The sequence below is a fragment of the Coprococcus sp. AF19-8AC genome (assembly GCF_003603115.1).
Taxonomy (GTDB): Bacteria; Bacillota; Clostridia; order Lachnospirales; family Lachnospiraceae; genus Coprococcus; species Coprococcus aceti.
Window position 1 is genome coordinate 115344 of record NZ_QTMI01000004.1, and the last position, 57671, is coordinate 173014.

55 protein-coding genes, 1 pseudogene and 1 riboswitch (1 of these 57 only partly in view) are annotated in these 57671 nt (G+C 45.8%); of the genes and pseudogenes, 12 read left to right on the forward strand and 44 right to left on the reverse strand.

All coding sequences use genetic code 11. The features are described from left to right. The 8 genes in view from DWX57_RS10945 to DWX57_RS10980 are tightly spaced (at most 59 nt apart) and all read right to left on the reverse strand, a layout consistent with a single transcriptional unit that may run on beyond the window. On the reverse strand, positions 1–910 hold the 5' end (the start) of the coding sequence (locus DWX57_RS10945) for an RNA degradosome polyphosphate kinase (protein ID WP_120124210.1). The gene continues 1211 nt to the left of window position 1, outside the view; only the first 910 of its 2121 coding nucleotides appear in the window; it begins with the start codon at positions 908–910; its stop codon lies beyond the left edge, outside the window. 3 nt (positions 911–913) lie between these two features. After that, a complete protein-coding gene (locus tag DWX57_RS10950; RefSeq protein WP_015533884.1) occupies positions 914–2446 on the reverse strand; it encodes a Ppx/GppA phosphatase family protein in 1533 nt (510 codons plus the stop codon). Positions 2447–2472: 26 nt separating this feature from the next. Then, positions 2473–3531, reverse strand: a complete 1059-nt coding sequence (locus DWX57_RS10955) for a prephenate dehydratase (RefSeq protein WP_243106223.1) — start codon at positions 3529–3531, stop codon at positions 2473–2475. Continuing rightward, entirely contained in the window at positions 3485–4303 is an 819-nt protein-coding gene (gene folK / locus DWX57_RS10960; RefSeq protein WP_120124212.1) for a 2-amino-4-hydroxy-6-hydroxymethyldihydropteridine diphosphokinase, read from the reverse strand. Before folK ends, DWX57_RS10955 begins: the two co-directional genes overlap by 47 nt. 19 nt (positions 4304–4322) lie before the next feature. After that, positions 4323–5132, reverse strand: coding sequence for a dihydropteroate synthase (folP, locus tag DWX57_RS10965; RefSeq protein ID WP_015533887.1), 810 nt, complete (start codon positions 5130–5132; stop codon positions 4323–4325). Between the two features lie 59 nt (positions 5133–5191). After that, a complete protein-coding gene (locus tag DWX57_RS10970; RefSeq protein WP_120124215.1) occupies positions 5192–5683 on the reverse strand; it encodes an HD domain-containing protein in 492 nt (163 codons plus the stop codon). Further along, a complete protein-coding gene (locus DWX57_RS10975) occupies positions 5683–6987 on the reverse strand; it encodes a bifunctional folylpolyglutamate synthase/dihydrofolate synthase (RefSeq protein WP_243106224.1) in 1305 nt (434 codons plus the stop codon). Before DWX57_RS10975 ends, DWX57_RS10970 begins: the two co-directional genes overlap by 1 nt. 19 nt (positions 6988–7006) lie before the next feature. Then, positions 7007–7888 carry a polysaccharide deacetylase family protein gene (locus tag DWX57_RS10980; protein ID WP_243106225.1) on the reverse strand — a complete coding sequence of 294 codons (882 nt, stop codon included), beginning with the start codon at positions 7886–7888 and terminating at the stop codon, positions 7007–7009. 140 nt (positions 7889–8028) lie between these two features. Between DWX57_RS10980 and DWX57_RS10985 the strand changes: the two genes are divergently transcribed. Continuing rightward, entirely contained in the window at positions 8029–8577 is a 549-nt protein-coding gene (locus DWX57_RS10985) for a hypothetical protein (protein ID WP_117549238.1), read from the forward strand. A gap of 74 nt (positions 8578–8651) precedes the next feature. Here DWX57_RS10985 and DWX57_RS10990 read toward each other — a convergent pair whose 3' ends face one another. The 9 genes from DWX57_RS10990 to clpX form a co-directional block, all read right to left on the reverse strand. Next, a complete protein-coding gene (locus DWX57_RS10990; RefSeq protein ID WP_120124219.1) occupies positions 8652–8981 on the reverse strand; it encodes a DUF308 domain-containing protein in 330 nt (109 codons plus the stop codon). 24 nt (positions 8982–9005) lie between these two features. After that, positions 9006–9359, reverse strand: coding sequence for a hypothetical protein (locus DWX57_RS10995; protein WP_055273339.1), 354 nt, complete (start codon positions 9357–9359; stop codon positions 9006–9008). Positions 9360–9400: 41 nt separating this feature from the next. Continuing rightward, complete coding sequence (locus DWX57_RS11000; protein WP_118758296.1) at positions 9401–9895, reverse strand: hypothetical protein; 495 nt, start codon at positions 9893–9895, stop codon at positions 9401–9403. Between the two features lie 14 nt (positions 9896–9909). Continuing rightward, positions 9910–10512 carry a bifunctional phosphoserine phosphatase/homoserine phosphotransferase ThrH gene (thrH, locus tag DWX57_RS11005; protein WP_015533894.1) on the reverse strand — a complete coding sequence of 201 codons (603 nt, stop codon included), beginning with the start codon at positions 10510–10512 and terminating at the stop codon, positions 9910–9912. Positions 10513–10613: 101 nt separating this feature from the next. Further along, positions 10614–11024, reverse strand: coding sequence for a hypothetical protein (locus DWX57_RS11010; protein ID WP_120124222.1), 411 nt, complete (start codon positions 11022–11024; stop codon positions 10614–10616). Between the two features lie 9 nt (positions 11025–11033). Further along, the gene (locus tag DWX57_RS11015) at positions 11034–12695 is read right to left on the reverse strand and encodes a S8 family peptidase (protein ID WP_120124224.1); all 1662 of its coding nucleotides are present in this window, start codon (positions 12693–12695) and stop codon (positions 11034–11036) included. 138 nt (positions 12696–12833) lie between these two features. Further along, positions 12834–14672, reverse strand: a complete 1839-nt coding sequence (locus tag DWX57_RS11020) for a DUF885 domain-containing protein (RefSeq protein WP_120124227.1) — start codon at positions 14670–14672, stop codon at positions 12834–12836. 97 nt (positions 14673–14769) lie between these two features. After that, positions 14770–15336, reverse strand: coding sequence for a manganese efflux pump MntP (locus DWX57_RS11025; protein ID WP_117549249.1), 567 nt, complete (start codon positions 15334–15336; stop codon positions 14770–14772). A gap of 276 nt (positions 15337–15612) precedes the next feature. Then, positions 15613–17100, reverse strand: coding sequence for an ATP-dependent Clp protease ATP-binding subunit ClpX (gene clpX, locus DWX57_RS11030; RefSeq protein ID WP_117549250.1), 1488 nt, complete (start codon positions 17098–17100; stop codon positions 15613–15615). Between the two features lie 304 nt (positions 17101–17404). Between clpX and DWX57_RS11035 the strand changes: the two genes are divergently transcribed. Continuing rightward, a complete protein-coding gene (locus tag DWX57_RS11035; protein WP_015533899.1) occupies positions 17405–17743 on the forward strand; it encodes a P-II family nitrogen regulator in 339 nt (112 codons plus the stop codon). Positions 17744–17814: 71 nt separating this feature from the next. Here DWX57_RS11035 and DWX57_RS11040 read toward each other — a convergent pair whose 3' ends face one another. Further along, a complete protein-coding gene (locus DWX57_RS11040) occupies positions 17815–18573 on the reverse strand; it encodes a helix-turn-helix transcriptional regulator (RefSeq protein ID WP_165852797.1) in 759 nt (252 codons plus the stop codon). 311 nt (positions 18574–18884) lie between these two features. On the opposite strand from DWX57_RS11040, the pseudogene DWX57_RS11045 reads away from it, so the two are divergent. Then, positions 18885–20141, forward strand: a pseudogene (locus DWX57_RS11045) (ammonium transporter); the annotation flags it as partial. A 308-nt stretch (positions 20142–20449) separates the two neighbouring features. Here the strand turns inward: DWX57_RS11045 and DWX57_RS11050 are convergent. The 14 genes from DWX57_RS11050 to DWX57_RS11115 all read right to left on the reverse strand — a co-directional run bounded on the left by DWX57_RS11050 (position 20450) and on the right by DWX57_RS11115 (position 35503). After that, positions 20450–20902, reverse strand: a complete 453-nt coding sequence (locus DWX57_RS11050; RefSeq protein WP_120124232.1) for a DUF6465 family protein — start codon at positions 20900–20902, stop codon at positions 20450–20452. Positions 20903–21132: 230 nt separating this feature from the next. Then, positions 21133–22500 (reverse strand): UDP-N-acetylmuramoyl-tripeptide--D-alanyl-D-alanine ligase, encoded by a 1368-nt coding sequence (locus DWX57_RS11055; protein WP_022215917.1) that lies wholly within the window; start codon positions 22498–22500, stop codon positions 21133–21135. Positions 22501–22605: 105 nt separating this feature from the next. Beyond that, entirely contained in the window at positions 22606–25074 is a 2469-nt protein-coding gene (locus DWX57_RS11060; protein WP_118758290.1) for an ATP-dependent DNA helicase, read from the reverse strand. Continuing rightward, positions 25074–25619, reverse strand: a complete 546-nt coding sequence (locus DWX57_RS11065) for a DJ-1 family glyoxalase III (RefSeq protein WP_120124234.1) — start codon at positions 25617–25619, stop codon at positions 25074–25076. Before DWX57_RS11065 ends, DWX57_RS11060 begins: the two co-directional genes overlap by 1 nt. Beyond that, on the reverse strand, positions 25616–26149 hold the full coding sequence (locus tag DWX57_RS11070) for a CYTH domain-containing protein (RefSeq protein WP_055223316.1): 534 nt from the start codon (positions 26147–26149) through the stop codon (positions 25616–25618). Before DWX57_RS11070 ends, DWX57_RS11065 begins: the two co-directional genes overlap by 4 nt. A gap of 37 nt (positions 26150–26186) precedes the next feature. Beyond that, positions 26187–27008: a DUF1189 domain-containing protein gene (locus tag DWX57_RS11075; protein ID WP_120000004.1), complete on the reverse strand. Its 822-nt coding sequence runs from the start codon at positions 27006–27008 to the stop codon at positions 26187–26189. Between the two features lie 45 nt (positions 27009–27053). Continuing rightward, on the reverse strand, positions 27054–27872 hold the full coding sequence (locus tag DWX57_RS11080) for a Cof-type HAD-IIB family hydrolase (RefSeq protein WP_120124236.1): 819 nt from the start codon (positions 27870–27872) through the stop codon (positions 27054–27056). A gap of 134 nt (positions 27873–28006) precedes the next feature. Continuing rightward, the gene (ribH, locus tag DWX57_RS11085) at positions 28007–28468 is read right to left on the reverse strand and encodes a 6,7-dimethyl-8-ribityllumazine synthase (protein ID WP_015533909.1); all 462 of its coding nucleotides are present in this window, start codon (positions 28466–28468) and stop codon (positions 28007–28009) included. A gap of 56 nt (positions 28469–28524) precedes the next feature. After that, a complete protein-coding gene (locus tag DWX57_RS11090) occupies positions 28525–29730 on the reverse strand; it encodes a bifunctional 3,4-dihydroxy-2-butanone-4-phosphate synthase/GTP cyclohydrolase II (RefSeq protein WP_120124239.1) in 1206 nt (401 codons plus the stop codon). A 25-nt stretch (positions 29731–29755) separates the two neighbouring features. Beyond that, entirely contained in the window at positions 29756–30439 is a 684-nt protein-coding gene (locus DWX57_RS11095) for a riboflavin synthase (protein ID WP_015533911.1), read from the reverse strand. 24 nt (positions 30440–30463) lie between these two features. Then, positions 30464–31612: a bifunctional diaminohydroxyphosphoribosylaminopyrimidine deaminase/5-amino-6-(5-phosphoribosylamino)uracil reductase RibD gene (gene ribD / locus DWX57_RS11100; protein ID WP_117549271.1), complete on the reverse strand. Its 1149-nt coding sequence runs from the start codon at positions 31610–31612 to the stop codon at positions 30464–30466. Positions 31613–31798: 186 nt separating this feature from the next. Next, a riboswitch (FMN riboswitch) is annotated at positions 31799–31926 on the reverse strand. Between the two features lie 94 nt (positions 31927–32020). Continuing rightward, positions 32021–33670, reverse strand: coding sequence for a vWA domain-containing protein (locus DWX57_RS11105; protein ID WP_120124242.1), 1650 nt, complete (start codon positions 33668–33670; stop codon positions 32021–32023). A 12-nt stretch (positions 33671–33682) separates the two neighbouring features. After that, positions 33683–34261, reverse strand: a complete 579-nt coding sequence (locus tag DWX57_RS11110; protein WP_120124244.1) for a hypothetical protein — start codon at positions 34259–34261, stop codon at positions 33683–33685. Between the two features lie 27 nt (positions 34262–34288). Further along, entirely contained in the window at positions 34289–35503 is a 1215-nt protein-coding gene (locus DWX57_RS11115) for a hypothetical protein (RefSeq protein ID WP_243106226.1), read from the reverse strand. A 240-nt stretch (positions 35504–35743) separates the two neighbouring features. On the opposite strand from DWX57_RS11115, the gene DWX57_RS11120 reads away from it, so the two are divergent. Next, positions 35744–36250 (forward strand): YqeG family HAD IIIA-type phosphatase, encoded by a 507-nt coding sequence (locus tag DWX57_RS11120; RefSeq protein ID WP_015533916.1) that lies wholly within the window; start codon positions 35744–35746, stop codon positions 36248–36250. A gap of 140 nt (positions 36251–36390) precedes the next feature. Here DWX57_RS11120 and hisS read toward each other — a convergent pair whose 3' ends face one another. The 4 genes from hisS to DWX57_RS11140 form a co-directional block, all read right to left on the reverse strand. Then, positions 36391–37656 (reverse strand): histidine--tRNA ligase, encoded by a 1266-nt coding sequence (gene hisS, locus DWX57_RS11125; protein WP_117549277.1) that lies wholly within the window; start codon positions 37654–37656, stop codon positions 36391–36393. A gap of 161 nt (positions 37657–37817) precedes the next feature. Then, entirely contained in the window at positions 37818–39875 is a 2058-nt protein-coding gene (locus tag DWX57_RS11130; protein WP_117549279.1) for a hypothetical protein, read from the reverse strand. 229 nt (positions 39876–40104) lie between these two features. Beyond that, entirely contained in the window at positions 40105–41883 is a 1779-nt protein-coding gene (locus DWX57_RS11135) for a MutS-related protein (protein ID WP_117549281.1), read from the reverse strand. A 30-nt stretch (positions 41884–41913) separates the two neighbouring features. Further along, entirely contained in the window at positions 41914–42183 is a 270-nt protein-coding gene (locus DWX57_RS11140; RefSeq protein ID WP_117549283.1) for a hypothetical protein, read from the reverse strand. A gap of 172 nt (positions 42184–42355) precedes the next feature. On the opposite strand from DWX57_RS11140, the gene DWX57_RS11145 reads away from it, so the two are divergent. Then, positions 42356–43036, forward strand: coding sequence for a hypothetical protein (locus tag DWX57_RS11145; protein ID WP_117549285.1), 681 nt, complete (start codon positions 42356–42358; stop codon positions 43034–43036). Between the two features lie 71 nt (positions 43037–43107). On the opposite strand, the gene DWX57_RS11150 is transcribed toward DWX57_RS11145, so the two are convergent. Genes DWX57_RS11150 through DWX57_RS11160 form a run of 3 tightly spaced genes read right to left on the reverse strand, consistent with a single transcriptional unit; the run spans position 43108 to position 45876 of the window. Beyond that, positions 43108–44022 carry a hypothetical protein gene (locus DWX57_RS11150; RefSeq protein ID WP_133300886.1) on the reverse strand — a complete coding sequence of 305 codons (915 nt, stop codon included), beginning with the start codon at positions 44020–44022 and terminating at the stop codon, positions 43108–43110. A 30-nt stretch (positions 44023–44052) separates the two neighbouring features. After that, positions 44053–44928: a TPM domain-containing protein gene (locus DWX57_RS11155; RefSeq protein WP_117875037.1), complete on the reverse strand. Its 876-nt coding sequence runs from the start codon at positions 44926–44928 to the stop codon at positions 44053–44055. Next, a complete protein-coding gene (locus DWX57_RS11160) occupies positions 44929–45876 on the reverse strand; it encodes a hypothetical protein (RefSeq protein WP_207666522.1) in 948 nt (315 codons plus the stop codon). It abuts the gene before it with no gap. Between the two features lie 280 nt (positions 45877–46156). Between DWX57_RS11160 and DWX57_RS11165 the strand changes: the two genes are divergently transcribed. The 4 genes from DWX57_RS11165 (at position 46157) to DWX57_RS11180 (ending at position 47857) form a co-directional block, all read left to right on the forward strand. Continuing rightward, the gene (locus DWX57_RS11165; protein WP_117549292.1) at positions 46157–46444 is read left to right on the forward strand and encodes a chorion class high-cysteine HCB protein 13; all 288 of its coding nucleotides are present in this window, start codon (positions 46157–46159) and stop codon (positions 46442–46444) included. Between the two features lie 167 nt (positions 46445–46611). Further along, a complete protein-coding gene (locus DWX57_RS11170; RefSeq protein WP_055146954.1) occupies positions 46612–47094 on the forward strand; it encodes a hypothetical protein in 483 nt (160 codons plus the stop codon). Between the two features lie 2 nt (positions 47095–47096). Next, positions 47097–47351: a hypothetical protein gene (locus DWX57_RS11175; RefSeq protein ID WP_015533925.1), complete on the forward strand. Its 255-nt coding sequence runs from the start codon at positions 47097–47099 to the stop codon at positions 47349–47351. A 164-nt stretch (positions 47352–47515) separates the two neighbouring features. Further along, entirely contained in the window at positions 47516–47857 is a 342-nt protein-coding gene (locus DWX57_RS11180; protein ID WP_165852798.1) for a helix-turn-helix domain-containing protein, read from the forward strand. 79 nt (positions 47858–47936) lie between these two features. Here the strand turns inward: DWX57_RS11180 and leuS are convergent, their stop codons facing one another. Beyond that, positions 47937–50354, reverse strand: coding sequence for a leucine--tRNA ligase (gene leuS / locus DWX57_RS11185; RefSeq protein WP_055146959.1), 2418 nt, complete (start codon positions 50352–50354; stop codon positions 47937–47939). 133 nt (positions 50355–50487) lie between these two features. Next, the gene (locus DWX57_RS11190; RefSeq protein ID WP_055273312.1) at positions 50488–50988 is read right to left on the reverse strand and encodes an NUDIX hydrolase; all 501 of its coding nucleotides are present in this window, start codon (positions 50986–50988) and stop codon (positions 50488–50490) included. Between the two features lie 191 nt (positions 50989–51179). Between DWX57_RS11190 and DWX57_RS11195 the strand changes: the two genes are divergently transcribed. From DWX57_RS11195 to typA, 3 genes are all read left to right on the forward strand, one after another. Beyond that, a complete protein-coding gene (locus DWX57_RS11195) occupies positions 51180–51983 on the forward strand; it encodes a class I SAM-dependent DNA methyltransferase (protein WP_118018172.1) in 804 nt (267 codons plus the stop codon). A 142-nt stretch (positions 51984–52125) separates the two neighbouring features. Continuing rightward, positions 52126–53010: an Hsp33 family molecular chaperone HslO gene (hslO, locus tag DWX57_RS11200; protein WP_015533929.1), complete on the forward strand. Its 885-nt coding sequence runs from the start codon at positions 52126–52128 to the stop codon at positions 53008–53010. A 130-nt stretch (positions 53011–53140) separates the two neighbouring features. Further along, complete coding sequence (gene typA / locus DWX57_RS11205) at positions 53141–54967, forward strand: translational GTPase TypA (RefSeq protein ID WP_022215896.1); 1827 nt, start codon at positions 53141–53143, stop codon at positions 54965–54967. Positions 54968–55165: 198 nt separating this feature from the next. Here the strand turns inward: typA and DWX57_RS11210 are convergent, their stop codons facing one another. From DWX57_RS11210 to DWX57_RS11220, 3 genes are all read right to left on the reverse strand, one after another. Continuing rightward, the gene (locus tag DWX57_RS11210; RefSeq protein WP_120124252.1) at positions 55166–56542 is read right to left on the reverse strand and encodes an ABC transporter permease; all 1377 of its coding nucleotides are present in this window, start codon (positions 56540–56542) and stop codon (positions 55166–55168) included. Positions 56543–56583: 41 nt separating this feature from the next. Continuing rightward, complete coding sequence (locus DWX57_RS11215; protein ID WP_117549303.1) at positions 56584–56928, reverse strand: hypothetical protein; 345 nt, start codon at positions 56926–56928, stop codon at positions 56584–56586. A gap of 208 nt (positions 56929–57136) precedes the next feature. Then, complete coding sequence (locus DWX57_RS11220; RefSeq protein ID WP_022215893.1) at positions 57137–57496, reverse strand: helix-turn-helix transcriptional regulator; 360 nt, start codon at positions 57494–57496, stop codon at positions 57137–57139. Positions 57497–57671: the final 175 nt, after the last annotated feature.

Below are 57671 nucleotides of genomic sequence, written 5' to 3' on the forward strand. Positions count from 1 at the left end.
TCACCTTCATGAGGAATGTAAGATCAAGAGGTCCGTTGATCTTGTATACGACCTCGTCATCGACTCCGAGATGCTTCTTTAGCTCCTTAAGGAGCTTCTTGTCCATGGCCTCGTCCACCTCAAGTCTTATGACCTCGCCCCACTGTCTCTGCTTGAGCTGCTTCTCGATCTCCTTCAGCAGATCTGCGGTCTCCTCCTCATCTATGGAGAAGTCTGCATTTCTCATGATACGGTATGGATATGCACACACTATGTCGTAGTTCAGGAACAGCTTGTCAAGGTTCTTCTCGATAACCTCCTCCAGAAGAATTATCTCGGTAACGCCCTTCTCCTCAGAAGGAAGTCTCACGATCCTTGGAAGTACAGATGGAACCTGGACGGTCGCTATATCCGTCACGTCCTTTTTCTTATCGTATATGAGTGCACCTATATTCAGTGATTTATTGCGCACCAGCGGGAATGGTCTGGACGAGTCCACCGCCATAGGTGTGAGTACCGGGTATACATCCTTCTCAAAGTATTTGTCCACGTACTTTGCCTGCTTTGGAGTGAGATCCTCATGGTGTCTCACAAGCTTCAATCCGTTCTGGGCAAGCTGAGGGATGAGGGATCTGTTCAGTGTCTGATACTGGTTCTTCATGAACTCTTTGGTGCTGGCATGGAGTGCGTCAAGCTGCTCCCGCGCCGTCATTCCGGCTATATCCTTCTTGGTGTATCCGGCATGCACCATATCCGTGAGTGATGCTATTCTTACCATGAAGAACTCATCCAGATTGGATGCCGTTATACTCAGGAACTTTATTCTCTCAAACAGAGGAATGGTCCTGTCCTTCGCCTCGGACAGACATCTCTTGTCAAATTCAAGCCAACTGAGCTCTCTGTTATAAAATATCGGATTCTTATCTGCCATCCTTTACAACCCCCTTTTCTGTTTTAACACAGGCTTCACTCCAAAGACCTTTCTGAACAGTTCAGTCTTGGTCTTGAACACCCCTGCCTCAAGCGTAATGTCATTCAGTGTATCTACCGTCATCGTGAGCACGTAGTCCTTGAAGCTGAACTTCATATCACTTATCTTCTGCCTGTGGCTCTTGTCAAGGACATCCGCAAGTCTCAGTATGGATGCCAGCTTGGCGACCTTCATGTAATCCGCAGTCATCAGCGATACCTGTGCCTTTGTCTGTGAAGGGAGATAATACTCGTTGAACTTCACAATATTTGCAATCTCCTCCCTCTCCTTGTGGGACAGTCCAAGTATCTCCGTGGACATGATTATGTGATAGGACATCATGGTGCCCTCGTTCATATTTACAAATTTGCCACAACTGTGGAGCATGGCTGCGATCTGGAGCTGCAGTCTCTCTCTCCTTCCGAGTCCGTGGACGCTCTTGAAGGAATCAAATATATCCAGTGCGTTCTGCGTCACATTCTGTGTGTGCTTCCTGTTGACCTTATACTTCTTGGCTATGCTGTTTGCCGATGCAATGATATCCTCGTCGAAATTCTTATTCAGCAGAAGCGTTCCGTTCTTATCCATATAATCGGCAACTATTCCGTCACAGAACGTAACATCCGGCGTGATGATATCCTCCGCCCTTGAGTTGTCGAGGAATGACTGGTAAATGATCGCCATCGGAAGCATCAGTGTCGCCCTCTCGTATGGCACACCGTATTTTTCTGAAAGGACCTCCGGGGTGGTCTCAACTACCTTGTGATAAAGCACGCGGAACTGATCTCTTGTGATCTTGTCTGTGATATTCAGCTCCGGTCCGACCTTCTTCAGATTTGCGATTCCGTCTCCTATAGCTATTATGCTCTTGATGTCCTTATCGTTTATAAAGAGGTTCCTGAACTCCTCTATGAAGTTCGATACGAACTCCTCCATGATATTCTCCAGAGCCACCGTGTCTGCGCCGTATTTTGCCAGATAATCCCTTATTCTCACGGCTCCTATAGGAAGGTTCTGTGTCTGGATCAGATTCTGCTTGTCAAATATAGATATCTGAAGACTTCCCGCTCCTATGTCCAGAAGCGCCCTGTTCTTCGTGTCGGCATCCTCAAACTTCGACTTTGCCGCATACGCCTTGTAGTTCATGAATCTCTGCTCCGAGTTGCTGAGCACTGAGACGTCGATGCCTGTGTGCTGCTTTATCCTCTCAAGGACCATGACTGAATTCTCCGCCTCACGCACAGCGGACGATGCATACGCCTTGTATTCACGCACATCGTATTCCCTCATCTTCCTGCGGAATTTGTTGAGGATCTCACATACCTTCATTATGGAATCCTCGGTTATCCTGCCACTGTTGTAGGTATCACTTCCGAGCTCAACTGTGCTGTTGACGTAATCGATCTCCCTCGCCCCTTTTTTGGGAGTTATCTCATACACCTTCATTGACAGCTCGTTAGAACCTACATCGATGGCTGCAAATACCTTACTTGCCATATCTACCCCACCTTTCATGTTACTTATCAGTATGTTCCAATTATCTTGAAATCCATAGAATCCTTATTTATATGGTCCAGCGCATCTATCGTCGCCGGATCCATGAGACTTCCCTCAAGAGTTATGAAGAATGAATATTCCCATTTTCTTCCCCTGAGAGGCCTCGACTCAATGCTTGTCATATTGAGCCCGTTATGTTTTATATGTCCAAGTATACTGTAAAGGGTTCCACTCTCATGTGGCAGTGCAAAGCATACGGATATATTTCCCGCACTCTTCACATACTCCTTTTTCTTTGACAGTATGATAAATCTCGTTGTGTTGTTCTCATTGTTGACTATATCGTCCTTGAGTATCTCAAGTCCGTATATATCTGCGGCAAGAGCGCTCGCTATGGCAGCCTGGGTAATATCACCTTCATCCCTGACCTTCACCGCACCCACTGCAGTGTTCGCAACCGGGCACTGTGCGTATCCGGCTCTGTTTAGGAATTCACTGCACTGCAGAAGCCCTTGCGGATGGGAATATACAGTCTGTATATCAGAAAGCTTTGAGCCCGGAACTCCCATGAGCATATGTGCTACCTTGACCTCGTCTCCGCCCACGATGGTCAGGCCGCTGCTACCAACCATATCATATATACCACTCACAAATCCGGCAGAGGAATTCTCTATGGGCAGGACTCCGTAATCAGCCTTGCCTCTCTTCACCGTCTCTATGACATCCTCAAATTTTGCAACATTTACATTCTTTATATCCTTGCCAAAATAGTCATGCATAGCCTGATGACTGTAAGCCCCCGGAACACCCTGGTATACAACCACCGTGTCTTTATCGACCTTCAGATGATCCACGGGCACAAACCCGCTCACCACATCAGAGCTTATATGTGCCAGCGCAATATCTCTGCCCTCAACACACGCTCTGTCGATAAGCTCATTCTTTCTGGTGATAAGCTGCTGTATCTGCTCCTCCAGACTGTTTATCTCTTCCAATGTATTCATTCTATCTATCCTTCCACTTGAAGTGTCAAATTTGTCACTGTTTGTCCAGCCCGGCACGAAGCTCGGATATTGTCTTGCCAAGCAGCGGGTGCCTCTTGTATCCCGCTATCGCGGACAACGGTTCAAGTACAAACTCTCTCTTGTGCATCTCCACGTGTGGTATATGAAGATCCTCACTGTCATACACGACATCATCATAAAGCAGGATATCGATATCCAGAGTTCTCGGTCCCCAGTGGATCAGCCTCTCTCTTCCCGCCTCTTTCTCTATTCCATTCACCAGTCTCAGCAGTTCCTCAGGAGTCCTGAGCGTCTCTATCTCCAGACAGCCGTTCAGGAAATCATCCTGCTCAACGCCGCCATACGGCTCGGTCTCTATAAAATCTGATACTCTTGTCACCTTGGTGTATTTATCCTTGTTCAGCTCATCTATGGCCATGTCCAGATATGATTCCCTGTCGCCGATATTTGACCCAAGTCCAAGATATGCTGTGTGCTTTTTTCTGCTTATGGACACGGACACTGTATCTACATGTACCATGACCGGAGCCCACGGCTTCTTCACCGTCACATTTACCCCTCTCACATCATCGTAAGTGAGAAGTATCATGTCTGCTATCTCCTCAGCCACAGTCTCTATCAATTTATAATTTCTGTTCTTCATGACCTTCTGTATGTCATCGCACACGCTGCCATAGTTCACAGATTTTCTTATATCATCACTTCTGCCGGCCTCCCGGGTCGACACCTGCATGGATACGTCCACCACGAACTTCTGTCCAAGGACATTCTCCTCCCTGTACACTCCGTGATGTGCAAATACCTCAAGTCCTTTTATATTGATACTGTCCATACCGCACCTCCGCTATATGTTATCTGGCACTCAGCATCGCATGCGTCATCTTGAGTGCTCTGTAGTTGCTCTTCACATCGTGTACTCTGAAGAAATCGCAGCCCTTCACAAGCCCAAGCACTGATGTGGCAACTGTTCCCTCCTCGCGCTCGGTCACTGGAAGATCAAGTGTAAGTCCTATCATCGACTTTCTCGACGTTCCGAGGAGTATCGGAAGATCCCATTTGTGGAGCAGCTCCAGATTGTTCATGAGGAGCAGATTCTGATGCAGATCCTTTGCAAATCCTATTCCCGGATCCACCATGATCTTGTCCCTGTCTATGCCTGCTGCCAGAGCCATGTTAACCGACTCATCCAGATCTGATACAACATCAGCCAGATAGTCTGTGTAATCTGTGTTCTCCCTGTTGTGCATAAGACAGCACGCCTTGTCGTACTTCGCTATGACAGCCGCCATCTTCTCATCGTACTTCAGTCCCCATATATCGTTTATGAGATCTGCACCTGCATGTATACCCGCCTCAGCCACCGCAGACTTGTATGTGTCGAGTGATACTGCCACGTCGAAATCTCTCTTTATCGCCTCGATGATCGGTGCGGTCCTCTCTATCTCCTCCTCATCCGATATCTTTGTATATCCAGGTCTTGTGGACTCACCGCCAACATCTATTATCACAGCACCCTCAGCTATCATCTTCTCTGTGGTAAACAGAGCTGTGTCCATGGTGTTATGCTGTCCTCCATCCGAAAATGAATCCGGGGTCACATTCAGTATCCCCATCACATAAGGTTCTTTTCCACTCTCAAATGTCTTGTTTCCTATTATCATCCTTTTATCCTCCAGATATTAAATATCCGCACATGACGTGCTACCCCTTGGTACTTCCCTTAATATTTTATCCCTGTATTGCGTGCACTCTCCAGCCAGTAACACTGATCTGATGCCTTGCAGTCAAAACAGTTTCGAGACAGCTTATCCGCATTATACAACACATATGCCAGTCCTTCCCGCTCAGCACCGTCTGTATTGTGTGAGCCTATGGCATCACATATCTGCTCATTCTCCTGCGTGGAAAATCCGCACTGCTCCAGTATCCTGCCCGCATACTCAACACTCAGCTCATGATGCTTCCTGCCGGTGTCATCAGGATATGCCCGTCCCACATCGTGAAGAAGTGCCGCGGCATATATGATCTCCTTGTCTATCGCATATCCCTGTTCGATATTCATTATATACGCTATCCTGGCAACATCCAGGCAGTGCTCAAGTCCATGCCTGCAGAATATCCTGTCGGTCTCCTTGTTCCGCACAGTCTCCATGAGACGTCTGTATTCATCGTTGTATATGATCCTGTCCACTCTGTCCATCTCTGTCTGCATCAGCTTTCTATATATCCTCCATGTTCCGCACGGTCTATGATCGGCCCAATAAATGACAGCGAGCCAAATACAATCACCACCGGATCCTGCCTGTCATCAGCCAGCGTCATCGTCAGCCTCACGGCATCGTCCACATCTTCCTGCTCATAGACTTCATCTATATATGTCCCTGCCAGCCTTTTCAGCTCATGCCTTGAAAGTGCTCTCGGGTTATCCGGCTCAACTGCTATGAACGCAGAAGCCCCCGGCATCATGATCCTGAGCATCTGCTCATAGTCTTTGTCCTTGAACACCCCACATATATATATGAGGTCTCTTCCGGCAAAATACTCATCTATGTTCTGTCTAAGTGCTCTCCAGCCTCCCGGATTGTGTGCGCCATCCACATACACGAGAGGTTTGTCCATAAGCTTCTGGAATCTTCCCTTCCAGAACGTCGCTTTAAGTCCTCTCCTTATGTCATCCTCAGTCAGCTCATATCCAAGCCTCATGAGAACATGTGCGGTCGCAGCCGCTGTGGCACTGTTATATATCTGATATATGCCCGGAACCTGAAGTTCGTATCTCTGTCCGTCATATATATATTCACTTCCACCTACTGACTCTCTGCATATCTCTATATCCTTCTCCCTGATAAGTACCGCCAAGTCCGATATATTATTCTGCTCACATGCCATATCCCACATATCCTCAAGCTCTGAGGCAAGCGGGTACGCCACACATGGGCAGTTCTTTTTCAATATTCCAAGCTTCTGTCTGTATATCTCCCTCAGGGTATTCCCGAGGAAATGCATGTGATCCATGCTTATACTTGCTATTATCGTACAGACCGGGTGGCTACACACATTTGTGGCATCCTCCAGGCCTCCCATTCCGGTCTCAAGCAACAGGAAATCGACCTTTTTGTCGCAGAAATAACAGAACGCCACCGCTGTCTCCGTCTCAAACGATGTGGGTCTTCCCCAGCCGTCCGACACCATGTCATCCACTGCATCTTTCACCGTCTCAAGATATACGGCAAAATCCTCCTCAGACATATATTCCTTATCTATCTGAAATCTCTCAAGATATGTAAATATCGTCGGAGATATATATCTTCCCACACTGTATCCTGCACTCTCAAGTATCTCGTCCAGAAATGCGCATATCGAACCTTTGCCATTTGTTCCTGCTATATGTATAACCGGGACTGCGTCCTGCGGATCGCCCAGCCTTCTCAGCAGCTCCTTTATACTGTCAAGCCCCAGAACGCTTCCCATGGTGTCCGTATATTCTATATAACTTCTTGCCTCTTCATAAGTCATGGCATATATCCGTCCCTTCTCATCTGTGCCTGATAAGTGGTGCATTCTCATCTATAGGCAGCAGCTCATACCCATCATCCCGGAGTCTTTCAATGAGCATCGGCAGTGATTCCACCGTGGTGTGCCTCGACTCAAGATCATGCATCAATATGACCACATCGTCGTGCTGCAGTGCATCATTCATGATATTGTCGACAAGCTGCTCCGGCGTGTAGCTGCCACACACGGCATCATTGTTCAGCGCATTCCAATCATAATATATAAGCCCCTCGGCATTCACATAGTCTATCAGGGTGTTCATATCCACTCTGGATACCGTATTTGAACTGCCGCCCGGGAATCTGTAATATACACAATTTACACCTGTTACATCATACAATAAATTTCGCAATTCCTCAATATCTTCGGAGAAATCAGCAAGGCTTCCATATATTTTATCGTAATCATGGGTGTACGAATGAAGCCCCAGTGTATGTCCCCTATCCACTATATCCCGGTAGGCATCATAATAGCTCTTGTCGCGCCCCACGACAAAAAATGTTGCCTTCACATCGTATTTATCAAGGATATCCAGTATCTCCACTGTGTTCCCGGATGGCCCATCGTCAAATGTGAGATACGCCCTCTTCGTTATCTCCGGCTCCGCATCAGACTCCGTTTCGTCCTTCTCCGGCTGCATCTCCCCGGTATCATTTGCCCCATCCACCTCCGATGGTGTGCTCTCATCCGCCCCCAGGACATTTGCCTGCTGCCTGACCGGCCCTCCGGCAGTATAAAAGCCCCACCTCGACTGGCTGATTATGTAATAACAACAGAAAATTATGGCAAGAAATATGGCAACCGCCAGCATAATATACTGCCATCTGTCAGTCACCTCCTGCACATTGTCAATTTTTTTCAAATGATCCTCGCCGCCTATAGCATTTTTTCTATTATATTATTTTTTATTTTTAATTATGTGTCTATTTTTTATGCCATGAATATTTCTCAGATATACGGAGAATATAAATAGCAAATATTAAAAAAAGGAGAACATGTACAATGAAAAAATACTTTTTACTTGTGACGTGTATGACACTCACCATGATCCTCTTCTGTGGTTGTGGCAATTCAAACGGTGCTTCAAGCACTGGCTCATCTTCAGCAGCCAGCACCCAGACAACATCTGAGGCTCAGAATGGTAACAGCTCTGAGGAAAACAGCACCGACTCATCTGACAAAGGCGTTGTAGGCGGAGCAGCCGACGCTGTAAAGGATGTCGCTGACGGCGTGGCCGACGGTGTAAAGGATGTCGCTGACGGCGTGGGAAACACCGTGTCAGGCATCTTCGGTTCATTCGATGATGCCCAGGACTGGTTCATGGATCAGCTTCCCGCAGGTGACGGAAGATTCGAGGTTGCCAACAGTGACAAGGATCTCACAGAATTTTCCGGTGGAAAAACAGGCTACCACATCGAGCTCCACGACAACAATAAAGAGGGCGACACCAAGGTCGGTGATTTCTATATCGACTCCAGCGATGGCAAGGTGTACAGATCCGATGAGCACGGGAAGACATTTGCAGAGTATGATTTCTCTGATTATAAATAGATGAAATATCCCGCATGAAAAAACAAGCGGCACGGAGGTATCTGAAAACCTCCATGCCGCTTTATTCTATGTTCTTATTCTGCCACATCCGCTGCATCATCAGCTTCAGTAACAGTCACTGGTTCGTCTTCACCCGTCTTGTCTGAGCTCAGCATCTCTCCTGTGAGCGGATTGATCTTGACTCCCATCTCCGACGCAATGAGATTGTACATGTCAAACTCTCTGTCTCTGGCAGCCTTCTTTCTGGCCTTTACGCCCCTGGATCTGACCAGCTCCACTATTCCGAATCCGATCATCAGTATGCCGAAGAATATGAAGCCCGCCATATTTTTTGAAAAAAATGCATGAGCCACACTTATTGCGCCTATTCCGATCATCACGATACCCATAACGAAATTGAACATATATGCTTTACCGCCTTTCACCAATCATCTGTTTACAAACGCATCTATGCCCGCCTTCTCGAGCATTCTGTCGTATTGCTCATACATATACTGGACACTGTTCTCAAGAAGATGATAGTGCATTATGTATGGAACAAGCAGCACCATGAATGCAAGTGCAAGTATCAACAGCGATATATTGGCCGTCACGACAAATGTTATACATGTTGCAACCGTCAATACGGCAAACAATACCAGCACTATGAGGTGGATAAGTCTCTCATGCATGAAAAATCCTACCTGCGTGAGATGTCTCTCTGCCTCCCGTGCAAAGTCCACATCATTCCTCTTTAAAAGCTCATCAATATATGCTATATACCGGCGTATCCTCTTTGCCATCTGCCGCATCTTCCTTTCCTGATCCCTGCCGAACCGTCAGGCTAGTTCATCACCTTGTTCATAAAGTGCTCCCACTGTGCGATCACCTTATCATAGTAAAAACTCAGAACATAGGATTCCTCATCCACATCTATTATCATCTGATAGCATTTTCTGTCAGCATTCTCCGAAGACTTGAGCATCTCCTTTGGCTGACCCGAATAAAATACAACCTTGCCCTCAAAGCTCTTCAGCACATCCTCATAGTCCGCCCTGTCCACAGGCTTATCTGGTACTGACTCCTGGAGGACATCGTTCGCATCGTAATACTTATGACCCTCGAGCAGAAATGCCTCGATCTCAGGCTCAGTGAATCTGACCTGCATATCACTGGCATATCTGTCAGTATAGAGTTCATTTGCAGAGTTGTCCTCTCTGACTACCGCGCCGTCAAATTCAAATTCCAGGATTCCCTGCTTCTCCGAATATATACATCTGATCAGAGTCGCATCCCTGAAAGAGAGCGTCTCGATCTCATCTACACTCTTGTACTTCATATCTGTATCTCCAACTAGTCCATTGCCTTCTTGATGGCCGCAAGAAGCTCATCGTATGTCTCAAATGCCTCAAGATCAGGATTGTCCGCCTTGATCTGATCTGTGCTCTTGAACAGGAAGCCTGCCTTGCTCGCATAGATCATTCCCAGATCGTTGTGGCTATCACCGCTTGCTATAGTGTCGTAGCCGATTGACTGCAGAGCCTTGACTGTTGTGAGCTTCGACTGTGGGCATCTCATCTTGAAGCCTGTGATCTCACCGTCATCTGCAACGATCAGCTCATTACAGAATATTGTAGGGTAACCGAGCTTCTTCATGAGAGGGCCTGCAAACTGTGAAAATGTATCGCTTATGATTATCACCTGTCCTATGGATCTCAGCTCATCCAGAAACTCCTTTGCTCCAGGGATAGGATCTATCTTTGCTATAGTCTCCTGTATCTCCTTGAGTCCAAGTCCGTGCTCCTTAAGTATACCAAGTCTCCAGTTCATGAGCTTATCGTAGTCAGGCTCATCCCTTGTTGTTCTCTTAAGCTCAGGTATTCCGCTTGCCTCCGCAAATGCGATCCAAATCTCAGGTACCAGTACTCCCTCTAAATCAAGACATGTTATATACATATTATATTATCCTCCGTTCTTATAAATAGTGTGAATTAATGCATGTCATACTCCTCCCGTTTCTGACCACACAGATGCATTATAGCACAGTATCACGCAGACTAACAATCACTACTTTCAGGCATTTGCCCAGACTTCTTCCATCTGTCCAGAGCGTATCCATAATCCCGGATTATCATGTCGAGCTGCACCCTTTTCGTCACTCTCATGTGGCTTCCCTTCAGGTATACTCCGTCCATGAAACCGGTCCGTATCGTCATTCCGCACTCACCTCTCATCGCAGCCGGTCTCTTCACCACACTTGCACCCGCCGCCTTCTGAAGCTCTTCGTACCTTTCATAATTCTTCTGCCATGCCCTCATATAGGTCTCAACTTTCCTTCCCGGAATATTGACCCTCACTCCACCATAGCGTCCATCCGGCCCCGGGAAGAAATACTCTATCCTGAAGTCATTCTCACTTATTATTAGCGTACCGCCGCTCGCCAGCTCTTCTCTGCATGCTCTTTCCATAACTTATCCTCACACATTCCTGAGACTTTCAAATGTATTGTAAATGTTCAGCAGGCCATATCCCCACTCGGGATTCGGATACTGCCTGATCTCCAAAAGCCCGCCCGAACTTCCCGGTCTCACCGCTCCCCTTATCAGGTAGCCCCTTATCTGGTTGCCGTTTATATTCCTTATCATCTTTCTCCCATACGACCACTCAAGCATGATGGCACTGCAGCCCGCAGTGTACGAAGCCGCCACTGAGGTGCCGCTTCTTATAACCGTCTCCCCGCTGGCTCCTTCTCCCCTTATATTCACTCCGGGAGCGAGAAGATCCGGTTTCACCCTGCCGTCCGCCGTATAGCCTCTGCTGTTGTCGATATACAGATTACCATTTGAGTGATCATATGCGCAAGTGCATATCGCAGTCTCCGCCACCGCCGGGCTGGTTATGGTCACTCCCGGATCACTTGACACAAATCTCGTCCCCGGGGATACAAAGCTGCTTATGGGCAGCCACGCGTTAAAGCTGAGCTCCGTGGTTCCAACACCGTACACCCTTATCCGCCATATACCATTTGCCGGGGTTATAAATCTGAGCATGATGAGCTCCTGCCCAGCAGAATCCTCTACGAGAAAATAGTCGACATATATCATCCCACCTCCAAATATCGGACGGATGATCGAGCTCCTGTCATACCTCGGCGATATCCTCTCTATAAATTCCCCGCCGGGAATCTCTATGGCCACCGAGTAGGTATTGGTGGACTTACCCCATATCTCAAGTGTAAAGCTGTTGTGATCTGCCACATCGATCTCAACGACATCATATGCCCCTGTGACGATCCCGGAATAATGATGTCCTGCTCTCCCCTCGTTGCCACCGGCAGCAGATACCGCAAACCCCTGAAGATCTCCTATGTTGTTTATATATTTGTCCAGCGCTCCCGCCCCCGTATGGCTTCCACTGTTGGTCCCAAGCGTCACGAGTATGCTCATAGGCATGCGCAGCTTTTTCTGCTGCTCAAGCAGATATGCTATCGCTGTCATTATGTCAACCTCACTGTACGCATTTGCATCCGATGGAATACCATAAAAGCTGCGGAGATTCTCCTTTGCCTGCTTTAACTTCACCACCACCAGGTCTGCCGACGGAGCCACACTCACAGCCGTTCCCGCGCAGAAGCTTCCATGCCCGGTGGTATCCGTCAATATCCTTTGTCTCTCATCCACAGCAGCCTGTATCTCCTCCGTGCTATACTCCCTGCCGTAGCCGTATGATGCGTTGTCAGCCTCCTCCACAGTCTGATCCCACGCCGCAAGTATCTTTGTCTTACCCCCATCCCGCACAAATGAACTGCCAAATATATCGATCCCCGTATCGACGATGCCAAGCAGCATCCCCTTTCCGGTGAGTCCGAGTATATTTTCCTGCTGGATATTGATAACCCCTATAGCCTCAAGAGCCCCCACATCGTCCATCAGGCCGTACACTTTTGGGAAAAGATTGTACTCAAGCCTTGAAAAACTCTCCATATACCCGGCCGGAAACGGCTGATATGCCACCGCATATCTGTCGTCTATTATGTTGAGCCCGTATGGCTGATACAGATCCATCAGAGCTTCCCTGTCTCCGTTGTATTCTATTATATATTCCACATAATCCTCTGAGTAAGCAGCATCTGATATCACCGCACATTCCTCCAGGGGCAATCTATATAGTATATGCAGCAAATTCCGAATCTTTACACAAAAATACCGCAGCACGGAAATTTCTCCGGCTGCGGTATGTCTCCATCTGTACATTATATGTACCGGCTATATTCTATTTTATTGTTTTGTATCAATATACTTCTGAACCTGCTGCTTCAGGATATTGAACTGGCATGGACCTGTCTCGAGAACGACTGTATTGAACTCCTTCAGGTCAAACTTTGATCCAAGCTGTTCCTCAGCATAATCCCTGATCTCCTGTATCTCATAGAAGCCTGTTGAATAACTCTGGTATACGGCAGGATCACCTATCATGGTAGTATACAGATCGTCGGCGGCATCGCCGTTGAATCCCTTTTCATTCAGGTAATCTTTTGCTTCCTGCAGTGACCAGCCCTCATAGTTGATTCCTATATCGATCCTTCCACTTATAAGATAATTGATCTCATCGTTTAACCTGTACAGTTTTGCAACGGTGTCCGAATCAGATGCCCCATCAAATGTGTAATAGTTTATGGCATCATAGCACGCATACATTGCCCAGCCCTCCTTGTATCCAAGGAAGCTTAATATGGTACGTACCGGTTCAGGATCTGTTGACATGTAGTATGCATTCTGCAGCATGTGTCCCGGATATCCCTCATGGGCAAGTGTGGTCCACATACCATCCGTATGTTTGCCATTTACCCTGATAAGGTTGTTGTCCTGATCATCGATCGCAGGTGACATATAGTATGCCAGCGTATTCTCCTGAATATCCTCAAGGCTCTTATCAAGCTTCTTCGCCTGATACTTTATCTCTCCAAAGTCTGGGTAGTTCTCGGTGGCTGTATTCATGAGTATATCTATTATTTCTGAAGGCTCCTTTGAGTCACTGTCTCCAAAGAGGTCATCGTAGTGCTCCACAAAATATTCATATGAATCGTACTGTGTCATGGCTATGGAATACAGATCTGTCATGAGATCTGACAGGTTGTCATCCAGCATCTGTGCCACTTCCTCAGGTGTCTTATCAGTTCCCGCAGCGTCCTTCAAAAGGTAAGCGTAATACTCTTTACCACCTTCATAGCCACACACACCGCCCTGGTTCTTACCGGTTCCCTTGAGCGATGACAGCACATCTATAACATCCTCATATGCAGGTATAAGACTTTCCGCAACGGCCTTCTTATTCTGTTCCTCAAAATCGGCTATCTCGTCCGCAGTCAGGAAGTCCAGCGCCTCGATGTTATCGTTGAACACCTGTATCATGAAGTGATTGTCCTTGTCCTTGATGAAGTCTTCGCACTGCTCGATGACCTTATCGCACACGGCATCACTCATAAAATATCCCTTCTCGGACTTTGTCTTCTCAAACTCTAGATTGTCATCAAAATAATCCCTTACCATTCCAAGCACCTGGAGATATCTCTCCACATCACCCTTGTCGTCAAAACGGTAGTCTGTGAAATATGTGGATATATTAGACTGCAGTCCCTTCATAGGTGAGAACGGCTCGCTGAGGTATATGTTCAGATAACCCTCTGACTCCGTCTCCAGATACTGATTAAGTATATCATATGTGAGCTGCTGGCTCTCCGTGAGATCGTCCCTGTCAAATGACTTGAGCTTGTCAAAGGACTCATCAAACTCAGCCTTACGTTTTTTGATTCCCTCATCGCTCATATCCGAATCGCCCAGAGATACCTCCGGCTCAGGAATACCCAGGGCATCCCCATCCTTTATCTCATAGTTGTACGAGAGTGTGTCCGATGTCACACTGTCCACATACTCATCGTGCAGATATTCCTCGAACTCCTTCTGCACCTTTGTGTAGTTGTCCGCATTATCCTTTATTGTTCCTGTGATAGTCTTCTCATCAAACATATGAGAAGTACATGCAGTCATCGACATGGCCATGGCTCCGACAACAGCAGCCACGACAAATCTTCTCATATTCTTTTTGAATCTGGTCATACATCTACTCCTTACTTAATATATTGTCCCTTCACATAACCTATCTACACATTGTATGCCATAAACCATACTATTGTCCATTTATTTTATGTTAAGGTTACAATATACCGAGTCCGTCCAGAACAACCTTTACTCCTATGAGTATAAGTATGATACCTCCGGCAAGCTCAGCCTTTGACTTGTACTTTGTTCCGAATATACTTCCGATCTTCACTCCGACCGCTGAACATATGAATGTGATACATCCTATGAATAATACCGCAAGTATGATATACAGAGTGGACAGCTTGAGGAATGCAAATGACACTCCAACCGCCAGTGCGTCTATGCTGGTTGCAACCGCCAGAAGGAACATGACCTTAAAGCTCATATCTGCATCTACTTCCTCTTCCCCGCCAAACGACTCCTTGATCATGCTTCCGCCGATGAACAGGAGGAGCACAAATGCGATCCAGTGTGACCATTTGCTTACCAGATCTGCAAAAAAGCTTCCGAGGACATATCCTACCGTCGGCATAAGTGCCTGAAATCCTCCAAACCACGCACCTGCGATAAGCATATGCTTCACCTTGATGTTGCGCAGGGACAACCCCTTACAGATAGACACGGCAAATGCATCCATTGAAAGACCAACTGCCAACAGGAATAACTCTGCAATACTCATAATTTTTCTCCTTGATATAGATTTGACGGATGCAGTCACAGACACATATAAAAAGAGACCTCCCGGGCAGCTAAAAGCTGTCCAGAAAGTCTCATCATCTACAGTAATACCAGATTCACGCCATCATCGACCGATGGCTGTCAATCATTATGTTGATATCACAACGCAAGCTCTGCGCTGACTACTCCCTTAATGAACGGTGATATTCTAGCATATTGATAAAATATTATCAAGTAGCATTTTCCTGTTATCGCATTATTGTCATTACAGATCTGTTCAGTCCTGCTTATCGATCTGAGTTGCGCTTGCCTCCTCAAGTGCCGGTGTTCCGCGCAGTTCTATGATAGGGCTTCCCTTGCCCTTTATATAATCACCTGTGATGGTCACCCTTCCTATGGTGTCATCCCTTGGGATCTGGTACATGATATCCAGCATGAATTTCTCTATAATTGCACGCAATGCTCTGGCTCCCGTCTTCCTCTTGATCGCCTCCTCGGCTATCGCCTCGTATGCCGAATCGTCAAATCTAAGATCCACCTCATCCAGTGCAAGGAGCTTCTTATACTGCTTTAATATCGCATTCTTAGGCTCCTTGAGTATGCTCACGTACATATCCTTGTCCAACGCATCAAGTGTGAAGAGTACCGGAAGTCTTCCAAGGAACTCAGGTATCATGCCAAACTCACGGAGATCCTCGGTTGTAACCTGTCTCAGCAGATTCGGATCATCATCATATTTGTCCTTGAGTTCAGCCTTGAAGCCCATGGACGCCTGCTTGCTGATCCTCTGCTTGATGATCTCCTCTATATCAGGAAATGCTCCTCCACATATAAACAGTATGTTTCTTGTATTGATGGTCGTCATGGGAACCATAGCATTCTTGCTGCCCGATCCCACAGGTACCTCAACATCCGCACCCTCAAGCAGCTTCAACAGTCCCTGCTGTACGGATTCACCGCTCACATCCCTGCTGTTGCTGTTCTGCTTCTTGGCGATCTTGTCTATCTCATCTATGAACACGATTCCTCTCTCTGCCTTCTCCACATCATTGTCGGCGGCGGCGAGAAGCTTTGACAGAACACTCTCAACATCATCGCCTATATAACCGGCCTCAGTGAGAGTTGTGGCATCAGTTATTGCGAGAGGCACCTTGAGAAGTCTTGCTATGGTCTTGACTATATATGTCTTACCACAGCCTGTAGGTCCCACCATCAGCATGTTGGACTTCTCTATCTCTATATCATCCATGGTATCTGTGAGAACCCTCTTATAATGATTGTATACAGCCACGGATATAACCTTCTTGGCATATTCCTGTCCCACAACATACTCGTCCAGCATAGCCTTGATCTTATGAGGAGCCGGAATGGTCTTAAGCGTGAGCTCTTCCTCCTGCTTCTTTTCCTTTGGCGCCTTCTTCTTGACCTTCTGTGACTTTGGCACGTCATTCTGTGCCTTGAACTTGGACATGTCTATATTGCCAAATGGCATGTTCGTAAGATCTATGAATTGCATATTGCCAAGCCCCGGCATGTTGCCAAAACCGGAATTGTTAAAGCTGTCAAATGATCTCTGCATGCAGTCCGCACATATATTTATATCTCCAGGCATATGTATCAGCTTGCCGGCCACGCTCTCCGGTCTCCTGCACAGGTAGCAGTATTTCTCGTAGTCGTCATCGTTGTCCTTATCATCCGATGCATGTCCATCGGTATCCACCGTATCCGGTGTCTTCTTATCTATATCATCATAATTCTCTGCCATATCTCATTTTCCTTTCCTGATTATACATATAGTCTCAGTCAGAAATATAATAACACACATATACCACATTTACCAACACCTGCAAATATGAAATTACTGTAAAATAGCCGTGACCAAACTCCTCATACCATCATTTTCCCCTTAATAATATTAAGTCATTTGTCTGTTTTTTGTATTATTTTACCGCTGGCATCTTTCGAATCGTTTTAAAATTTCGGCATTTGCGAAGTGCTATGGAATTGGATTTTTCGCTATGCTATAATCATAAAAAATAAATCCAACGGGTAAAAGGAGGACTGTAATTATGAAGAAACTTGAAATCGTAGTTCGTTCAGAAAAGCTTGATGATGTAAAGTCAATACTTGATGAGTGTGAATCAACAGGTGCCATGGTATCAAACATCATGGGTTACGGTAATCAGAAGGGATATAAGACAACTTACAGAGGAAGCGAATATGTTGTGAACCTTATTCCAAAGGTAAAGATCGAGACCATCGCAGCAGACGATGTTGCGGACAAGATCATTTTCAAGGTTTGCGAGAGAATATCCACAGGTAAGATCGGTGATGGTAAGATCTTCGTATATGATGTGGCAGATGTCGTTCGTATCCGTACAGGCGAGCGTGGAGAGACAGCGCTCTAATAAGCACAGGTATCCAATATCATTCCTTTTTCTAAATTGGCAGGCAGTGGCATTTGTCCACTGCCTGTTTTTTATCGTTCAGCTCTGTCTCCCAGTATCTTCAACAGACTCCCCGGAGTCATCCCTGTATACCACTTAAACTCTCTCTGGAAATGCGCCTGGTCAGAATATCCCATGTCATCCATATAATCCGTGACATGTCCGCCCGGATGCTCCAGCATTTTTCTCACAGTCTCCCTGATCCTCACGATGCGGGCAAACCTCTTGGGGCTGACCCCCAGCTCCTCCACAAATCTCCTATGCACATGTCTAACGGTGCATCCCATCTGCTCAGCAAGCTCTGATATGCTTATCTTCCCTTTTGCCGCATATATGACATCCGCCTGTTTCACGATGTCCGAATCAGCCATGCCATTCCTCTGCCACAACGATCCGCATTTCTCTATATGCTCCGTGATCTCCTCTGTCGCACTCTCTATCGGATCTTCTGCACCATTTCCTGTAAATGCATGATCAGCCGTCAGCAGTTTTTCAAGCAGACGCATATCTTGGGTATCCAGAGTCTCCCTGCCAAATCCAAGATCCTGCTCCACAGATATGAAGCTGCAGCTCTCCTCAATGCAAACAGCCGCCTCCAGTTCACCCGGATACACACTTTTGATGTGTCCATCCGTACATATCACACATATCCCAGCATTCTCCTGTGGCACTATTCTCAGCCCACCCAAGCTGTAACCAGCTCTCACATACACAGACTTCTCATTCTTTTCTATCAAATTAGTATGTACTTCACTGCAAAAATTAACATTCAATAAAATCTGACTATCCATACGCCATCTCCGCATAACTTTATTTATCTTTACCGTATCTTTGCTTTATTATATTAAGCCCGTGCAAAATATAATAAGGTTTATCGTTCCATGTCCGATTTTTTCAATATTTTACCATATCTCAATACTATACTCAACCCAAGTTAGTAATTGAGGTGTGGCACTGAGATACTTATTATCAGTCATATCTCAGTGACGTACGATCAGATATAATGTGCACAAAGATGTGTTTTGTCAGGAGCATACCTGGCGGGACGCATCTTTTTTTATTATCTGATCACTTCCACAACTACAATGTATTAAAAGGAGGAATGATTATGGAAGACGTAAGCACAATTGTATTTGGAGTATGGTTCCTTGTCGGAGCCGCACTGGTATTCTGGATGCAGGCCGGATTTGCAATGGTTGAGGCCGGTTTCACAAGAGCCAAGAATGCCGGAAACATTATAATGAAGAATCTCATGGATTTCTGTCTCGGTACAGTCTCATTCATGATCCTCGGTTCATCACTTCTGCTCGGCAGCAGTGACTGGGCACTCGGAGGTTTCATCGGAAAACCATCATGGGATTTGTTCCTTCACTTTGAAAACTATGACTGGTCAAGCTTCGTATTCAACCTTGTGTTCTGTGCAACAGCAGCAACCATCGTGTCAGGAGCTATGGCAGAGAGAACAAAGTTCTCTGCATATTGTGTATACTCAGCTATCATCTCACTGCTGATATATCCTATTGAGGCTCACTGGATCTGGAATCCAGGTGGCTGGCTTGTAAAACTTGGCTTCCATGATTTTGCCGGTTCATGTGCCATCCATATGGTAGGTGGAATCTCAGCACTGATTGGTGCCGCATTACTTGGACCTCGTATCGGAAAGTTCAATAAGGATGAGAATGGCAAAGTAGTAAAGGTTCACACCTTCCCTGGTCATAACCTTCCACTCGGCGCACTCGGTGTATTCATCCTGTGGTTCGGCTGGTACGGATTCAATGGTGCAGCCGCAACATCTGTTGATCAGTTAGGTTCTATCTTCCTCACTACTACTATCGCACCTGCACTTGCAACAGTTTCATGTATGATATTTACATGGCTCAAATATGGCAAGCCTGATGTGTCAATGTGTCTCAACGCTTCACTCGCTGGTCTTGTTGCCATCACAGCTCCTTGTGATACAGTCGATGCTTTCGGCGCAGCTATCATCGGTATCGTTGCCGGACTTCTCGTAGTATTCGGAGTATGGCTCTGTGACCACGCATTACATGTTGACGATCCTGTCGGTGCCGTAGCCGTACATGGTGTAAATGGTATCTGGGGAACAATCGCTGTAGGTCTCTTCTCCACAACAACTGTTCCTGGAAATGATACATTAAACGGTCTGTTCTACGGCGGTGGCATTCATCCACTTCTCATCCAGTTACTTGGATTTGCAGCAGTTGCAGCATGGACAGCAGTTACGATCACCATCGTATTCCTGATCATCAAGAAGACTATGGGACTTAGAGTATCTGAGGAGGAAGAGATCAAGGGACTTGATCCTACAGAGCATGGTCTTCCTACAGCATACGCAGATTTCCTGACAACAAAGTAATTCATAATATATAGTATTATCTGCAAGCAAAAAGCCTGTGGTATGAATCAAAGTTCATATCACAGGCTTTTTAATATATTCACATCCACATTCCATGTATAAGCAATATATGCGGATTCTTCCTGTCTCCATACTCGTGTATTGTCATCTCTTACCCCTTGTAAAAGCATTAGTTAGTTATCGCTAACCTATGACATATTATCACAGAAAGCCCATTATATACAACACAATATTGCATAAAAAAGATCCCAGTCGTTACGACTGGGATCCGTCTCAAAACAAACATCTATAGATTAAAGACTGTAAGAACCTGATTCTCCATCAGCTGTATAATATACCATGCCTGTTTCTGGCTGGTAGTATACGTTCAATTCCTTAACTGTCTTATTGCCAATAACTTCCTTCACCTTAGCAACGATTGTTGCCATCTCGATCTGACCGCCAGCGAACTCAACAAATACATTCTCTGTTGTCTTAGCTGGAGCTGCCTTCTTTGCTGGAGCCTTCTTTGCAGGTGCTGCTGCCTTTGTCTCTTCCTTCTTAGCTGGTGCTGTTTTCTTTGCAGGTGCTGCCTTTGGCTCTTCCTTAACTGGAGCTACCTTCTTTGCAGGTGCTGCCTTTGTCTCTGTAGCTGCTGTCTTCTTTGCAGCTTCCTCTTTCTTAACTGCCTCAACCTTAGCAAGTGCTGCTGCAGGTGTTGCCTTTGTTACCTTCTTTGTCTCATCTGCCTTCTTTGCTGTAGCCATGATTCTTTCCTCCCAAATAAAAAGTATCTATGTAATCTTATGTATTTATTTTCAAGCTAGGTTGATATTACTCCATTTTTTATATTTTTTCAATATAACCAAATTCTTTTCTCCCTTTTGTATCGTTTTGGGAATTGATTTACAATAAATGGCAACACTTTACACAAAAAGGCGGTCACAGATCGTTGTAAATCCGTGACCGCTTTTGTCATTTTGTACAAATACACACACTAATTCGTGAGAATATTAACCACTTCACTCAATTTCATTCCGTTTGATCCCTTCAAAAGCACTATATCCTCAGGCTTCATGAGCGCCATAAGGTATATCGCGATCTCCTCCGTGTCAGTGAATGACACAGTCTTGGCATACTTCGTATCACAGGCATCCAGAGCTTCCTTGATCTTCTGGGCATGCTCTCCGATGACTATGACCTCATCTATCTTCTTATCTCTGAGATACTCTCCGACTTCATAGTGGTACTCATCGCTCTTCTCTCCGAGCTCAAGCATATCGCCGAGCACGATATACTTCTTGCCCTCGCACTTCATGTCACAGAGGACATCGGTGCTGGCCTTCATGGAATCAGGGCTTGCATTGTATGTATCGTCTATGATCGTGTATTTGCCAGGAAGCTTGATGACCTTCTGTCTGAGACCTCTGAAATTCTCAAATGCCTTCGACGACTTCTCATATGGAACTCCAAGCTGATGCGACACAGCCATGGCCACCAATGAATTGCGCACGTTGTGCAGTCCCATCACTCCTACCTTGACAGTTACAACGTCATCCCCATGTACCATATCGTATACAGAATATCCATCCTCCATGCGGATGTTAGTCGCTCTGAAGTCCATGCCCTCGCCGCAACCATATGTGTATACCTTACATGGTATCTCATCCTTGACCGCATACAGCATAGGATCATCACCGTTGATATACAGTGTTCCATTCTCGCCCATGCCCTTGATAATGCTGAGCTTCTCCTTGCGGGTGTTCTCCAGTGAACCCATATATTCTATATGTGCAACGCCTATGGTCGTTATAACGCATATATCCGGCTGAGCTATATCAGTGAGGATGTCCATCTCACCCGGCTCGCCGATTCCAAGCTCAAGAACAGCTGCATCGTACTCGTCTGTCATCCTTGACACCGTGATAGGCTCGCCGTACACCGAATTATAATTGCCCTCTGTGTGGAAGCACTTCATTCCAGCACTGACAGCCGCTGTGATCATCTCTCTTGTCGTGGTCTTGCCCACGCTTCCTGTAACCGCCACAACAGGCATATCGTATCTGTTCCTTATATACTTTCCAATGGCCTGCAATGCCTTAACAGTATCATCCACCCTGATATACGCCTTGTCCGACACCACAACATTGTCATGCTCCGATGTGAGTGTGGCTGCTGCAGTCTGAAGTGCTGATTCTATAAATCTGTGTCCGTCGGTTCTTGTTCCTATGATCGGCACGAACAGATCGCCCTCCTTGGCCTCCTTAGAGTTTATACAGATGTCAGTGAGAACAGTGTTCTCATCTCCGCAGAGGAGTACGCCTCCTGTAGCTTCCAGAATATTTTTTACTGTTATATCTACCATCACTATCCCCTTTTTTCATATTGATAAAATATATACAACCGGGCTTTACCGCCGCTCCGGCTTCATCAGGTGTCCATTATAGCACTGTATTATGCTTTTGTATATTTAAATCTCTTTACTTTTATAATCCCAGAACTGTTCAAGGATCCCGTCCACATTTTGCATGTTGCATATCACGCTGTCATTCCATTCCACAGGAAACAGCTCCGTGTAACGCCTGGTGGCAAATCTCTCGTCTATCAGAAGTATTATCCCCTGATCCGTCTCCGTCCTTATGACTCTTCCGGCAGCCTGAAATACCTTGTTTATTCCCGGGTACTGGTACGCATATCTGAATCCATTCCTGTCGGATGCAGCCTCTTTTTCGTCCGCCGCGGTTCTGCTGTCGAAGTAATCCATCATCAGCTTTCTCTCCGTGCACACCTGGGGAAGACCGGGTCCGACTATTATCGCTCCTATCAGCCTGTCACCAGTCAGATCGATTCCCTCGGAGAATATTCCGCCCATGATACACAGTGCCAGCACATTGTCCTTCTCCTCAAATGCCCTCAGAAAGCTCTCTCTATCGCTCTCCGTCATGTATTGTTCCTGGGCTATAACTTCCACCCCAAGAGACTCTGGAAGCTCTTCAGTGAGCACATGCACCTTCTCCAGCATGGCATACGATGGAAAGAACACCATATAGTTGCCCGGTCTCGCACTTATCACGCGCTCTATATAGCTGTAAATGTTCCTGTACATCGCCTCATTACGGTTCGTGTATCTGGTCGTGACATCATTTGCTATCATTATCTTCCTGTTCTCCGCAGAAAATGGAGACGGGATGTATATTGCCCTGTCCTCCGGGCAGTCCGACAGCATCTCCATATAATATCTGACAGGAAGTATCGTAGCCGAGAAAAACACCGTGGCAAGCCCTTTGTCCAAGCAGTTTCTTATGTTAACTGCAGGCTTGACGCAGTACAGTCTCACCACAAATCTTCCGTCATCCCTTATCTCGTCATACACGACATAATTCTCATCCATCATCTCCGCAATGTTCAGAAATGAGGTGAGATTAAAATAAAAGTTCAGGACTTCCTTTCTCTCCGGGATCTGCCTGTGCTCCTCCAGAAAGAGCTGTATTGCTTCATGGAGGCTGAGCAATTTCAGGTGAAGAGGTGCTATGCTCGAGAGCACCCTGTATCCCTCCTCAGGAACCTCCTTCTTCATCGTAAGCAGCTCTCTGTTGCAGCTTCCTATATGTCTTGCCATACGGCCGCCATACTGGGCTGTGAGCTTCTTGAGCTCCAGAAAGTCCTCCTTCACGATCTCCGCACTGTACATGGACGAAGCCCTGTCCACAAGATTGTGCGCCTCATCCACAAGGAATACATAATCTCCCGGCTTACCGCCCTCTGCCGCAAAGAACCTCTTGAGGCTCGCTCTCGGATCAAAGACATAGTTATAGTCACATATCACCATGTCAGCAAACAGACTCACGTCAAGGCTCAACTCAAACGGACACACCCTGTGAGCCTGTGCGTACCGTATTACCACATCTCTGTCAACCACCGTCTCATGTAATACCACGTCGTACAGCGCATCATTTACCCTGTCAAAATGCCCCTCGGCATACGGACATACCGCAGGATTGCAATCCACCTGTTCCTGACAACATATCTTCTCTTTTGCCGTGAGTATAACAGTCTTGAGCTTTAGCCCTCTGTCCTCCAGCAGCTCCACCGCATTTCTCGACACAGTGTGGGCTATGGTCTTGGCTGTCAGATAGAATATTTTCGACACATGTCCCTGAACCATGGATTTTATGGACGGGTACACCGCCGCCATGGTCTTTCCGATTCCAGTTGGTGCCTGGACATACAGATGTTTTTCCTGCTCAATAGCCCTGTACACATACAGAGCCATCTCCTTCTGGCCCTTCCTGTACTCAAATGGGAACTCCATGTCCGAGATGGACTGATTCCTCATAAGCTGATGCTTCTCCACCAGATCAATCCATTTGCAAAGCTCCGCCATCATTGAGCTGAACCATTTCTCCAGATAGCCAAATGAATATCTCCGCCTGAAGAACTTCTCCTTCTCGCTGTCAAGGTTTACATAACTTATCCTTACATCTATCCAGCTATAATTATTCTCTTTTGAATATATATACGCATAGCACATCGCCTGGGCCACGTGGACGCGCTGCGGGCTCTCCATGTCATCGAGGTTCCTGTATATGCCCTTTATCTCATCTATAAGCACATCGCTGTCATGGAAGTCCACAGCATACCCCTCTGCCATGTCAAAGCCGTCGTCAATATCCCCCGGCTCTTCCTGTTCGCCACCGCATCTGTCTATGATTCCATCAGCCCGGCCCTCCACAGTTATCAGATGTCCGCCAAGCTCCTCTGTATACCGGAGCGGCACCTCTGAATTATAATGAGACCCTGCCCTTTTCTGAAGCTTCCTGTGAATCCTGCTACCCGCATTCATCGCTTCTCTGGACAGAGTCCCACTACTGCTATCACTTATATCGCCACTGCGGAAGATGAATTCCACCAGGCTCCTAACTGATATTTTTATATTCATTATCTCTTATATACTATCTTCTCTGCGAGATCGTCCGCAGTCTGTCTGTCTATGAGTATCTCAACCAGCTTAAGTGCAAATTCTATGGCTGTTCCCACTCCTCTGCTAGTGATCACATTTCCGTCCACCACTACCGGCTCCGTGCTGTGGCGCTTCGCCATGAGCTGATCCTCACATCCCGGATAACATGTTGCATTCTTGTCCGCAAGCACGCCAAATGCGCCAAGTGCTGTAGGTCCCGCACAGATAGCAGCCACATAGCCGCCTCTGTCATTCTGTGCCTTGACCATGGCCTGAACCTTTGAATTTGCCTTGAGGTTCGGAACCCCCGGAATACCTCCAGGAAGAACTACAAGATCGCACTGGTCATCGATCTCTGATAACTTCTCATCCATCGTGACCTCCATGCCGCGCGCTCCTGTCACTGTATCCTGATCGTCAGCCGACACCATCAGGCACTCAACTCCGGCTCTCTTCAAGAGATCCACCACCGTGAGAGCCTCTACCTCTTCATAACCTGTTGCAAATAAAACTCTTGCCTTCATCGCTTTTCCTCCTTATTCGCACTCTTTACAAAACTGTCTATATCACGTCTGTCCATACCGCTCAGGGCGCTGTTCTGATAGATACCGTCCTCAGTCACATCCCTGCCAAACCAAGTCGGCGGCACAAATGTATTTGCAAATTTCTCCTCCGGGAATTCAACCTCAGCATAGGTGAGTCCGCCAAATATCCCGTCGAACACGTCCAGCTCGATCTTCAGTTCCCTGTCCACTTCACTGTCACCACAGGTTCCGTCCGTATCGGAAAGCGGTATTATATACCGGTCCTTCTCTATTATATTGCCGTCTGCCTTACATCTGAGATTCCTGTATTCATCCTCGTCCAGATCCATCTCGAATTCCTGCCTGCTGAGCAGTCCCTTGGATTTGACCGTGAGCACACGTCTGTCGTCCGTTCTCCTGATCCTTATGACCGGCTTCACGGACACATACATCTGTTCCATGTGCTTCACCTGATATTTCGTCAGATCGACAGGTATCTCATGTACAAGGTATTTTCTCTCTATCTCCATATATGCCTCCACCTATTCAAACCAAATGACCGCCTTATCAGAACACATCTCCCGGCGGTATATCTCCACTCACATAGCTTCCTATAGCTTTGTTCATAAATATCATGGACACGACAAGTGCAATGATCCATACAACAAACGATGATAACAGATATCCAAGAGCAGTGTTGACCGATATTATGAACACCGACAGAGTCTGTGCATAGACACATATCGTAAATACCTTGCCGTAGGACAGTCCCGTGTTGAGATTTCTTGCAAGTCCATTGCCCGCTATACTGAATATCAGCGCAAGGAGAAGCTGTCTGCCCGCCGATGCCGCCATCACCGAAATGAACATAATCACCATGTACATATAAAATACCGGTGTCAGTGCCGCCAGCTTGCTATTGTTGAAGCCATCCGGCAGGAACATGTATTTGAGCGGTGTCACCATGTACTCATAGCCCTTGCCATCTGAGACCATTCCCATGACTATATTCTCACTTCCTATGGCGATGTACACTCCATCCGTTTCCATGGAGTCAAGGTCCACTGACGCATTCTCCGTGTTGATGTACAGAGTAGCATTTCCTATCTCAAGCTGCATATCGTGTTCCATGTCGAGCTTATTGTCATGATATGTGAATGCCGGGATCTTATTTGTTATGAGATTTCTCAGACCTCCGACCTTGCCGACCCAGAATATGGCGTCTATTCCAAACTCTATAAATGCCAGCAAAAAGGATATGATCACCACAAACCACACAAGGCGTCCCGTCTTCAGCTTGACCAGTTGTTTGTAATTCTTCGGACTGCTGACCGCTATCGACAACTGATCGAGCAGCGTCACCTTCTTGTTCTCTTCCTGTTCTTCCATATAAATCTCCAACTCTAATAATTATTGACCGGCAAAATGAACCAGCTATTCCATCGGCTCTATAATCCCAAGCTTCACCATAGCCTTATATATTCCATCATTCTCCGCATCGTCTGTGACCATCATAACCTGTCTTTTGAGCTCCTCCGGCCCCTTCTCCATGATTATGCTGTTCGGACAATATAATAACATAGGTGCGTCATTGTTGCCATCACCAAATGCATATGCATTTTCAAGCGGAATATCAAAATAATCCAGAAGATACTGTATACCCGTCGCCTTGCTGAACCCCTTGGGAACTATCTCGCAGAAATTTGAACCTCTGTCGATATAGTCAAAATTCTGTGATACATACTCTCGGAACTCAGGAACATTTTTGTTGTCATCCGCGAACCAGCAGCAGAACTTGTCAAATTCAAAGTCATCTGAGTCCACATCCTCCCCAACAAATATTCCATTTGCCCGGAAGTATCTGACCATCTCTGCAAGGAGTTCATTTCCCATGTTCTGACCGTCCACGTACACCTTGTCTCTGTGCTCATACATTCCAAACATGTCATATCTGCGGCATGCATAAGCTATATCCCTGCACACATCCCTGCTGACATCATTGTGGAACAGCTCTTTGCCGTCATAGTAAATGGATGTTCCGCAGCCACACACAAAGCCGTCAAAACCCGCATCCTTGATCTCATCAGTGACATTACAGTAAACCCTGCCAGTGTTGATGAACACCAGATGTCCGTTGGCTCTCGCCTGCGCCAGCGCACGCCTTGCGCTGTCCGGGAAGTATCTCCTTCCGTCCTCGGTTATAAGCGTTCCGTCTATATCAAAGAACAATATCTTCCTGTCTGTGCTTTTCATATATTATATCCATCCTGTCATATATTTACAGGCACATGTATTATAACTACACGTGCCTGTATCTTCTGTACGCATTATATTTTCACTTGATAACCTGCGCATGCTTCATTATATCACTTTTTCTGCAGTCTGCATTACAACTGCTTCATGAGGTCGATCATCTCAAGAGCTCCCATAGCGCAGTCATAACCCTTGTTGCCGGCCTTTGTTCCTGCACGCTCGATGGCCTGCTCGATATTCTCTGTTGTGACAACTCCGAACATTACAGGTACACCTGTCTCAAGTGATACTGAGGCAACGCCCTTTGAAACCTCGTTGCACACATAATCATAGTGGCTTGTCGCACCACGAATAACAGCACCAAGACAGATAACAGCGTCATACTTGCCGCTTGCAGCCATCTTCTTTGCGATCACAGGGATCTCAAATGCTCCCGGAACCCATGCAACTGTGATGTCGTCAGCATTTACATCATGACGGAGAAGTGCATCCTCTGCACCGCTTACGAGCTTTGAAACTATGAACTCATTAAATCTTGCTGCCACTATACCTATCTTTGCTCCATTTGCTACTAACTTTCCTTCTACCTTATTCATCTGATTTATCCTCCTTATTCTATATCGGAGCTTACCCAGCCCCTTCTTATGAAATATTAGACTTCGTGTAACATATGACCCATTTTCTCTTTTTTTGTCTTGAGATAAAATGCGTCAAACTTGGTTGGCTCTATCTCTATAGGAACTCTCTCCACGATCTCAAGATTGTAGCCTGCAAGGCCGTATACCTTGAGTGGGTTGTTGGTGAGGAGTCTGATCTGTCTGATTCCGAGATCCACAAGTATCTGTGTTCCTATGGTGTAATCCCTTGCATCATCAGGGAAACCAAGCTTGAGGTTTGCCTCAACGGTGTCAAGCCCCTGATCCTGAAGCGCATATGCCCTGATCTTGTTGATAAGGCCGATTCCTCTGCCCTCCTGTCTCATGTACAGGAGCACGCCTCTGCCTTCCTTGGCAATGGCCTTCATGGCCGCATCGAGCTGCTGTCCGCAGTCACACTTCTGTGAGCCGAAGCAATCGCCTGTGAGGCACTCGCTGTGCACACGGCAGAGAACAGGCTTGCCGTCAGCTATATCACCCATTGTGAGTGCCACGTGATGTTCACCGTTCAGCTTGTTGATATATCCACAGATCGTAAACTCACCATACTTTGTTGGAAGCTTTGCCTTGGCTACGCACTCAACGAATACTTCATGCTCTTTTCTGTACTGCACAAGCTTCTCTATGGTCGATATCTTAAGGTCATGAACCTTTGCAAATTCCACAAGGTCATCCTTTCTCGCCATGGTTCCGTCATCCTTCATGATCTCACAGCACAGTCCGCAAGGCTTAAGTCCTGCAACCTTCATAAGATCAACTGTAGCCTCTGTGTGGCCGTTTCTCTCTATGACTCCGCCTGCAACTGCCTGAAGTGGGAACATATGTCCCGGTCTTCTGAAGTCATCAGGCTTTGCATTCTCATCCACAAATTTTCTGGCTGTGTAGCCTCTCTCCTCGGCTGAGATTCCTGTGGTTGTATCCACATGATCCACTGATACTGAAAATGCTGTGCAGTGGTTATCTGTATTGGTTATACACATCTGTGGGAGATTCAGCTTATCCGCATATGACGCACCCATAGGCATGCATATGAGACCTCTCGCCCACTTTGCCATGAAGTTGACATTCTCCGTTGTAGCAAATTCTGCTGCACAGATTACATCTCCCTCATTCTCTCTGTCCTCGTTGTCGAGCATGACAACCGGCTTTCCCGCCGCAAGATCTGCAGCGATCTCCTCTATCGAGTTGAATTCAAAACTCATCACTCTACCTCCTTAAAATATCTGTCTACATAAATCCATTTTCTGCCAGAAACTTCATATCAAGTCCTGATCTATCTGAAGCATTTCCATTTGAAAGCTTTTCATCTGTATCGTCACCTTTGTATGGCATAAGCAGTTTCTCAACATACTTTCCAACCACATCATTTTCAAGGTTGACCACCTTGCCCGGCTTGCCATCCAGCAGCGTCGTCTCTCCCGCCGTGTGCGGAATGATCGACACCTTAAAGCATGTATCATCGACATACGCAACCGTAAGGCTTATACCGTCTATGGCTATTGAGCCCTTCTCAATGATGTATCTGAGTATCTTCGGAGAACAATCTATTGTCACCCACACTGCATTGTCCTCCCTTTTGAGCTCTCTGATCGTTCCGGTTCCATCTATATGTCCTGACACTATATGTCCGCCAAATCTTCCTCCGGCCGCCATGGCACGCTCAAGGTTCACCCTGCTGCCACCGGTAAGCTGTCCAAGTCCGCTTCGTCTCAAAGTCTCAGGCATGACATCCGCAGTAAAGATATTCCCCGATATGCCGGTTGCAGTAAGACACACACCGTTTACCGCTATACTGTCTCCAACCTGGCTTCCATGGAGAACCTTGTCTGCCTGCACCGTGATGCTGCAGGAGCTTACGCCTTTATCTATCTTTCTTATAGTTCCTATCTCTTCTACTATTCCTGTGAACATGTATGACCTCTTTTCTATAAGTTCTTAAACCTTTTTGTATCTGAGCATCACATCTTCATCAAATCTTCTGACCTCGTCAAGTCCAAACATATGTGCATCCGCAGGCACATCAACACCCGTTCCGGATACCGGACTGTACTTGCCCTCGCCGCCAAATATCTTCGGGGCAATGAATACACATGCCTCATCCACAAGACCTTCAGACACCATGCTGTAGTTGAGCTCGCCGCCGCCCTCAAGCAGTATTCCGTCTATGCCTTTCCCGCCGAGGATCGTCATGAGCTGCCTTAGATCCACCTGTCCATCCACATCTTCGATCTCTATGATGCTTACACCTTTATCCTTGAGTCTCTCACACTTTGCTGAGTCTGAAGCTCCCGCTGCCGTCGTGGCAACTATGGTCTCTATCTCCCCGGCTGTCTGTACGATCTGTGAATCCTCCGGAATCCTGAGCTTGCTGTCACAAACTATCCTGATCGGATTTCTGACATTATCAGTATCCCTGTCCGTGCTTTTCTCTATTCTGCATGTCAGCATCGGATCATCCGCAAGCACTGTTCCTATGCCCGCCATAATACCCTTATGTCTGTTTCTGAGTTCCATGACATACGCCCTTGATGCCTCACCGGTTATCCACTTGCTGGCCCCTGTGTGGGTAGCGATCCTGCCGTCCATGGTCATGGCATATTTCATGGTCACATACGGCTGTTTATTTACTATATACTTAAAGAAAATGCCGTTTATGGCATCGCACTCGGCTTTGAGGCAGTGTGTGTACACCTCTATCCCGGCATCACGCAGTCTCTTAAAACCTTTTCCTGCCACCATAGCATTCGGATCATCGGAACCACAGTAGACCTTTCTGATCTTGTGCTCTATGATCGCGTCCACACATGGAGGCTGCTTGCCAAAATGGCAGCACGGCTCAAGCGTCACATACATGACTGCGCCCTCGGCATCTGCCTGATCCTTAAGACTGGCAAATGCTGCGCGCTCAGCGTGGAGCTCTCCATATCTCACATGATATCCCTCTCCTATGATCCTGCCATTCTTCACTATGACAGCACCTACAAGCGGATTTGGATTCACTGCTCCAGTGCCGCGCCTTGCAAGCTCTATGGCACGTCTCATATATGACGGATCAAATTCATCATCTATATCATATTTTTCCATATGACCACCATCCTACTTAATACCTTTACAGACAGACTATCGGATATTGCTCATTCAAGCCTCCGAAGTATCTGTTCGAAACACAAGAGAAAACCCCGAAGATAACTTCGGGGTTTTCTCTTGTTCAGGTATCCATCACCGAAATCCATCAAAACGGACTTCCATCAGATACCCTGTTCTGAATATATAATACTTCTCTCATCCAGACTATACTGTCGGTCCCGGAATCACACCGGATCATGCCTCATGGCTCACGGACTTAAGGTTTCCCTAACACCGTCGGTGGAGAATTGCACTCACCCCCGAAGATCTATCATCATATGCAGTTGTCTCTTAAAAACGACTATATTGTATTCCATATGCCAACGGAATGCAACTGTTTTTTATGATGTATTTTACCGATAAATTTTAAAGCTGTGAATTGAACAGGCTCTTTATCTTGTAGATAATATCATCACTGTCCGCATTTATAGATGCCGCCTCATTTATTCCTGAGAGCTTTGCAAGCTCATCCGTGTCAGCATCTCCGCCGTAACCTATCGTGTATACAGGTATGTTCGACTGTCTGAGCGCACTTGTTATCTCATCCATGGAATATCCCACATTGGCATATCCATCGCTGAGAAGGAACAGCATACACTTTGCATCCGGGTGCTCTGCCTTTGCATCGGTTATCATCTTCATCGCAACCACAACGGCATCATACGAAGCCGTTCCGCCTGAAGCCATCAGATTGTTGACCGATCCTTGGAAATATGATCTCTGGTTCAGGTCAAACTGGGCGATCGGAACCTCCACTGTAACTGAGCTTGAGTAGCTGACAAGCCCAACATAATTGTTGTCATTGATATACTGCGCACCGTTTGTCAGACTGTTCTTGAGCTGGTTCATAGGATCTCCGTCCATGGAACCGCTGCAGTCCGCAACAAACACCGCGATGATGTCCTTGCCGTTATCCTTTGTCTTCTTGTATGTCTTGAGTCCCTGTGTGACCTGTGCACCGGAGAATTCTTCCGCCGCAGTATAATCATCGTTGGCATTGAAGCCCTTCTTTGTCGCGATCGTCTGCATATCATCACTCTTGCAGTAATCCACAACGAGCTGTATGGCCTCAAGCTCTGATGCAGACTTTCCCGACTTGTTACATATGTATACAGGATTGTCATGTCTCACGCCAAATGCAATGAAATCATACATTGACACGAGATTGCTGTCATTGATATATGCCTGATACTCTGACAGCATAGCATCGAGTGTTCCGTTTGATGCACTATCTCTCATCTGCTGTGTTGTATATGCAACGTATGGTATGTTTGAGTTAAACTTTGTAAAGTTATCCTCTCCGTCCTGAAGCAGCGTGAGCAGGAGGTTAAGTCCTGTGGCACTTGTCTGTGGGTTCGTGTATCCCATGGTGATCTTGTTATCCTGAACGGCCTTTATGGCATCGGCAGCAGTAGTGTAACCGCTGTCCTTCTTCACAAGGATTCCCGCTGTATTTCCAACCAGCCTGTCCGCGTAAAGCTCAAGGCTGCCACTGTTCGATATCGCATACTCTCCGAACAGGGTGTTGCTCGGGGTGTACAGATCCGGGAGATATTTGCCGGAAATGATATAGTCAGCGGCTGTACCGGATGGCACTGATCTCACACTCATCGATACCGACTTGCCGTCCGCTGTCTTCACACCAGAACCGTTGAAGGAATTTGCAACATCTATAAGCCATGAGTCGTTGTCCTTTCCCGCCTTCTCACCTGATGTAAATATCTCTATATCTATGTCTCCATTACCCTCAACTGCCAGTGGATATTTGTCTATCTCAGGCAGCTCCGCATACAGATCCGGAGTGTCCAGAGTGACCGTACCCTTTACAGGGGTCGCTTCATTTACATCGAGATCTGCATATAACTCATCAAGAGTCATATCCGATCTTGATGATCCTCCATTTCCACCGCCTGCTATGTTGATAACCTTCCTGCCGACTATTCCGATAATGACCGCGATCATCGCAATTATCACCAGCACTCCGACTACCACTAATCCTTTTGTCCTCTTATCCATTTCTTCCTCCTTTTACATTCCCTGACTGTGGACATCCTGCCCCATGCCATTCATGCACTCTATGACATCATCCACATATTTCATATCCAGCGAGCTCAGGTTGGTGTCAATATCAACCATCTTCTCCACCAGAATATTGAACTTTCTCACCAGCTCGTCGCCCTGTCTGCACAGATTGTCGAGGTATACCGGCTGGGGTCTCGTGTAATAATCGTATGTCTGTATAAAGCCTATGGCACTGTCCATGTTGCTCTGTGCCTGCTGCTTTATATCCTCGTACAGATTGCGGACACCACTGCCCTCCTCCACATTCTCCTGGAAGTATTCCTCCCTGGACATTATGCTCTCATACTGTCTGTTGAGTCTCTCTATCTGTGCATCAAACAAATGTCCCCTAGCACTGTCCTTGAGCTTCTCCGTCGAGCGTCTTCCCTTGAGTATATGTACATTTGCTGTTATGGTGAATGTCAGCCACACTACACTGATCGCAACACCTATAGCTATTCCCACCATACTGTCAGCCAGCACAAACATCACTATTGCCAGTATGAACATTATCAACCCTATGATATTGACCGCTATCAATCCCATCGTTTTTCCTCCTAAAGTCAATATATATCACACCGCATCTGCATGTTCATTGTCTCTCTGCAATACGCTGAGCCTTTGTTTTGCAGCATCGGTGACCATAAGTCCCGAAAAGTCAGCAAATTCCTTCTTCTCATTTCTTATGAGCATGACCGCAAACTCCCTGTCCGTCTCCTCCGCGCAGGACAGCAGTTCATGGTAATCCACCGGCCTATCCTCATATATTCGAAGCGCAACAGCCTCCGGCACAACAATAAACGTCATGGACGTGTGCGTCTTATCCGCTATGTATATCTCCGCCTTGTCCGCAAATTTTGCAAATTCCTCCGCCTGAGTCTGAAAGCCTCCACTCTGAAGCTCCGCCAATATCCTGTCTCTGTCCTCCATGAGACTGTCGAGATACAGATAGCCCTTCAGCAACAGGAGTCCCATAAGTCCATCTGACATATTGAAGTCAAGTATACAGCCATGTCCCTCGTCACTGTCCGTCAGTACATGACACACGCACTCCGCTATATCCTCATCGCTGAGTCCGCTGTATTTATACGCCTGCTCAATCCCATCATTTGTTATGAGCACGGTCTCTACATTTCCCCTTACAGACTTTTTCCTCCTGATGCTCTCAACAGGACGTGCAGCTATCTTGAACGCCTTCAGCGCATTTACAGCATCATCTATGCTCTTCTTCCCTGATATAGAGGTCTCAAACCGTCCCTGATCCGTAGCTGCCGCCTGCACATTCCTGTATATCCTTTGTACAGAGATCTTATTTCTCCTCATTATCGCACTTAAAATGTCAATATCTGACTTCTGACCGGCCAGATATCTCTGAAGCTCCGCTCTGAGCTTTCTCCTGAAATCAAGCTCGTACTCAGTGTTGGTTATATCCGTTCCTGAATACCACCGTTTCTCCAGATATTTGTAATTATCCGGATCCCTCAATCTGTCCAGCGCACTGTTCTTCAGACTGTTCACACCTTCCTCATCGGTCTCCAGCTCACAGGCAAGTTCCGGCACACTGCATCTGTCATGTCTGTAGCCATAGAGCTTATCTATCACTATCTTCTCCCTATAATTCAGTTTGTCTATGAGTTCATCGAACATCCGCCTGCACATACCATCCTGTGAATAGGACAGCGTATCCGCCTGCACCCCAAATACAGAACTGTACAGTGCTTCATACGAACTGATAACATCCAGCATATATTTATTATTTTCTTTTCTTAGAACATACGCCCTGTGCAATATCCCACACCTCATTCTATATAAGTTCTTAATCCAATATGCAAACCGACATACATATCTGATATGCCCATCATCATTTTTACTTATATCTGAACTTAATCATTTTCATTATACATGTTTTGCCACAAATTAAAAACATAAAAGTGACGGGATATGGTATTTTATTATTTTATTAAGTGTTTATACAACTGTCTGTCCACCTGTGGTATAATGAATCGACAACAAACTGGGAGGATATCTATGATCAGATTTTTGCCGGATGAATACTATTCATCCACATACAAGATAGATTTCAAAAAGTATTACGACATGGGATACAGAGGTATACTGTTCGACATAGACAACACTCTTGTGAGACATAATGAGCCGGCCACATCCAGAGCGATCCAGCTCATGGAACAGCTCAAGGCCATGGGCTTCAAGGTATGTCTGGTATCCAACAACAAGGAGCCAAGGGTTGCCGCTTTCAACAAAAAGATGAAGGTGAATTACATATTCAAAGCCGGCAAACCATCGAAAAAGGGCTACATCCGTGCCATGAACGAGATAGGCTGCAACATAGACAACACGATTGCCGTGGGCGACCAGATCTACACTGACATCATCGGAAGTGCCAGCCTTGGCATACACACTATCCTTGTCAAGCCTATAGACACAAGCCACGAGGAGATACAGATCACCCTCAAGAGGATCATTGAAAAACCATTTATTTTCTACTTCAGGAAAAAGCATGGCATGGTAAGATAATTTCTGTTATTCATAACGCAACACAAAAGGCCGTATTCGCATATCTGTCTGATATGTGAATACAGCCTTTTATTAAATATCTCAGTAACATATACGTTCTGTCATGATGTTACACATCTGTGTGATCCACAGAACGTATGTTAGTCGTTGTACACCTTCTTGAACTCTGTGTATCCCTCTGACTCCAGCATGTTTATCTGCTGCTTCATGTTCTTTCTCATCATCTGGATAGTCACTGTCTTACCTGCCTGGCGAAGTTCCTTTGCCTCCTTGAAGATCTCAAGCTTCTTGTCCAGTGTCACATCCTTGTGAATGAGGATAGCCACGTTGTCAGAATCTATCTTGTATCCATTCTCAAGCTTGTCCTTGAGGATGGTGATTATTCTCTCAAAACCTATTGAAAATCCTGTTGCAGGAACATCCTGTCCACAGAAGTTTCCAACCATCTTGTCATATCTTCCGCCGCCGGCGATGGAGAAGTTGTAGTCATCTATTGTAACCTCAAAAATAGGTCCTGTGTAATATCCCATACCTCTCACAAGAGTAGGGTCAAATACGATCTTTACGCCATCTGCAACCATGGTCTTTGCACTTGATATGATCTCGTCCATATTGGTTATAACCTTTGGATCAAGGCACTCAGCGTCTATGTCCTTACAGAACTCAGCGCAGCTCATATCTCCAAGGTTCTGGTATATCTCAAGATACTTGTCCACCATCTCTGCGTCGTATCCGTTCTCTGTGAGCTCTGCTCTTATGCCATCCAGACCTATCTTGTCATACTTGTCAAGGCTGATGAGTATGGAAGCAATGTCTTCCTCTGCAAATCCCGCATTCTTCGCAGCACCACGAAGTATCTGTCTGTCGTTGATGTGGATAGTAAAATCTGTTATTCCCACCTCAGAGAATATTCTTGAGAGCATATCGGATGTGGCTGCCACAAGCTCTATCTCCGCAAGGTTTGTATTGTCACCAAGTATATCTATATCGCACTGGGTGAACATTCTGAATCGTCCCTTCTGGGGCTGATCCGCACGGAATACAGGTCCGATCTGGAGTGCCTTGAACGGGCTTGGAAGCTGTTCCTTGTTGTTCGCATAATATCTTGAGAGTGGAAGTGTCAGATCATATCTGAGTCCGCTGTCTGCCAGCTCTCCCTTACCTGCATCGATGGCTCTCGCAAGGTCTGCGCCTCTCTTCATCACCTTGAAGATAAGCTTCTCATTGTCACCACCCTGCTTGCTTGTAAGATTCTCTATATGTTCCATAACAGGAGTCTCTATCTGTGTAAATCCAAATCTGGAATAACTTGTCTTGATCATTGAAAGCACATGCTCTCTAAGCCTCATATCAGCCGGAAGCTGATCACACATACCTTTTACCGGTGTCTTGATGAATTTTGCCATTTCTAATCCTCCTGATCTTACATCTTTATTAAATCCAACCTATTCTAGCATATACAACTATATTTTTCCACCCTTAAAAAGAACACCGGAACAAACTTGTAGTTTGTTCCGGTGCTTTTCACATAATATATTGATATTTTTAATTGTCCTGTAATATCAGATTACTTGAGAAGATCATAGTTGAGCTTCTTGATAACAAGGAAGGCCTTGTTTCTGAGTTCCTCACCTGAGAATTCATCAAGCTGTACATTCATATCCCAGTTGTACTTCATGAGTGTATTCATAAGATCCTCAATGTAATCCTTTACATACTTGACGTTGCTCTCACTCTTATCCTTGAGCTGGACAACTATATTGTCTATAGCCTCGATGATTCCTGACTCCTGCTTCTCCGGTGCCTGTCCTGACTCATCGTTGAGCTCTATAACCTTACCTGTCTTGGTTATGATGACCTTCTTGTTAGGAGCTGCAGCAGCCTTGCTCTTCTTGTTGATCATATGGTTGATACACTTGATCAGACATGCTACAGAGTATGTCATCTCCTCGTTTGATGGCTTGTCTATTCCCTTGAGAGTGTGCTGATGGTACAGGTACTCTGACTTGCACAGCATCTCCTCAACAATAGCTACCTTACACAGTGATACCAGATCAGCCGGCATAGCCTGCTGCTTCTTACCGAAGAGACCACCGCCACCCTGCTCATTGTCCTCCTTATACTTCTCAGGAAGGGCTGTTCTGACATATGTATCGTGCAGGTACTTCTTGGCTGTGTTGATATCGTAGCTTGATGCAAGAACCATCTTCTTGGTACTGTTGAGTCCGTTAACGACCATATCCTCAGCAGCCATGAACAGAAGGATCTTCTGTCTGTTGTCAAGCATTGAGTAAACCTCTCTGTTCTTGTTGTTCTTCTCAACAATTGACTTCTTTCTGACATCAAATACCTTTACCTTCTCCTTTACACTGAAGAATGCCTTCAGCATTGAAGGGTTAGCGTTCAGGAAGTTGCAGCACCATGTGAGCTCTATGTACTGATCCTCGATCTTATTTGATACCTCATACAGGCTGTATCCCTCAAACAGTACGTTGAGTGCCTTGGAGAGGATCTCCAGACTCTCATACTTCTCCTCGTATGACTTCTGTGTTATATCAGAGTTAACATATGCCTTGATTCCGCACTCTATGAAGAGCTTGTTGTACTCATATGCTCCCTCAGGAATGTTCTGACGTCCGCTGAGCTGTGCTCCTGAACCAAGTGTCTGAAGTACCTTCTTGACCTCCGGCTCATTCTCGATAGCCTGATATACCTTCTTGGTAAATGCGCAGGTCTCATTCAGCAGTGAATCGATCCTCTTGTTGTATACCTCCTGCTTGGAGATCTCTGAAGCCACCTTGCTGCTGAGGATCTTTGCTGCCTCTGTGCTTGTGACATTCTTGATGAGCTCCTTGAAGTTGGAGTATACTGACAGGTTATCTATAGGTATGTACTCTGCGTTCAGTCCGTAGAACTGGAATGCCTTCTCATACTGCTTGTTCGCAATGTAGATAGAGAAGAGGTTGATAGATAACTGTATCTTGTAATCGTTAGGTGCATGTGCATCCTCAATGACGTAATCATAAAGTACCTCGAGGTTGTTGATATATGAATCAGATCCTATGTCTTTGGCTGAGATATCCATCTCCATAACCACATTGATCAAATCCAGGTATCCGAGCAGAGCCTTGTCAAAGTTCTTTGGTCTGTCATCATCCTCAAGTATCTGGTATGAAATGTTGATGAGAAGTGGAGCGATCTTATCCCCGATCAGTCTCATGCACTCCGGGATTTTCTCAAGCTGTAAGAGATACAGCAGCCATACACTGTAACGATAAACACCTGTAGCTGATACAGGCGCATCTATATCGGCAGGGTCAATATCACCATATACAAATCTGAATAAAGGCTCTATCCACTCTTCGATCGCATAGTGTCCGGTCGCCTTTATATTGAAGTCTACAAACTCTGCAAGCTCATACAGCTTTGTACACTGAGCACGAACCTCGTCATCCACTGTCATGGTCGACAGATCAAAATTAGAATCCTTCAGGCTGTCTATAACCAATGTATAGAATCCGTCCTCAACCTGATCATTCAGATAACGAATAAGTGTTCCTTTATTACTGGATGCCGCTATTGATAATGCGTTATCCCCTGCCTGTCCTATATTTGCTGGTAACATAATATGTCTACCTCCTTTTGTTTTCGTATGTCTGGCTTACGAATATTCTTGTATTATTCCCCTCAAATCACTACTCCAAATATAACATATTTGGTAAAATCATTCAACAAAGTTTTTGGTTATTACTGATAACTGTCATTGTGCATAATTACCCAAAAATTATAGCACTAAAAAAATCGCATTTTTTGTGCATTTTTACTGTTATGCCAGATAATGCCAAATTTCATCATCAGTCGAGTCCTGCCATGTGAAGTATCGCCATGGCATTTGTCGTGGTACACCTGCCATCCTTCTTCTTATAGTCGAATTTCAACTGGTCTCCCTCGTAATATTCCTCGAAATGATAGTTCGCAGCAGGTGTTCCGTCCTCCGCCTTGAGATCACACAGCTCAAAATCGTGTGTCGATACCAGTGTCATTGAACCCGCTCCCGCAAGCTTTCTGATGACCTGTGTTGCTCCCACTATTCTGTCAGCAGAATTTGTTCCCTTGAATATCTCATCTATAAGACAGAGCATAGGTCTATTCTCTTTTCTGTACTCAACCATCGTCTTTATCCTGAGTATCTCTGCATAGAACGTTGATATTCCATTGCTGACATCATCGGTCACCCTCATGGATGTGAATATCTTCATCCTGTCAGCCTCCATATAGCCCGCACACACTGGAGCGCCCGCATATGCAAGCACCAAATTTATACCCAGTGTTCTGAGGAAAGTCGTCTTTCCAGACATATTACTTCCGGTTATTATCGTGGCACCGCCCTTGAAGTCCGCGTCATTTGCCACGACTGTATCAGGGCTTATCAGAGGATGTCTCATATCCCTGGCGGTGACATGCACTCTGGCATTTGCGCCGACCTGTGGATAGCTCACTTCCCTCGTTCTTGAAAGGACAGCAAATGACATGAGTTCCTCCATATCAGAGACAGCCTTTATCCAGCCCTCAACGCTCTGTCCATTCTTCTGTTTCCATTTGTCCATCATCCTGCCTATGTGGAAGTCCCACATTATAAGTCCACACAGTATCTGATGAACTATAGGATTGTATCTGATATTGAACGCAGCACTTATCGTCCTCAGTTTTCTTATAGCCGCCAGGGCACCAGAGTCATTTGACAGATGCGACTTGATGTCATTTAAAAGTTCACTGTCGAAATTCTCCCCGGAGATCAGCTCGAACATTCTTATATAGTCCTCTATCACATAGCCAAATGAGATCATCGGCATGACAGCCTGACCCGCAACTCCGCCAAAAAGCCAGGAGAACAAAAGCACAACAAAGAATGAGACAAGCGTCCAGCCTATGTTTATCTCACCCATTATTCCAAGTATAAATGCCACCAGTGTTATCGCCGGCAGTAAAAATCTCAATATGTTGAACACCGCAGGTATATGGTCATCGCCATTGCAGTATGCCACAAATTCATCCGCGGTATATTTCTTCTTTTTGCCCATACCGGTCTTCACGCCGAGGGTCTCAAAATCCATCGAGAACTCTCTCTTTGAAGTGAGCTCTTTTATCGCCTCCTGGCGCTTCTCTATGTCTGCTATATCGTATTTCGGATCGCGTATACTCTCGGCGAGAGCCCTTTTTCCCTCCTCGGTTCCCGCAACACAGATAAACTGATACAGAGAGCTCTGTCCAAGAAGGTCCATATCCCTTGCAACCAGATCGTCATCGCCGAGATACTGCGCACCGTTATCCTCAAACTTCTTCCAGCCGTCGCCAAATCTCTCAATATACCTCCTGAGCACCTCCGACTTGGCTTTCTTATATTCCAGCTCCTCACTGAGCTTTCCATGGATAAACACCATTGCGACAAATGCCACAGCGGCCATTATTCCCAGGATCAGCACTGTCACTCTGTTGTCATATATGCCTATTATCAGCCCTGCCAGAGCTGCAAGGAACATCACAAATCTAACCCCTGAATACGTTGCAGACTTCCCCTCAAGCGCCTTGATGTCCTTCTCCAAAATGTCCCTTTCGTCCTTGTATTCGTTCATGTTATCGTCCTTTCATAAAAAACAATATATTTACTTTTTGTCCGGCTTGTCCTTCTTCTTATATGACATCACACCGTTCTCTGATACATCTATCATGTCCGGCTTGACAACGAGCACGATACCCATTACCCCAAATACCACACACAACACGATGCATATTATTCCGATCACCTTATACGATGTAAATGCGAGCATGCCAACTCCCACTGCCAGTGTGAGTGCCGCACATAGAAAATAGTTCTTCTGAAGTGCCTTTATCGCCTGTTCTTCTTTGTTGTAATCCTGTCCACTATTATTCATGTTCCATTTTACCTCCATATATCCATTCCATTATAGATGAATATATCATACACGGTATATCATTCGCAAATATTAATTCCTGTGAATCAATCCACCACACTTATTGCATTTGACACGAATACATATTAAAATAAATGGACAGGTTATATTCTATGGGAAGGAGATTTTTATCATGAACAAATTGACAAAAATGGCGCTCACTCTTGCCGCTGCAGGAAGTGTCTGCTACTTATTCAAAGACAAGATCAAGACAACGAAAGCTTACCAGACAGTTGAGAACAATGATACTGTAAAGAAGGCAAAAGCCACAGCTACAGATACTTACCACAAAGTAAAGGACTCCGAGACAGTCAAAAAGATCAAGGACTCTGAAACATACCACAAGGTAAAGGACTCTGAGACAGTCCAGAAGGCAAAGGATACGATCAAGGATACCTACAATAAAGTAAAAGATTCCGAGACAGTCCAGAAAGCAAAGAATACAGTATCCGACACATATGACAAGCTCAAGGACAAGGTTAAGGAAAAAGCTGCTTCCACCGAAGATGGCGACCGTGAATATTTCACACTTCACGAAGACACCACCGGCGCAGAAGAAACCACATCCGAAGAAGCCGCAACCGAGGATGCTGTAACCCCGGAAGCCACAGCGGATATTCCGGATGAGACAACCGCAAAGGCCGTAACCGAGACCGTAGCTGAGGCTGAGGATGTTCTCGCCGAGGCAACCGGCGCCGTTGCAAATGCCGCTGACGCCGAGACCTCAGAGGTAATCGGCGATGAGTACATGGGACTTTCAGATGTATCTGAGGATCCATCAGTGCTCTCCGATCAGGACAAGCTTGACGTATAGTCTGCACAGTATAATAGGCAAAACAAAAACAGTATATGCGATCCGTTTGATAACGAACCGCATATACTGTTTTATTTTTTCCCTGAATCTCTCAGATATGACAATGCTTCATCTATGGCAGCCTCCGTCTTGAAGTCCTGCTCATATGTCACACCGTCCACATCCACCATGAGTAGTTTGTATATCTTTTTGTCTGCCGGCCCTATATTCGCCGATGTTCTGAGCTTCTTGAACGTCTCTATGGTGCTGAGTTCCACCACATCCGTGTGCCAGGTTCCGTGATATACCAGATATTTGTCTGTTATGGCTATGCCATCCTGATCATAGTAGAGATTGTATCTGAGCTGTTCATCTATATCCCTGACAGTATTCCTGTCTGCCTTTCCGCCCGATACGACCTGCATTCCTGACACCTTCCATGGACAGCACACACCGTATATACATCTGACTATATTATATAAAGCCCACAAAACGGTCAACACAAGAACCAGCAGCATCATATTATAATAAATTCTCGGGAAATCCACCTCACTTATTATGAGTGGGTATACCTTACTCTCAAGCTGCTTTGATGGTATTCCCATGTCCTGTGCAAGTCCGTCAACTATAGATGTATACACATCCTCCGCCGAGACCACTCTGCCTCTCAGCGTATAATTCAGCAGTACATCCTCATTGCTCCTGATTAGCAGGATGGCATACCTGCCATCCTGCTGACAGTAGTAATATCTGCCCTGTCTCTCGGAGTCCACAAAATAATCGTATCCGATATAATCCGCCCGATCCACGGTTATCGTCACATCCCTGTCGTTTGGATTCGCTCTGGACTCTATATCAGCTATGCTCCTGTATGTCCTGCTCCTTATCCTGTCCGGCAGACTGAAATGCCACGCCATGATGATCATGCATCCCACCATGATCAGTGATAGAATGATCCCGGGTATTCTGTTTTTTAGAATATAACTTTCAAACTTCCTGTTCTTCATAATATGTCTTTCCCGCGTACGGTCAGATTTTTAGAAATGGCTTCCGCCACCGCCATGACCACCGCCACCGCCTGATCCACCAGAACCTCCTGAGCTGCTCTGGATAGTCACGCTGGTTACTTCCTTACGTATAAATATATCTCTTCTGTCAAGCTCCTTGGCATTTCCATCGCTGTATGTAGAAGCTGTTGTGGTATCTTTTCCTGCTTTCTTCGACAGATTCACGATGCAGAATGCGATGGCTGCTCCCAGAGATACAAGGAAGCATATAAATGGTGACAGGAACTTTAATCCTCCTGTGCTGCTCTTCATAGCCGTCTCTGTTCTTGACATCATTCTCTCAAATGCTCCAAGAGTATCCGATCTGAGTATCTTTCCACCGTATTCCGTTATGGATGTCGCCTTGGAATCACTTATTCTCTTCTTCGCCTTGCCGGCTGTGCACAGATAAACATATCCATCGTTCTCCTGCCAGTTGGCAACTATAACTACGCTTGTGCTGGCATCCCTGCCGTCAAGATATGTTCCTGCAGGCCACTCTTCCCAGCCGAATCTGTAATAATCACAGATCTTCTCTGCTATATCCTTTGTGTTAGACTCTATGTCATATGAAACTGCATCGGCATCATATTCTGACAGATCTGTGTACTGATCCATGGTAACGACAACAAAGTCCATACCCACTTTATCTTCCAGTTCTGCTATCTCCCCGCGGAGAGTCTCCTCCTCCGAATCAGACAGCTTATCTGCATAGTCAAACACTCTCTCATTTGTCTTACATTCTGTATTATTTCTGGCGTCATGCTTGAGATTGGCATTTGATTTCACAAAGTATCCTATAAAGAACACTATTCCAAGTCCAAGTACCACGAGCATTGCCACGATAAATTTCTTTACTGCATTCATTTACAACACCCCCAATAACATAGACAAGCCATCAAGCAATACAAATGCTGCGCCAAACAAAAGTGCGGTAAGTCCAACTGCCTTACTCATGCTCTTCGGCTCTGTTCCGACACATTTTCCAGTCTGTCCGTTGACATAGAACTTATAGTTTTTGCCCTGGAAACGGTACTCATATACCCACACCGGCATGAGTCCGAACTTTGTTCCCGTGAGTCTGTTGTTGTTCCTGAATCTCTCATTTGTAAGTGATGAATATCCGGTTGTGGTGCTTCTCACCCAATCTCTGTTTGCCTTCTCTGCCTTTGCCTGAGCCCTCGGCTCCACCTCATTCGGCGGCATATTGTAAGTCTCCGCATCGAATCCCGAGAGGTACTTGTTGTCATGCTGCATGAGCTCTTTGTAGTTGTACGGCTCCATGAGATCCATGATTCCATCCTCCATGGCTATAGATGCATCAACCGGTATGCCCTCATAATTCACATGCAGTCTTCTTCCGACATCAAAATATGAAGTCTCTGTATATCTCTTGTCCCCAGACGTCCATGATCTGATCTTTGTTCCTATGGCCTCATAAGCCACATCCGAATCATAATCGTACATCCAAAATGGGACATACACTCCCTTAAGCGCCTCAAGCGTCTTCTGTGAGAGGAATGTTCCCGGTATAAATAGCTTTTTACCAAATTCATTCCTCAGCTTCTCCTCAGCCTCATGCTTTGATATCTTAAATGGAAGTATCACATCAGCCCCATACGGATAATTTACTTTGTCATCCCTGAGCAGATATGTTCCACATGAAGGACATCTTCCCGCAGACTGATACTCAGTGTAAGGTATCTGCGAACCACAGTTTATACATATTACAGGCTCCTGTGACGGAACCAGCTCCTGACAGTCGCTCCCTCCGCAACTGAGGCACACCATCTTTTTCTTTGCAGGATCGTACACTACGTTACCCCCACAATTTACACAACGATACAGCAAGTTATCTTCCCCCTGTCCTTTTTTATCGTTTTTCCTTCCAAACTTCCTACGCTATCTCTCAGCGTACTTGCGCTTATTATAGCATAGTAAGTCTGTTTTTAGAACATCGAATTGGATGCCTTAAGGCAGCTTTATAACACATTTTAGATATCTTACATGAAACAAAATATTTTTTGAACAAATGTGTAACACATCATGTTCATGCGAATATGTTAAACCATGAACAAAATAATGGAGGCTTACCATGAGTGATTTATCGGCAACACAGTGTGCCTGTGGCGGTTGTGGCTGTGGCGGCAGAAATGGACTTTCTTGCGGAGGTTCCTGCGGATGCAACAGTTGCACTCTGATCATCATCCTTCTCCTCTGCTGTGGCGGCTGCGGCGGCGATGGTTTCGGTTTTAATGGCGGTTGTGGCAATGACAACAGCTGCATCTGGATCATCCTTCTCTTATTCTGCTGCGGTGGCTGTGGCAATAACAACGGATGTGGCTGCGGCGGCTGCGGTGGCAATGATTGCGGCTGCTGCTAAAAGCGGACTCACCACGATCTATAAACGGGATATCGGGCAGAATGACTGTCCGATATCCGCAAAAAGTGGCCAGCAGGAGCAATTCTGCTGGTATTTTTTTACTGAAAATCAATAGAATATAGTATAGCTGTCTTACCAAGTGATCACTGCATGAAACGGAGCTTCATATGTTTAATGGCAACTTCCATCATCCACTGGACAACTTAATAAAAGATGACCGCCTGTTCATGATGGAGGCCATTCTCCCATTTGTGGATGACCGTATGAAAGCTCCTCTGGCAATGTACATAAAGATCATGGAACTTCAGACCATATTGAATGCTCTGCGCGATACAAATTATGTAAACTCCTGTGGACTCCACAAAGATATAAACAATCAGGATGATATACTGTCATCCCTTGCCGGGTGTGGATTTCCCGATATCAGGAACCAGTTTGCCAGCATGAAAAAAGCCATGGATATGATGAAGACCATGGAAGCCATGAACACACAGCAATCCACGGATTCTCTGTACCGGCACTATCAAAGCAGAACTGCCTCTGAAACCGAGGGCGAAGAAAACTACGACAACACTGAATCCCAGTCATCCCAGGATATATACAGCTCCGTCAAAGACCTGTTTGAAAAATATGATATGGAGGGATATTAAACATGAATCTTCAAAATGACCCAAGACTAAAAAACATGCATCCGCTAAAAAGGGAAATTCTTCTCAGATTATCCAACTCCCAGTCCACCATGACTCCGGAGCAGATGCTCCCCCAGCTAATGGAGATCAACAAAGAACTGCAAAAAAGGGATCTCTCCTTCAGCAGATCCGAGTCCGAGATCGTTCTGGATGTTCTGAGCGAAGGCATGTCTCCACAGGAAAAACAAAAGATAAATATGATAAAGTCCATGCTGTAAAAAATGCATTTCACTGAATGTAACACAATTTCATTTTTGTAGCTATTAGCTATAGTTTCACATTTTTGTACCTGATAGTTTCTGGCTGACGATACCGTTATTGGCAGATACTATTTGCATAAAATGTAGCTGATAGATATTGTTTCAGCAAGATGGAGGTTATTGTGATAGATATCTTTGACTTGGGATTGCGGATAAGAAATGTGAGAAAGGCTCATAATCTTACTCAGGAACAGCTTGCCGAGAAAATAAAAGTGTCTCCTCATTATGTGTATGAGCTGGAACATGGATACAAAAGTATGAGTATATATACTCTTGCCAATATCGCAACTGTTCTTGATGCGCCACTGGATTTTCTGGTGTTCGGAAAGGAACCGGCCACCACCCCCGAGAACAAGGATTATATCACTCATGACGATCTTGACAGACTGGTGGAATCGATACCGCTGTACAAACGTGACAGTGCATACAGCGCACTCAAGAATCTGCTGCTTTATCTGAAATAAATGATAATCCGATATATATTTAACATCAAGAAAGCCACATGGATTTTTCTCCATGTGGCTTTCTCATGTTTATAGTTTTTTATTTCATAACAATATTCACAATACGTCCAGGAACATAGATCTCCTTGATAACGTTACCTGTGAGCTTGTCGGCGATCACTTCCTTAGCCTTTGCGATAACCTCATCCTTTGGATCCTCCTTGCCGATCGCAAGTGTTGCCTTAGTCTTACCGTTGATCTGTACAGCGATCTCTACTGTTGACTCTACTGTCTTTGCCTCATCGAACTCTGGCCATGTCTGCTGATATACATATCCGCCATAGTTCTTTACTGACCACAGCTCCTCTGTGATATGAGGTGCAACAGGGTTTAACAGGATGAGCAGTGTCTTGAACTCATCTGCTGTAACGCTTCCCTTCTTGTAGAAGTCGTTGAGAAGTGCCATCATGGCTGCGATAGCTGTGTTGTACTTCAGGTTCTCGAAGTCATTTGAAACCTTCTTGATAACCTGGTGCATCTTGGTCTCCATATCCTTGGAGTAGCCCTTCTCGTCTGTCACACTGTCCTGAAGCTTCCATACTCTGTCGAGGAATCTTCTACATCCCTTGACACCATCCTCTGACCATGAAGCTGCAAGGTCAAATGCTCCGATGAACATCTCGTAGGTACGAAGTGTATCTGCACCATATACATCTACGATGTCGTCAGGATTTACAACGTTGCCTCTTGACTTACTCATCTTCTCGCCGTTCTCACCGAGGATCATACCATGTGATGTTCTCTTCTGGTATGGCTCTGGTGTAGGAACTACGCCCTGATCGTACAGGAACTTGTGCCAGAATCTTGAATACAGAAGGTGGAGTGTTGTATGCTCCATTCCTCCGTTGTACCAGTCAACAGGAAGCCAGTACTTGAGTGCCTCCTTGCTTGCAAGAGCCTCTGTGTTGTGAGGATCTGTATATCTGAGGAAATACCATGATGATCCAGCCCACTGTGGCATAGTATCCGTCTCTCTCTTTGCAGGGCCGCCACAGCATGGACATGTGGTGTTTACCCAGTCTGTCATAGCTGCAAGTGGTGACTCGCCGTTGTCTGTCGGCATGTAGCTGTCTACCTCTGGAAGAAGCAACGGAAGCTGGCTCTCGTCGATAGGTACATAACCACACTTATCGCAGTGAACGATAGGAATTGGCTCGCCCCAGTATCTCTGACGTGAGAATACCCAGTCACGGAGCTTGTAGTTTGTCTTTGCCTGACCGATACCCTTCTCCTCCAGGAACTTTATCATCTTCTCCTTTGCATCCTTTACCTCAAGGCCGTTGAGGAAATCTGAGTTGATGAGCACTCCTGTTGCCACGTCTGTAAATGCAGCCTCATTTATATCTACTTCCTCGCCATCCTTTGCAACAACCTGGATGAGTGGAAGTCCGAACTTCTTTGCAAATTCCCAGTCTCTGTCATCATGTGCAGGAACCGCCATGATAGCACCTGTTCCGTAGCTCATGAGTACATAGTCTGATACGTATATAGGGATCTCCTTGCCATTTACAGGGTTGATGGCTGTGAGTCCGTCTATGCATACACCAGTCTTATCCTTTGCAAGCTCTGAACGCTCAAAGTCGCTCTTCTTCGCTGCCTGCTCACGGTATGCCTCGATGTCTGACCAGTTGCCGATCTCGTCCTTGTACTTGTCAAGGATTGGATGCTCTGGTGAAACAACCATGTATGTTACTCCGAATAATGTATCGCATCTTGTTGTATATATGCGGAGCTTGTCCTCTTTGCCCTTTACTGAGAAATCTACCTCAGCTCCTGTTGAACGTCCGATCCAGTTCTTCTGTGAAACCTTTACACGCTCGATGTAATCCACGCCGTCAAGTCCTTCAATGAGCTTGTCTGCGTAATCTGTGATCTTGAGCATCCACTCAGACTTAACCTTGCGGACAACCTCGCTGCCACAACGCTCACATACGCCGTTGACAACCTCCTCATTTGCAAGACCAACCTTACATGATGTACACCAGTTGATAGGCATCTCCTTCTTGTATGCGAGACCAGCCTTGAAGAGTTTGAGGAATATCCACTGTGTCCACTTGTAATATTCAGGATCAGTTGTGTTGATCTCTCTGTCCCAATCGAATGAGTATCCAAGTGAGTGTAGCTGTTTCTTGAATCTTGCAACATTGGTCTTGGTTACTTCCTTTGGATGGATCTTGTTCTTGATCGCATAGTTCTCTGTAGGGAGACCAAATGCATCCCAGCCCATTGGATACAGAACGTTGTAGCCCTGCATTCTTCTCTTTCTTGCTACTATATCCAGCGCTGTGTATGGTCTTGGGTGACCTACATGGAGTCCCTGACCTGATGGGTATGGAAACTCAACTAACGCATAATACTTTGGTTTTGAATAATCATCTGTAGCAGCAAATGCCTTGTTGTCATCCCAGACCTTCTGCCACTTTCCTTCAACGACTTTGTGGTTGTATGTCTCAGCCATTTTTGAAAATGCCTCCTTGAAATTTATCTTTTCAGGCTTTATAACGCTTTTTCGCCCGATTCCTCTCTAATCTTAACTATATTAGCATATATGCTGTGTTTTTCAAACTGTTTTTTGGTATAAGCAGCCCAGCTTATTCAAACACTTTCTTGATACTGTCATAATGAAGGAAGATTCCCTGCTCTGCATATTCTTTTATCTCATCCAGCGTTGCCAGTTTAAAACCATCGGTCTCCGCCTCCTGAGGCCTGATATCTATTTCCGAAAAATCTCCAGTAAACTTATAGACATCCACAAAGTAGTTGTCCTTCTCATCCGGGTTATCTCTCCTATATGTAAACTGCAAGCCTCCATCGAAATCACTTACGTCTATGCCTGTCTCTTCTATCACCTCTCGTCTGACAGCCTCTATGGATGACTCTCCTGCCTGCACTCCGCCGCCGGATACCTCCCACCAGCCTGCTGCCCACGCCTTTGTCATGACACGCTTGGTTATCAGATACTTTCCCTCTCTGTTCTGGAGCACACCGAGCACTGTGAGGTGATAATCCCCCGGCTGCATATTCCAGTCATTTCTCTTCATAGTGCGCCCTGTAGGTTGCTTGTTCACATCGTAAATATCCCAGTATTCCATCTCTGCTTGTCCTCTTTCTGATTTTTATATTTGTTCTGCCCAGTAACATAATAAATGCTATTTTAAGTTTTTTCAACAATCATTCGAATTTTATGCATAATTATTTATTGCAGTTTACTATAAAACTTAAGCTGTGGTACAATTCAAACTGTTATCAAGAGATTTGACCAGCGCAGGCTGAAGGAGGAAGCATGAACGCTTATGAGGTATTTGCCAGTGTCTATGATGAACTGATGGACAACATTCCATATGATGACTGGTGCACATATATAATAGAAGTTTTGAGAAAATACGGAGTGGACGAAGGGCTCATATGTGAGCTTGGATGTGGCACCGGAGAGATAACGGAAAGGCTTGCGGATGCCGGATACGACATGATCGGTATCGACAATTCATATGAGATGCTTGAGGTGGCAAATGAGAAAAAGCTGGATACAGGACATGAATCCATCTTATATCTCATGCAGGACATGAGGGAGTTTGAGCTCTTCGGCACGGTGAATGCCATCGTGTGCGTGTGCGACAGCATCAACTATCTCACGGAGCTTGCCGACATAACCCACGTATTCAGGCTGGCAAATAACTATCTCGAATCAAAAGGCATATTTATCTGCGACTTCAAGACCCGCCACTATTTCAAGGATGTGGTTGCCGACAGCACCATAGCCGAGGACAGGGACGACGTGAGCTTTATCTGGGATAACTACTACGATACGGAAACCGATATAAATGAGCTGGCTCTCAGCCTGTTTCTCCCAGAATACCCAGAATCAGGCATTGAGCCGGATGATGAGTGTCCTCTATACAGGAAGTATCAGGAATTCCATTATCAGCGAGGCCTGACCCTTGATGACATGAGGAAATGCGTTGCTGACTCAGGCATGGAGCTCGTCGCCATGTACGATGCATTTACATGGCAGCCAGCCACAGATTCCAGTGAAAGGGTATACGTGGTTGCAAGGGAGACACACCAGGATAACAAACACTATGAATAGGCTTGTCTTATCACCATTCATAATATAAAATGGTGAAGATTGTCCAATATATCATTATTATAATGCGATTATATATAGAGATAACCGGACAGATTTCAAAATGTAACAAAACTAATCAACATAGAATAGCGAGGTATACAACATGAGCGATCATATAATAAGAGGTATGGCGGCGAACAATCAGGTAAGATTCTTCGCCGGAACAACAAGAGATATCGTGGAGACTGCAAGATCTATCCACAACACAAGCCCTGTGGCTACAGCCGCACTTGGAAGACTGCTCACAGCAGGAGCACTTATGGGAGCACAGTGCAAGAACGAGTCCGACGTACTCACACTTCAGATTCAGTGCAACGGACCGATCGGAGGACTTACCGTAACTGCAGACGCACATTCAAGAGTCAAGGGATATGTCAACAATCCAAACGTTATCCTTCATGCAAATGATAAGGGCAAGCTCGATGTAGCAAAGGCTCTTGATCTTGGTGTACTTTCAGTTATCAAGGATATCGGTCTCAAGGAGCCTTATGTCGGTCAGACACAGCTCGTGTCCGGTGAGATCGCCGAAGATCTTACTTATTACTTTGCGACATCTGAGCAGATTCCTACATCTGTTGCCCTTGGTGTTCTCATGGAGAAGGACAACACCGTCAAACAGGCAGGCGGCTTCATCATCCAGCTCATGCCATTTGCATCGGACGAACTCATAGACGTTCTTGAGAAGAGACTTAACGAGTTCTCTTCTATCACCAGTCTCCTCGATGCGGGCAAGACTCCTCTTGACATCATCAAGGATGTATTTGAAGGCTATGACGTTGTAGTGACCGATGAGTTGCCTACCGAGTGGCACTGCAACTGCAGCAAGGAGAGATATTACAATGCGGTACTCAGCCTTGGCAAAAAAGAGATTGCAAGCCTTCTCGAGGAGGGCGAGCCTATAGAGGTCAACTGCCAGTTCTGCAATTCTCATTACAAGTTCTCACCTGACGAACTTAAGGAGATGCTGCTCAAAGCGGCTGCAAAATAATCATTTTTCCGCCATTTGCCCTCATTTTTACAACATTTTTGTACATTATAATTATTGCATTGGTTTTTTCACTATGCTAGAATGTTAAGCGTTGTAAAATAGACTAATTTTGAAAGAAAGAGTGAATATTATGAAGATAACAAGAGATGATATCAGAAATGTGGCTATCATCGCCCACGTTGACCACGGTAAAACAACACTTGTAGACGAGCTCTTAAAGCAGAGCGGTGTGTTCCGTGACAATCAGGAGGTCGCTGAGCGTGTCATGGATTCCAACGATATCGAGCGTGAAAGAGGAATCACTATCCTCTCCAAGAATACTGCCGTAACATATGGAAGCACCAAAATCAACATCATTGATACTCCGGGTCATGCAGACTTCGGCGGTGAGGTTGAGCGAGTTCTTAAGATGGTAAACGGAGTAATCCTCGTTGTTGATGCATTTGAGGGTCCTATGCCACAGACCAAGTTCGTTCTGAAGAAGGCCCTTGAGCTTAATCTTGCAGTTATCGTATGTGTAAATAAATGTGATCGTCCTGAGGCACGTCCTGACGAGGTAGTTGACGAAGTTCTTGAGCTCCTCATCGAGCTCGATGCAAATGAGGATCAGCTTGACTGCCCATTTGTATTTGCTTCTGCCAAGTCCGGTTATGCAACACTTGACTCATCCGAGCCAGGCACAGACATGAAGCCTCTGTTCGACACTATAATTGATTACATTCCTGCTCCTACAGGCGATCCTGAGGCAGGTGTACAGATGCTTGTCAGCACAATCGACTACAACGAGTACGTTGGACGTATCGGTGTCGGCAAGGTCGACAATGGTGTCCTCAAGGTAAATGAGGATCTTGTCATAGTAAATGAGCATGACCCGGACAAGCTCGAGAGGGTTCGTATCGGAAAGCTTTTCGAGTATGAGGGTCTTAACAAGATAGAGGTTAAGGAAGCACAGATAGGTTCTATCGTTGCTGTTTCAGGCATTGCAGATGTACAGATAGGTGATACTCTCTGCTCCCCTGAGAATCCTGACCCAATTCCTTTCCAGAAGATTTCTGAGCCAACCATCGCCATGACATTCATGGTAAATGACTCTCCTCTCGCAGGCAAGGAAGGTAAGTTCGTAACATCAAGACATCTTCGTGAGAGACTTTTCAGAGAGCTGAACACAGATGTCAGCCTCCGAGTTGAGGAGACTGACACAACTGAGGCTTTCAAGGTTTCAGGCCGTGGTGAGCTTCACCTGTCAGTCCTCATCGAGAACATGAGACGTGAAGGTTATGAATTTGCAGTAAGTAAGGCTGAGGTTATCTACAAGGAAGATGAGCTCGGACATAAGCTTGAGCCATTTGAGATCGCTTATATAGATGTTCCTGACGAATTTGCAGGTACTATCATCAACATGCTGAACCAGAGAAAGGGGGAGCTTCAGGGAATGGCTCCTACAGGAAATGGAACCACAAGACTTGAGTTCTCTGTTCCATCCCGTGGACTTATCGGATTCCGTGGTGACTTCATGACAGCTACCAAGGGTACAGGTATCATCAACACAACATTTGACGAGTATCTTCCATACAAGGGTGACATGAGCTACCGTTCAAAGGGATCACTCATCGCATTCGAGTCAGGTACTTCGATCACATATGGTCTTTTCAACGCACAGGAGCGTGGAACACTGTTCATCGGACCTGGTGAGCAGGTTTACGCCGGTATGGTTGTAGGTGAGAATCCTCGTGCTGAGGACATGGAGGTCAATGTCTGCAAGAAGAAGCAGCTTACCAACACACGTTCTTCAGGATCAGATGATGCTCTCAAGCTTTCACCTCCAAAGGTGATGAGTCTTGAGCAGGCTCTTGACTTCATCGACACTGATGAGCTTCTGGAGATCACACCAAAGTCATTCAGAATCCGTAAGAAGATTCTTGACCATACTCTCCGCTACAGAGCCAACAGGAAGTAGGACGAAAACGGACGAAAAGTCCTTTGAGATAGTGAAGCCCGTACTCTGTAAGGATGTGGATCCATCACACTCGACTTTCTGAACTAACGATGGCCCACACCCTTACAGGGTACGAGCTAATTTACTTTCTTATAGGGCTTTTCTGTTTTTTGTATCTTTCTGGCTTTTTCTTTATGTTTGCGATAATTTTGTGACCTTTTACCTCCTTGTCACGGCGTCTATTGGTCTTAGTTTTGAGGCCCATCTTGCTGGGAAATAGCCTGCTGCCACTCCGAGGATCACGGAGCCGAGGACTCCGGTCAGTGCAAGCCACCATGGGATCATGGCTATCTGGGTTTCTTTTGCAAGGTTGAACATGGAGACGGCGGCTTTATTCACCACTATTCTCACTCCGTAGGAGGATAATACTCCGAGGACGCCTCCGACAAGTCCTATCACTGCGGCCTCCATGAGGAACAGAAGTCTGAGCTCGTCTATGTCGCAGCCGAGGACCTTCAATATACCGATCTCGTTTACCCGGTCGAATACAGAGGTCGTCATGGTGTTGCTTATTCCTATGACAGCCACAATAAGTGCTATCATTCCGATTCCGCCGAGAAGAAGCTGTATCATCTTGAGGTACTTCTGTATCGTGTCCAGATATTCCTTGGAATTCTCTGTCTGATACCCCATGTCCTGAAGCTTTTTTACCATCGCATCGACGTTATTTATATCATCTACGATCACCACCGCTGATGTGTAGACAAATTCACGGTAGCTGTTGCCATTGCCATCCACCGGCTGACCGTACAGCTTGCCATCGGCGCTGACCTTTCTGAGCAGGCTTTTCAGTGAATCCATATCACAGTATATCGTCTGAGACTTCTCGCTGTAGCTGTCAGAGATGTCCAGCGATTCGTCAGACTCTTCATCCTGAACTGCGCTGTCATAAGAAGTGTCAGCAGAAGCATTGTCAGAGCTGTTATCCGTATCTCCATCAGATAAAACCCCGGCGAGCTTCAGTTTGAATATCCTGTCACTTTCACCGCTCCATCCGACGGTCGTGTCAAATCTCTTTCCGACAAGGGACGCAATACTCTTATTCTCTCTCTTCTCGTAACTGTCAAATATCTTTTGATTGAAGAACATTTTGCCCACACTGCTGCCCGAGATCAGTTCAGGTGTCCCATGTGAAGAATTGCTGTTTTCCCCATAGGCCAGACTCCAGCCATCAAGCTCATTTCCCGGCACACCCACAAGATTGCCAAAGTATTCATACTCCCCATACTTCATACTCACAGGAACCTCATACAGAGGATAACAACCATCCACATTTGCAAGATCTGTCAATGTAGATATCGTTCTGTCCGTTATCATTCGATCCTTATGCTTACTTCTGGTCTCACTGTATATCGTTATCTGGTTGACACTTCCACTTGCAACCGCAGAATCTATCATCTCGTTCTTGACTCCGATTCCCACAGCCAGAAGTGCTACAACCGATATAACACCTATCATCACGCCGAGAACGGTGAGAAATGTTCTGATCTTTCTTCTCTTCATATTCATAAGACACAAATGCCATATCCACCCCATACAATCTATCTCCTTATAAACTCTCTCCCCGTGACCGGAATCTAAAATTCATCAAGAATCTCCTTTTTTCTCCTGTGCTTTCTTATTGCACATATACATAACAGAGCTATCACTATAACCACAGCAATTACACCATATAACACCTTTTTACCACTGCTTTTTGTGCTGTCCTTTATCTTCTCTACATTGTCATACACCGGAGATTCCACAGTCGCCTTGAAATTCCCCTCAATCGTCGTCTCATTCCCCTCTTTGTCCTCATATGTAACTATCACCTTTGACATATCACCGCTCGCAGCAGTCGTCGCCACGGCATTCGTGAGGATATCTATACTTCCGCTCTTTCCAGACTCTATATTGCCTATATACGTCTCAATCTCCTCCATACTTCCCAACAAGCAATTTTCAACCGACGCACCGCAGGACGGCATGGCGAAAATACGGAAAAGGGTACTCTTTTCCTATGCTTGCTAAGAAAGTTTTTTCCTCACTTATCACTACAACGGAACTCCCAGTATGCCAAAAAGCGCAAAAGAAAAACGCCGCAATTCTGCGGCGCTTCATTCACTTTATGCAGACAAAAACGAGGGAACTTTATTCCCCCGTCCTGTCATTGTTGGCTTCCTCTATGCCTTTTGCAGTAGCAGACATGATTTTTAAGTCTGTTTCGCTCATTGTGTCAAGCATGGTATCGAGCTGACGGCGGCGTGTGGACTTCTCTTGTTCCCGTTCCGGGAAAAAGAACTGGTCTACTGATACGTCAAGCAGGGTTACAAGCTCATATAAAATCTGTAAACTTGGGTGCTGCCCGCTGTTTTCAATGGACGCGATATACCTGGGCGCAATATTCAGTGTGTCGGCTAACTGATTGCGTGATATTCCCTTTGCTTTTCTTGCTGCTTTAATGGCTTGCCCGAAAGCCTTAAAATCATACTTCACTTTATCCTGCTTCATATTTTTCACCCTATTACATTTTACTGTTCCTCTTTTCTTTGAGATATGATTACACATATCATAGTATTGATGGCAATAGAGCATAAAACATGCAGAGTAAGGTTGCTACAACTCATATTGCCATATATAATATCTAATGACATCGAAAATTAAAGAAATTGATTAGAAATAGATT

Excerpts from the sequence above, each read along its gene's own strand:
- DWX57_RS10950 (WP_015533884.1), bottom strand. The coding sequence starts at position 2,446 with ATGGCAAGTAAGGTATTTGCAGCCATCGATGTAGGTTCTAACGAGCTG.
- folK (WP_120124212.1), bottom strand. The coding sequence starts at position 4,303 with ATGGACAGTATCAATATAAAAGGACTTGAGGTATTTGCACATCACGGA.
- folP (WP_015533887.1), bottom strand. The coding sequence starts at position 5,132 with ATGATAATAGGAAACAAGACATTTGAGAGTGGAAAAGAACCTTATGTG.
- DWX57_RS10970 (WP_120124215.1), bottom strand. The coding sequence starts at position 5,683 with ATGCAGACAGAGATGGACAGAGTGGACAGGATCATATACAACGATGAA.
- DWX57_RS10975 (WP_243106224.1), bottom strand. The coding sequence starts at position 6,987 with ATGACTTATGAAGAGGCAAGAAGTTATATAGAATATACGGACACCATG.
- DWX57_RS10985 (WP_117549238.1), top strand. The coding sequence starts at position 8,029 with ATGAAAAAATACTTTTTACTTGTGACGTGTATGACACTCACCATGATC.
- DWX57_RS10990 (WP_120124219.1), bottom strand. The coding sequence starts at position 8,981 with ATGTTCAATTTCGTTATGGGTATCGTGATGATCGGAATAGGCGCAATA.
- DWX57_RS10995 (WP_055273339.1), bottom strand. The coding sequence starts at position 9,359 with ATGGCAAAGAGGATACGCCGGTATATAGCATATATTGATGAGCTTTTA.
- DWX57_RS11000 (WP_118758296.1), bottom strand. The coding sequence starts at position 9,895 with ATGAAGTACAAGAGTGTAGATGAGATCGAGACGCTCTCTTTCAGGGAT.
- thrH (WP_015533894.1), bottom strand. The coding sequence starts at position 10,512 with ATGTATATAACATGTCTTGATTTAGAGGGAGTACTGGTACCTGAGATT.
- DWX57_RS11010 (WP_120124222.1), bottom strand. The coding sequence starts at position 11,024 with ATGGAAAGAGCATGCAGAGAAGAGCTGGCGAGCGGCGGTACGCTAATA.
- DWX57_RS11020 (WP_120124227.1), bottom strand. The coding sequence starts at position 14,672 with ATGACCAGATTCAAAAAGAATATGAGAAGATTTGTCGTGGCTGCTGTT.
- DWX57_RS11025 (WP_117549249.1), bottom strand. The coding sequence starts at position 15,336 with ATGAGTATTGCAGAGTTATTCCTGTTGGCAGTTGGTCTTTCAATGGAT.
- clpX (WP_117549250.1), bottom strand. The coding sequence starts at position 17,100 with ATGGCAGAGAATTATGATGATATAGATAAGAAGACACCGGATACGGTG.
- DWX57_RS11035 (WP_015533899.1), top strand. The coding sequence starts at position 17,405 with ATGAAGAAACTTGAAATCGTAGTTCGTTCAGAAAAGCTTGATGATGTA.
- DWX57_RS11040 (WP_165852797.1), bottom strand. The coding sequence starts at position 18,573 with ATGGATAGTCAGATTTTATTGAATGTTAATTTTTGCAGTGAAGTACAT.
- DWX57_RS11050 (WP_120124232.1), bottom strand. The coding sequence starts at position 20,902 with ATGGCTACAGCAAAGAAGGCAGATGAGACAAAGAAGGTAACAAAGGCA.
- DWX57_RS11055 (WP_022215917.1), bottom strand. The coding sequence starts at position 22,500 with ATGGTAGATATAACAGTAAAAAATATTCTGGAAGCTACAGGAGGCGTA.
- DWX57_RS11060 (WP_118758290.1), bottom strand. The coding sequence starts at position 25,074 with ATGAATATAAAAATATCAGTTAGGAGCCTGGTGGAATTCATCTTCCGC.
- DWX57_RS11065 (WP_120124234.1), bottom strand. The coding sequence starts at position 25,619 with ATGAAGGCAAGAGTTTTATTTGCAACAGGTTATGAAGAGGTAGAGGCT.
- DWX57_RS11070 (WP_055223316.1), bottom strand. The coding sequence starts at position 26,149 with ATGGAGATAGAGAGAAAATACCTTGTACATGAGATACCTGTCGATCTG.
- DWX57_RS11075 (WP_120000004.1), bottom strand. The coding sequence starts at position 27,008 with ATGGAAGAACAGGAAGAGAACAAGAAGGTGACGCTGCTCGATCAGTTG.
- DWX57_RS11080 (WP_120124236.1), bottom strand. The coding sequence starts at position 27,872 with ATGAAAAGCACAGACAGGAAGATATTGTTCTTTGATATAGACGGAACG.
- ribH (WP_015533909.1), bottom strand. The coding sequence starts at position 28,468 with ATGAATAAGGTAGAAGGAAAGTTAGTAGCAAATGGAGCAAAGATAGGT.
- DWX57_RS11090 (WP_120124239.1), bottom strand. The coding sequence starts at position 29,730 with ATGAGTTTTGAATTCAACTCGATAGAGGAGATCGCTGCAGATCTTGCG.
- DWX57_RS11095 (WP_015533911.1), bottom strand. The coding sequence starts at position 30,439 with ATGTTCACAGGAATAGTAGAAGAGATAGGAACTATAAGAAAGATAGAT.
- ribD (WP_117549271.1), bottom strand. The coding sequence starts at position 31,612 with ATGGAAAAATATGATATAGATGATGAATTTGATCCGTCATATATGAGA.
- DWX57_RS11105 (WP_120124242.1), bottom strand. The coding sequence starts at position 33,670 with ATGGATAAGAGGACAAAAGGATTAGTGGTAGTCGGAGTGCTGGTGATA.
- DWX57_RS11110 (WP_120124244.1), bottom strand. The coding sequence starts at position 34,261 with ATGGGATTGATAGCGGTCAATATCATAGGGTTGATAATGTTCATACTG.
- DWX57_RS11120 (WP_015533916.1), top strand. The coding sequence starts at position 35,744 with ATGATCAGATTTTTGCCGGATGAATACTATTCATCCACATACAAGATA.
- hisS (WP_117549277.1), bottom strand. The coding sequence starts at position 37,656 with ATGGCAAAATTCATCAAGACACCGGTAAAAGGTATGTGTGATCAGCTT.
- DWX57_RS11130 (WP_117549279.1), bottom strand. The coding sequence starts at position 39,875 with ATGTTACCAGCAAATATAGGACAGGCAGGGGATAACGCATTATCAATA.
- DWX57_RS11135 (WP_117549281.1), bottom strand. The coding sequence starts at position 41,883 with ATGAACGAATACAAGGACGAAAGGGACATTTTGGAGAAGGACATCAAG.
- DWX57_RS11140 (WP_117549283.1), bottom strand. The coding sequence starts at position 42,183 with ATGAATAATAGTGGACAGGATTACAACAAAGAAGAACAGGCGATAAAG.
- DWX57_RS11145 (WP_117549285.1), top strand. The coding sequence starts at position 42,356 with ATGAACAAATTGACAAAAATGGCGCTCACTCTTGCCGCTGCAGGAAGT.
- DWX57_RS11150 (WP_133300886.1), bottom strand. The coding sequence starts at position 44,022 with ATGAAGAACAGGAAGTTTGAAAGTTATATTCTAAAAAACAGAATACCC.
- DWX57_RS11155 (WP_117875037.1), bottom strand. The coding sequence starts at position 44,928 with ATGAATGCAGTAAAGAAATTTATCGTGGCAATGCTCGTGGTACTTGGA.
- DWX57_RS11165 (WP_117549292.1), top strand. The coding sequence starts at position 46,157 with ATGAGTGATTTATCGGCAACACAGTGTGCCTGTGGCGGTTGTGGCTGT.
- DWX57_RS11170 (WP_055146954.1), top strand. The coding sequence starts at position 46,612 with ATGTTTAATGGCAACTTCCATCATCCACTGGACAACTTAATAAAAGAT.
- DWX57_RS11175 (WP_015533925.1), top strand. The coding sequence starts at position 47,097 with ATGAATCTTCAAAATGACCCAAGACTAAAAAACATGCATCCGCTAAAA.
- leuS (WP_055146959.1), bottom strand. The coding sequence starts at position 50,354 with ATGGCTGAGACATACAACCACAAAGTCGTTGAAGGAAAGTGGCAGAAG.
- DWX57_RS11190 (WP_055273312.1), bottom strand. The coding sequence starts at position 50,988 with ATGGAATACTGGGATATTTACGATGTGAACAAGCAACCTACAGGGCGC.
- DWX57_RS11195 (WP_118018172.1), top strand. The coding sequence starts at position 51,180 with ATGAACGCTTATGAGGTATTTGCCAGTGTCTATGATGAACTGATGGAC.
- hslO (WP_015533929.1), top strand. The coding sequence starts at position 52,126 with ATGAGCGATCATATAATAAGAGGTATGGCGGCGAACAATCAGGTAAGA.
- typA (WP_022215896.1), top strand. The coding sequence starts at position 53,141 with ATGAAGATAACAAGAGATGATATCAGAAATGTGGCTATCATCGCCCAC.
- DWX57_RS11210 (WP_120124252.1), bottom strand. The coding sequence starts at position 56,542 with ATGGGGTGGATATGGCATTTGTGTCTTATGAATATGAAGAGAAGAAAG.
- DWX57_RS11215 (WP_117549303.1), bottom strand. The coding sequence starts at position 56,928 with ATGGAGGAGATTGAGACGTATATAGGCAATATAGAGTCTGGAAAGAGC.
- DWX57_RS11220 (WP_022215893.1), bottom strand. The coding sequence starts at position 57,496 with ATGAAGCAGGATAAAGTGAAGTATGATTTTAAGGCTTTCGGGCAAGCC.